The organism is Pseudomonas sp. F220 (genome assembly GCF_057813935.1).
In genome coordinates, this window is the sequence record NZ_JBVASJ010000018.1 from 56,864 (window position 1) to 111,317 (window position 54,454).

At 57.6% G+C, this 54,454-nt stretch carries 43 protein-coding genes (1 of these 43 only partly in view); 28 read left to right on the plus strand and 15 right to left on the minus strand.

From position 1 onward, the window contains the following. From pyk to gcl, 5 genes are all read right to left on the minus strand, one after another. Nucleotides 1-575, minus strand: partial view of a pyruvate kinase gene (gene pyk / locus ACZYSM_RS16940; RefSeq protein ID WP_489072683.1) — the beginning only. 841 nt of this gene lie to the left of the window's left edge; only the first 575 of its 1,416 coding nucleotides appear in the window; its start codon is at nt 573-575; the stop codon falls past the left edge of the window. Beyond that, nucleotides 565-1,845: a glycerate kinase type-2 family protein gene (locus tag ACZYSM_RS16945; RefSeq protein WP_489072685.1), complete on the minus strand. Its 1,281-nt coding sequence runs from the start codon at nt 1,843-1,845 to the stop codon at nt 565-567. The genes pyk and ACZYSM_RS16945 overlap by 11 nt, the downstream gene beginning before the upstream one ends. A 166-nt stretch (nt 1,846-2,011) precedes the next feature. Then, a complete protein-coding gene (locus ACZYSM_RS16950; RefSeq protein ID WP_489072687.1) occupies nt 2,012-2,902 on the minus strand; it encodes a 2-hydroxy-3-oxopropionate reductase in 891 nt (296 codons plus the stop codon). Nucleotides 2,903-3,058: 156 nt separating this feature from the next. Beyond that, entirely contained in the window at nt 3,059-3,841 is a 783-nt protein-coding gene (hyi, locus tag ACZYSM_RS16955) for a hydroxypyruvate isomerase (protein WP_489072689.1), read from the minus strand. A gap of 145 nt (nt 3,842-3,986) precedes the next feature. Next, the gene (gcl, locus tag ACZYSM_RS16960; RefSeq protein WP_489072691.1) at nt 3,987-5,762 is read right to left on the minus strand and encodes a glyoxylate carboligase; all 1,776 of its coding nucleotides are present in this window, start codon (nt 5,760-5,762) and stop codon (nt 3,987-3,989) included. Between the two features lie 265 nt (nt 5,763-6,027). Between gcl and ACZYSM_RS16965 the strand changes: the two genes are divergently transcribed. Together ACZYSM_RS16965 and ACZYSM_RS16970 are read left to right on the plus strand one after the other, a co-directional pair. Then, on the plus strand, nt 6,028-6,468 hold the full coding sequence (locus ACZYSM_RS16965) for a GlcG/HbpS family heme-binding protein (RefSeq protein ID WP_489072693.1): 441 nt from the start codon (nt 6,028-6,030) through the stop codon (nt 6,466-6,468). 195 nt (nt 6,469-6,663) lie between these two features. After that, nucleotides 6,664-7,122 carry an REP-associated tyrosine transposase gene (locus ACZYSM_RS16970; protein ID WP_489072695.1) on the plus strand — a complete coding sequence of 153 codons (459 nt, stop codon included), beginning with the start codon at nt 6,664-6,666 and terminating at the stop codon, nt 7,120-7,122. A 109-nt stretch (nt 7,123-7,231) separates the two neighbouring features. Here the strand turns inward: ACZYSM_RS16970 and ACZYSM_RS16975 are convergent, their stop codons facing one another. After that, nucleotides 7,232-7,840 carry a TetR/AcrR family transcriptional regulator gene (locus ACZYSM_RS16975; protein ID WP_489072697.1) on the minus strand — a complete coding sequence of 203 codons (609 nt, stop codon included), beginning with the start codon at nt 7,838-7,840 and terminating at the stop codon, nt 7,232-7,234. 260 nt (nt 7,841-8,100) lie between these two features. Between ACZYSM_RS16975 and ACZYSM_RS16980 the strand changes: the two genes are divergently transcribed. The 5 genes from ACZYSM_RS16980 to ACZYSM_RS17000 all read left to right on the plus strand — a co-directional run bounded on the left by ACZYSM_RS16980 (nt 8,101) and on the right by ACZYSM_RS17000 (nt 17,880). Continuing rightward, on the plus strand, nt 8,101-9,228 hold the full coding sequence (locus ACZYSM_RS16980; protein ID WP_489072699.1) for an efflux RND transporter periplasmic adaptor subunit: 1,128 nt from the start codon (nt 8,101-8,103) through the stop codon (nt 9,226-9,228). 13 nt (nt 9,229-9,241) lie between these two features. Next, a complete protein-coding gene (locus ACZYSM_RS16985; protein WP_489072701.1) occupies nt 9,242-12,307 on the plus strand; it encodes an efflux RND transporter permease subunit in 3,066 nt (1,021 codons plus the stop codon). Between the two features lie 5 nt (nt 12,308-12,312). Beyond that, entirely contained in the window at nt 12,313-15,429 is a 3,117-nt protein-coding gene (locus tag ACZYSM_RS16990; RefSeq protein WP_489072703.1) for an efflux RND transporter permease subunit, read from the plus strand. After that, nucleotides 15,430-16,896, plus strand: coding sequence for an efflux transporter outer membrane subunit (locus ACZYSM_RS16995; protein WP_489072705.1), 1,467 nt, complete (start codon nt 15,430-15,432; stop codon nt 16,894-16,896). It abuts the gene before it with no gap. A gap of 69 nt (nt 16,897-16,965) precedes the next feature. Beyond that, a complete protein-coding gene (locus ACZYSM_RS17000) occupies nt 16,966-17,880 on the plus strand; it encodes a DUF808 domain-containing protein (RefSeq protein WP_489072707.1) in 915 nt (304 codons plus the stop codon). Between the two features lie 109 nt (nt 17,881-17,989). Here ACZYSM_RS17000 and ACZYSM_RS17005 read toward each other — a convergent pair whose 3' ends face one another. Both ACZYSM_RS17005 and ACZYSM_RS17010 read right to left on the minus strand, forming a co-directional pair. Next, nucleotides 17,990-18,778 (minus strand): MlaA family lipoprotein, encoded by a 789-nt coding sequence (locus ACZYSM_RS17005; protein WP_489072709.1) that lies wholly within the window; start codon nt 18,776-18,778, stop codon nt 17,990-17,992. After that, nucleotides 18,771-20,069, minus strand: coding sequence for a serine/threonine protein kinase (locus tag ACZYSM_RS17010; RefSeq protein ID WP_489072711.1), 1,299 nt, complete (start codon nt 20,067-20,069; stop codon nt 18,771-18,773). The genes ACZYSM_RS17005 and ACZYSM_RS17010 overlap by 8 nt, the downstream gene beginning before the upstream one ends. A gap of 233 nt (nt 20,070-20,302) precedes the next feature. Between ACZYSM_RS17010 and ACZYSM_RS17015 the strand changes: the two genes are divergently transcribed. Beyond that, nucleotides 20,303-20,674: a hypothetical protein gene (locus ACZYSM_RS17015; protein ID WP_489072713.1), complete on the plus strand. Its 372-nt coding sequence runs from the start codon at nt 20,303-20,305 to the stop codon at nt 20,672-20,674. A gap of 59 nt (nt 20,675-20,733) precedes the next feature. On the opposite strand, the gene ACZYSM_RS17020 is transcribed toward ACZYSM_RS17015, so the two are convergent. Beyond that, a complete protein-coding gene (locus ACZYSM_RS17020) occupies nt 20,734-22,329 on the minus strand; it encodes a glycoside hydrolase family 17 protein (RefSeq protein WP_489072715.1) in 1,596 nt (531 codons plus the stop codon). A gap of 281 nt (nt 22,330-22,610) precedes the next feature. Between ACZYSM_RS17020 and ACZYSM_RS17025 the strand changes: the two genes are divergently transcribed. The 3 genes from ACZYSM_RS17025 (at nt 22,611) to ACZYSM_RS17035 (ending at nt 25,621) form a co-directional block, all read left to right on the plus strand. Beyond that, nucleotides 22,611-23,462 carry a glycine betaine ABC transporter substrate-binding protein gene (locus ACZYSM_RS17025; RefSeq protein ID WP_489072717.1) on the plus strand — a complete coding sequence of 284 codons (852 nt, stop codon included), beginning with the start codon at nt 22,611-22,613 and terminating at the stop codon, nt 23,460-23,462. Between the two features lie 192 nt (nt 23,463-23,654). Then, nucleotides 23,655-23,966: a DUF485 domain-containing protein gene (locus tag ACZYSM_RS17030; RefSeq protein ID WP_489072719.1), complete on the plus strand. Its 312-nt coding sequence runs from the start codon at nt 23,655-23,657 to the stop codon at nt 23,964-23,966. Beyond that, nucleotides 23,963-25,621 carry a cation acetate symporter gene (locus ACZYSM_RS17035; RefSeq protein ID WP_489072721.1) on the plus strand — a complete coding sequence of 553 codons (1,659 nt, stop codon included), beginning with the start codon at nt 23,963-23,965 and terminating at the stop codon, nt 25,619-25,621. The genes ACZYSM_RS17030 and ACZYSM_RS17035 overlap by 4 nt, the downstream gene beginning before the upstream one ends. Nucleotides 25,622-25,951: 330 nt before the next feature. Here ACZYSM_RS17035 and gltA read toward each other — a convergent pair whose 3' ends face one another. Further along, complete coding sequence (gene gltA, locus ACZYSM_RS17040; protein ID WP_489072723.1) at nt 25,952-27,241, minus strand: citrate synthase; 1,290 nt, start codon at nt 27,239-27,241, stop codon at nt 25,952-25,954. A gap of 363 nt (nt 27,242-27,604) precedes the next feature. Between gltA and sdhC the strand changes: the two genes are divergently transcribed. The 12 genes from sdhC to ACZYSM_RS17100 all read left to right on the plus strand — a co-directional run bounded on the left by sdhC (nt 27,605) and on the right by ACZYSM_RS17100 (nt 41,979). Further along, nucleotides 27,605-27,979, plus strand: coding sequence for a succinate dehydrogenase, cytochrome b556 subunit (gene sdhC, locus ACZYSM_RS17045; protein WP_489072725.1), 375 nt, complete (start codon nt 27,605-27,607; stop codon nt 27,977-27,979). Continuing rightward, a complete protein-coding gene (gene sdhD, locus ACZYSM_RS17050) occupies nt 27,973-28,341 on the plus strand; it encodes a succinate dehydrogenase, hydrophobic membrane anchor protein (RefSeq protein WP_489072727.1) in 369 nt (122 codons plus the stop codon). Before sdhC ends, sdhD begins: the two co-directional genes overlap by 7 nt. A 3-nt stretch (nt 28,342-28,344) precedes the next feature. Continuing rightward, a complete protein-coding gene (sdhA, locus tag ACZYSM_RS17055; protein ID WP_489072729.1) occupies nt 28,345-30,120 on the plus strand; it encodes a succinate dehydrogenase flavoprotein subunit in 1,776 nt (591 codons plus the stop codon). A gap of 11 nt (nt 30,121-30,131) precedes the next feature. Next, nucleotides 30,132-30,836: a succinate dehydrogenase iron-sulfur subunit gene (locus ACZYSM_RS17060; protein ID WP_489072731.1), complete on the plus strand. Its 705-nt coding sequence runs from the start codon at nt 30,132-30,134 to the stop codon at nt 30,834-30,836. A 244-nt stretch (nt 30,837-31,080) separates the two neighbouring features. Continuing rightward, nucleotides 31,081-33,912, plus strand: a complete 2,832-nt coding sequence (locus tag ACZYSM_RS17065) for a 2-oxoglutarate dehydrogenase E1 component (RefSeq protein ID WP_489072733.1) — start codon at nt 31,081-31,083, stop codon at nt 33,910-33,912. A gap of 42 nt (nt 33,913-33,954) precedes the next feature. After that, on the plus strand, nt 33,955-35,172 hold the full coding sequence (odhB, locus tag ACZYSM_RS17070) for a 2-oxoglutarate dehydrogenase complex dihydrolipoyllysine-residue succinyltransferase (RefSeq protein ID WP_489072735.1): 1,218 nt from the start codon (nt 33,955-33,957) through the stop codon (nt 35,170-35,172). 110 nt (nt 35,173-35,282) lie between these two features. Next, a complete protein-coding gene (gene lpdA, locus ACZYSM_RS17075; protein WP_489072737.1) occupies nt 35,283-36,725 on the plus strand; it encodes a dihydrolipoyl dehydrogenase in 1,443 nt (480 codons plus the stop codon). 194 nt (nt 36,726-36,919) lie between these two features. Then, nucleotides 36,920-38,086, plus strand: a complete 1,167-nt coding sequence (sucC, locus tag ACZYSM_RS17080; RefSeq protein WP_008148602.1) for an ADP-forming succinate--CoA ligase subunit beta — start codon at nt 36,920-36,922, stop codon at nt 38,084-38,086. Continuing rightward, the gene (sucD, locus tag ACZYSM_RS17085; protein ID WP_489072740.1) at nt 38,086-38,967 is read left to right on the plus strand and encodes a succinate--CoA ligase subunit alpha; all 882 of its coding nucleotides are present in this window, start codon (nt 38,086-38,088) and stop codon (nt 38,965-38,967) included. The genes sucC and sucD overlap by 1 nt, the downstream gene beginning before the upstream one ends. A 392-nt stretch (nt 38,968-39,359) precedes the next feature. Next, nucleotides 39,360-40,673 carry a branched-chain amino acid transport system II carrier protein gene (brnQ, locus tag ACZYSM_RS17090; protein WP_489072742.1) on the plus strand — a complete coding sequence of 438 codons (1,314 nt, stop codon included), beginning with the start codon at nt 39,360-39,362 and terminating at the stop codon, nt 40,671-40,673. A 167-nt stretch (nt 40,674-40,840) separates the two neighbouring features. Then, on the plus strand, nt 40,841-41,578 hold the full coding sequence (locus ACZYSM_RS17095; RefSeq protein WP_489072744.1) for a DUF599 domain-containing protein: 738 nt from the start codon (nt 40,841-40,843) through the stop codon (nt 41,576-41,578). Further along, nucleotides 41,578-41,979 (plus strand): MAPEG family protein, encoded by a 402-nt coding sequence (locus tag ACZYSM_RS17100; RefSeq protein WP_489072746.1) that lies wholly within the window; start codon nt 41,578-41,580, stop codon nt 41,977-41,979. The genes ACZYSM_RS17095 and ACZYSM_RS17100 overlap by 1 nt, the downstream gene beginning before the upstream one ends. Before the next feature lie 66 nt (nt 41,980-42,045). Here the strand turns inward: ACZYSM_RS17100 and ACZYSM_RS17105 are convergent, their stop codons facing one another. Next, a complete protein-coding gene (locus tag ACZYSM_RS17105) occupies nt 42,046-42,294 on the minus strand; it encodes a hypothetical protein (RefSeq protein ID WP_489072748.1) in 249 nt (82 codons plus the stop codon). Nucleotides 42,295-42,452: 158 nt separating this feature from the next. On the opposite strand from ACZYSM_RS17105, the gene ACZYSM_RS17110 reads away from it, so the two are divergent. The 4 genes from ACZYSM_RS17110 to ACZYSM_RS17125 all read left to right on the plus strand — a co-directional run bounded on the left by ACZYSM_RS17110 (nt 42,453) and on the right by ACZYSM_RS17125 (nt 46,168). Next, nucleotides 42,453-42,929, plus strand: coding sequence for a PaaI family thioesterase (locus ACZYSM_RS17110; protein ID WP_489072750.1), 477 nt, complete (start codon nt 42,453-42,455; stop codon nt 42,927-42,929). Next, complete coding sequence (locus ACZYSM_RS17115; RefSeq protein WP_489072752.1) at nt 42,926-43,378, plus strand: PaaI family thioesterase; 453 nt, start codon at nt 42,926-42,928, stop codon at nt 43,376-43,378. Before ACZYSM_RS17110 ends, ACZYSM_RS17115 begins: the two co-directional genes overlap by 4 nt. Nucleotides 43,379-43,467: 89 nt before the next feature. Further along, nucleotides 43,468-45,372, plus strand: a complete 1,905-nt coding sequence (gene htpG, locus ACZYSM_RS17120) for a molecular chaperone HtpG (protein WP_489072754.1) — start codon at nt 43,468-43,470, stop codon at nt 45,370-45,372. A 67-nt stretch (nt 45,373-45,439) separates the two neighbouring features. Further along, the gene (locus ACZYSM_RS17125) at nt 45,440-46,168 is read left to right on the plus strand and encodes a dienelactone hydrolase family protein (RefSeq protein WP_489072756.1); all 729 of its coding nucleotides are present in this window, start codon (nt 45,440-45,442) and stop codon (nt 46,166-46,168) included. 100 nt (nt 46,169-46,268) lie between these two features. On the opposite strand, the gene ACZYSM_RS17130 is transcribed toward ACZYSM_RS17125, so the two are convergent. The 4 genes from ACZYSM_RS17130 to ACZYSM_RS17145 form a co-directional block, all read right to left on the minus strand. Then, complete coding sequence (locus ACZYSM_RS17130; RefSeq protein WP_489072758.1) at nt 46,269-47,156, minus strand: pirin family protein; 888 nt, start codon at nt 47,154-47,156, stop codon at nt 46,269-46,271. A 96-nt stretch (nt 47,157-47,252) separates the two neighbouring features. Beyond that, nucleotides 47,253-50,231, minus strand: a complete 2,979-nt coding sequence (locus tag ACZYSM_RS17135) for an EAL domain-containing protein (RefSeq protein WP_489072760.1) — start codon at nt 50,229-50,231, stop codon at nt 47,253-47,255. Beyond that, a complete protein-coding gene (locus ACZYSM_RS17140) occupies nt 50,219-51,238 on the minus strand; it encodes a substrate-binding domain-containing protein (protein WP_489072774.1) in 1,020 nt (339 codons plus the stop codon). The genes ACZYSM_RS17135 and ACZYSM_RS17140 overlap by 13 nt, the downstream gene beginning before the upstream one ends. Before the next feature lie 467 nt (nt 51,239-51,705). Next, nucleotides 51,706-52,122 carry an OsmC family protein gene (locus ACZYSM_RS17145; protein ID WP_489072762.1) on the minus strand — a complete coding sequence of 139 codons (417 nt, stop codon included), beginning with the start codon at nt 52,120-52,122 and terminating at the stop codon, nt 51,706-51,708. A gap of 630 nt (nt 52,123-52,752) precedes the next feature. On the opposite strand from ACZYSM_RS17145, the gene ACZYSM_RS17150 reads away from it, so the two are divergent. Continuing rightward, nucleotides 52,753-54,117, plus strand: coding sequence for an FAD-binding oxidoreductase (locus ACZYSM_RS17150; protein ID WP_489072764.1), 1,365 nt, complete (start codon nt 52,753-52,755; stop codon nt 54,115-54,117). The last annotated feature ends 337 nt before the right edge of the window (nt 54,118-54,454 follow it).

Below are 54,454 nucleotides of genomic sequence, written 5' to 3' on the forward strand. Positions count from 1 at the left end.
AGCGCGACCCAATCCACACCCAGCTCCAGGCCGAAGCTCAGGTCGCGACGGTCCTTGGCGGTCAGTGGGCTCAATTCGAGCAAGGCTTGCGGGACGTTGACGCCTTTACGGTCAGACAACTCGCCGCCGTTGAGCACCGTAGTGTCGATGGCATCGGCATGTTTGGCGGTCACTCGCAGACGCAGCTTGCCGTCGTCCAGCAACAGGTCCATGCCCGGTTCCAGCGCGGCGATGATTTCCGGGTGGGGCAGGTTGACCCGCCGCTGATCGCCAGGCGTTGCGTCCAGGTCCAGACGCAGGGCCTGACCGCGCATCAGTTGAACCTTACCTTCGGCAAACTTCCCGACCCGCAGTTTCGGGCCTTGCAGGTCCATCAGAATCCCCAGCGGGTAATTCAGCTGCTTCTCGACTTCGCGAATCCACTGGTAGCGCTGAGCATGATCGGCGTGATCGCCATGGCTGAAGTTGAGGCGAAAGATGTTTACCCCGGCTTCGACCAGTTCACGGATAGCGTCGATCCCGTCTGTGGCAGGGCCAAGGGTGGCGAGGATTTTAACCTTCTTGTCAGGCGTCATTTTTAGGGCTCTCGAGAATCAGGATGGCGCGGAAGTCGTTGACATTGGTGCGGGTCGGTTCGGTGACGATCAATCCATCCAGCGCGGCGAAATAGCCATAACCGTTGTTGTTGTCCAACTCGTCGCTGGCGCTCAGACCCATCGCGGCGGCGCGGGCGTAGCTGTCCGGGGTCATGATGGCGCCGGCGTTGTCTTCGGAACCGTCGATGCCGTCGGTGTCGCCGGCCAGCGCATAGACACCGGGCAAGCCCTTGAGGCTATCGGTGAGGCTCAGCAGGAACTCGGCGTTGCGTCCGCCACGGCCATTGCCGCGCACGGTGACGGTGGTTTCACCGCCCGAGATAATCACGCAAGGCGCGGCCAGTGGCTGACCATGCAGGACAACCTGGCGGGCGATCCCTGCGTGGACTTTGGCGACCTCGCGAGACTCGCCTTCCAGATCACCGAGAATCAACGGGCTAAAACCGGCCTGGCGAGCTTTCACCGCTGCCGCTTCCAACGACTGTTGTGGCCGCGCGATCAGTTGAAAATGGCTGCGGGAGAGGCTCGGATCACCGGGTTTGACCGTCTCCGATTCCGCGCTTTGCAGCCAGCTGCGCACCGTCGCTGGGACCTCGATGGCGTAGCGTTTGAGAATCGCCAGGGCTTCGGCCGAAGTGCTCGGATCGGCCACGGTCGGCCCGGAAGCGATCACCGTTGCCAGGTCGCCCGGCACATCGGAAATCGCATAGGTGTAGACAGTAGCTGGCCAGCAGGCCTTGGCCAGACGGCCTCCCTTGATCGCCGAGAGGTGCTTGCGCACGCAGTTCATCTCGCCGATGGTAGCGCCGGATTTGAGCAGGGCTTTGTTGATCGACTGTTTGTCGGCAAGCGTGATGCCGGCCGCCGGCAGTGCCAGCAATGCCGAGCCACCGCCCGAGAGTAGAAAGATCACCCGGTCGTCTTCAGTCAGGTTGCTGACCAGTTCCAGCACCCGTTTTGCCACGGCCAGGCCGGCAGCGTCAGGCACTGGGTGGGCGGCCTCGACCACTTCGATTTTGTCGCAAGGGGCGCCGTGACCGTAGCGAGTCACTACCAGTCCCGATACTTCGCCCTGCCAGCAACGTTCGACCACTTGCGCCATGGCCGCAGCCGCTTTGCCGGCACCGATGACGATCACCCGACCGCTGCGATCGCTGGGTAAATGGGCTTCAAGGACGTGCTGCGGATGGGCGGCGTCGATGGCTGTGGCGAACAGCTCACGCAGGAATTGTTGCGGATCGACCGACATGGCGGGCTCCCGGATTTCTTGTTATTGGGGTAGGGCAACCGCGTGTGGGTACACTCGGTTCCCTGCGGGAGCGAGCCTGCTCGCGATTCAGGCACCGCGATGTGTCAGATACACCGCGGCGATTTTATCGCGAGCAGGCTCGCTCCCACAGGTTTGGTGCGGGGCCTTATTTATCTCGAATCGAGAAGTTCGCCATGTGCTCGAGGCCTTTGATCAGCGCCGAGTGGTCCCAGTTGCTGCCACCGATGGCCGCGCAGGTGCTGAACACTTGCTGGGTGTTGGCGGTGTTGGGCAGGTTGATGCCCAGCTCGCGAGCACCGGCCAGGGCCAGGTTGAGGTCTTTCTGGTGCAGGCTGATGCGGAAGCCTGGATCGAAAGTGCCTTTGATCATGCGCTCGCCGTGGACTTCGAGAATTTTCGACGAAGCGAAACCACCCATCAGCGCTTCACGGACCTTGGCTGGATCAGCACCGTTTTTCGAGGCGAACAGCAGGGCTTCAGCGACGGCCTGGATGTTCAGCGCAACGATGATCTGGTTCGCCACTTTGGCGGTTTGACCGTCGCCATTGCCGCCGACCAGAGTGATGTTTTTGCCCATGCTCTGGAACAGCGGCAGAGCGCGTTCGAAGGCCTGGCTGTCGCCGCCGATCATGATGCTCAAGGTCGCAGCTTTGGCGCCGACTTCACCACCGGACACCGGGGCGTCGAGGTATTGCGCGCCTTTTTCGTTGATTTTCGCAGCGAAGGCTTTGGTCGCGGTCGGCGAGATCGAACTCATGTCGATCACGATCTTGCCTGGGCCGACACCGGCAGCCACGCCGTCGGCGCGGAACAGCACGTCTTCGACCTGCGGGGTGTCCGGAACCATAACGATGATGAACTCAGCTTCCTGAGCGACTTCTTTCGGGTTCGCCAGAGCGACCGCGCCAGCGGCGATCAGATCAGCAGGGGCGGAGTCGTGGTGCGCCGACAGGAACAGGCTGTGACCGGCTTTTTGCAGGTTCAACGCCATTGGGTGGCCCATGATGCCGGTGCCGATAAATCCGATTTTAGCCATGAGAAAATCCTCTTGTTTTTATTGCTGCTTCAAGCAAATAGGGGATGCGCTTTTTGTAGGAGCGAGCCTGCTCGCGATGAGGCCGTCAGATTCAGCATCTGTGTTGACTGGTACATCGCTATCGCGAGCAGGCTCGCTCCCACAGGGGAAATCACTTCAGATTGCGTTATGGGTTTTCAACCAACCGAGACCCGCCTCGGTGGTGGTCAGCGGCTTGTATTCACAGCCGATCCAGCCCTGATAACCGATGCGGTCCAGGTGTTCGAACAGGAAGCGGTAGTTGATCTCGCCAGTACCCGGCTCGTTGCGCCCCGGGTTGTCGGCGAGCTGGATGTGGTTGATCTCTCCCAGGTGCTCGGCCATGGTCCGGGCCAGGTCGCCCTCCATGATTTGCATGTGGTAGATGTCGTATTGCAGGAACAGATTGTTGCTACCGACTTGCTCGCGAATCGACAGGGCTTGAGCCGTGTTGTTCAAGTAAAAGCCCGGGATGTCACGGGTGTTGATCGCTTCCATCACCAGTTTGATGCCCACCGCTTGCAGCTTGTCTGCGGCGTACTTGAGGTTGGCGACGAAGGTCTTTTCCACGGTGGCATCATCGACGCCTTGTGGGCGGATGCCGGCCAGGCAGTTGATCTGGGTGTTGCCCAGAACTTGTGCGTAGGCAATCGCCAGGTCGACTCCGGAGCGGAACTCTTCAACGCGATCCGGATGGCATGCAACGCCACGTTCACCCTTGGCCCAGTCACCGGCCGGCAGGTTGAACAGCACTTGGGTCAGACCGTGGGCGTCGAGCTGGGCCTTGATCTCGGCGGAGTTGAATTCGTAAGGGAACAGGTATTCGACACCACTGAAGCCGGCCTTGGCGGCAGCTTCGAAGCGGGCAAGAAAATCCTGCTCAGTAAACAGCATGGACAGGTTGGCTGCGAAACGCGGCATGGTGGTCTCCTGTTAAAAATATGTACCTGTAGCAGCTGCCGAGGCACGAGGCTGCGTTGGGCTGCGAAGCGGCCCCCGACGGCGGTCCTGCGGACACGCAACGCAGCCTCGTGCCTCGGCAGCTGCTACAGGTTTCAGGTCGTTCTTAATCCAGCAACGAAATCGCGGTTGGCGCATCGTTACCGACCAACGCCAGGTCTTCGAATTCGTTGACGGCGTTGATCTCGGTGCCCATGGAAATGTTGGTCACGCGCTCCAGAATAATCTCAACAATCACTGGAACCTTGAACTCAACCATCATTTCCTGAGCCTTGCGCAGCGCCGGCTGGATCTGATCCGGTTCGAAGACGCGCAGGGCTTTGCAACCCAGGCCTTCGGCAACCGCGACGTGGTCGACGCCGTAACCGTTGAGCTCCGGCGCGTTGAGGTTATCGAAGGACAGCTGCACGCAGTAGTCCATCTCGAAACCGCGCTGCGCCTGACGGATCAGACCCAGGTACGAGTTGTTCACCACGACGTGGATGTACGGCAGTTTGAACTGCGCGCCCACCGCCAACTCTTCGATCATGAACTGGAAGTCATAGTCGCCAGACAGCGCCACGACTTTGCGGCTCGGATCAGCCTTGACCACGCCCAACGCTGCCGGAATGGTCCAGCCCAACGGGCCTGCCTGACCGCAGTTGATCCAGTGACGCGGTTTGTAGACGTGCAGGAACTGCGCGCCGGCAATCTGCGACAGACCGATGGTGCTGACGTAGCACGTGTCTTTACCAAACACCTGGTTCATCTCTTCGTATACGCGTTGCGGCTTGACCGGCACGTTGTCGAAGTGGGTCTTGCGGTGCAGGCTGGCTTTACGCTGCTGGCAGTCTTTGAGCCAGGCGCTGCGGTCCTTCAGCTTGCCGGCGGCTTTCCATTCGCGAGCGACTTCAATGAACACTTTCAGTGCCAAACCGGCGTCGGAAACGATGCCCAGGTCCGGATTGAACACGCGACCGATCTGGGTCGGTTCGATATCGACGTGGATGAACTTGCGGCCTTCGGTGTAAACGTCGATCGAACCGGTGTGACGGTTGGCCCAACGGTTACCCACGCCGAGTACCACGTCGGATTTCAGCATCGTCGCGTTGCCGTAACGGTGCGAAGTCTGCAAACCAACCATGCCGACCATCAGCGGGTGATCGTCCGGGATAGTGCCCCAGCCCATCAGGGTCGGGATGACTGGAATACCCGTCAGCTCAGCGAACTCCACCAGTAAGTCACTGGCATCGGCATTGATGATGCCGCCACCGGCGACCAGCAGTGGGCGTTCAGCCTGATCGAGCATGGCCAGGGCTTTCTCGATCTGTACGCGATTAGCCGTTGGCTTGGCCAGCGGCAGAGGTTCGTAGGCGTCGATGTCGAATTCGATTTCTGCCATCTGCACGTCAAACGGCAGGTCGATCAGCACTGGGCCCGGGCGGCCGGAGCGCATCTCATAGAAGGCTTTCTGGAAGGCGTAAGGCACCTGGCCCGGTTCCATAACAGTGGTTGCCCACTTGGTCACTGGCTTGACGATGGTGGTGATGTCGACGGCCTGGAAGTCTTCCTTGTGCATACGGGCGCGGGGTGCCTGGCCAGTGATGCAGAGGATTGGAATCGAGTCGGCCGAGGCGCTGTAGAGCCCGGTGACCATGTCGGTACCGGCAGGCCCGGAAGTACCGATGCACACGCCGATGTTGCCGGCTTTAGTGCGGGTGTAACCCTCGGCCATGTGCGAGGCGCCTTCAACGTGGCGAGCGAGGACGTGATCAATGCCGCCGACCTTTTGCAGGGCGGAGTACAGAGGGTTGATGGCTGCACCCGGGATGCCAAAAGCGGTATCAACCCCTTCACGGCGCATCACCAGAACGGCGGCTTCGATTGCTCTCATTTTGCTCATGGTTTTGTGCCTCTTACGTTTTGTAATTGTATACAAGTGGCTTTGCGCAGAGTGTATTCACGGCGGACGGCGCAGGTCAATCCATTTTCTCAAGCGGCTGTTTCATTCGTCAGAAGCCGTAGGTGCTGTGGCTTTTCGTCGCATGAGCAGCTTTTCGATAAATATTGTATACAAAAATATAATTCATTGTGTTCTATTTGTTGCATCGGATTTCGCTTGGCCGAAGTCCAAAGGCTTTCCCCATAACAAAATAAGGACAGCACCCATGAGCGCTTTAACCTTGAAAGTCGCAGTCAGCCTGACCGGTCGAGCCATCGCCGCAGGGCGCAAGATCGCCGCAGCACCGCTGACCATCGCGGTACTCGATGCCGGCGGGCATTTGTTGAGCTTGCAGCGCGAAGACGGCGCCAGCCTGCTTCGTCCGCAAATCGCCATTGGCAAAGCCTGGGGCGCGATCGCAATGGGCAAGGGCTCGCGGCTCTTGGCACTGGACGCGCAACAGCGTCCGGCGTTTATCGCCGCGTTGAACAGCCTGGGGCAGGGCAGCGTGGTGCCCGCGCCGGGCGGGGTGTTGATTCGTGATCAGGAGGGGGTGGTGCTGGGGGCGATTGGCATCAGCGGCGACACCTCGGACATCGATGAACAATGCGCGATCAGCGCCATCGAGGAGCAGGGGTTGCGGGCGGATGCGGGTGTGACTGCTTGATTTGCATTGACTGATCTACCGCTATCGCGAGCAGGCTCGCTCCCACATTGGATTTCTGCCGCTCAGATAATCCCTGTGGGAGCGAGCCTGCTCGCGATGACTATCCACCAGACACATCCTGCTAAAAGTCTGCCCTACCTCCAGGCATTCATAGGTCTAGCCTTCTTCATGACTTGATCATGGAAGGGCAAGGGAATGCCGGATTTACCCGCTTCACATCGTCTGCGTGTAGGCCGCTATGCCGAACAGAACCGGATTTACCTGCTGACCGCCAACACACTCGGAAGAGAACCTGTTTTCAACGACTTTGTCTTGGGCAGATTAGTCGTTGCGCAATTTCGCGCTGCGCAGGACCAAGGCTGCGCTAACTCATTGGCCTGGGTTGTCATGCCGGATCACTTTCATTGGTTGATCGAGTTGCAGCAGGGGTCGCTGAGTGGGCTGATGCAAAAGACCAAATCGTTGAGTACCAAAGCGGTAAACCGGTCCACCGGTCGTAAGATCAACCTTTGGCAGCAAGGCTTTCATGATCGAGCGCTGCGCCGTGAGGACGACTTGATAAAGCTGGCTCGGTACATCGTGGTAAATCCATTACGCGCGGGATTAGCCGAACGTCTTGGCGACTATCCGCTGTGGGATGCTATTTGGGTTTGACTAGATACCAAGTTGTCGCCATCGCGAGCAGGCTCGCTCCCACATTGGATTTCTGGTGTGCGCAAATCCCCTGTGGGAGCGAGCCTGCTCGCGATGGGCGCGCTGCGGTCTACCTGTCGGGCTCACAGCCCTTGAGCACCAGGCGAATGATGGTCTGCGCCGCGGCTTCGTAGTCGCTTTCATCCAGTTTGGCTTTGCCAGTGATGGCTGAAATCTGCCAGTCGAAATCGGCGTAAGTCTGGGTCGCGGCCCAGATGCTGAACATCAGGTGATTGGGGTCGATTGGGGCGATCTGCCCGCGGTCGATCCAGGTCTGGATGCAGTCGATATTGTGTTTAGCCTGGGCGTTGAGCTGCTCGACCTGATCGGGGCTCAGGTGCGGCGCGCCGTGCATGATCTCGCTGGCGAACACCTTGGACGCAAACGGTAGATCGCGGGAGATGCGGATTTTCGAGCGGATATAGCCACTCAGCACTTCGCTGGGCACACCGTCGGCATTGAACGGCGTAGAGGCCTTAAGAATCGGCTCGATAATACTTTCCAGTACCTCGCGGTAGAGGTTTTCCTTGGACTTGAAATAGTAGTAGACGTTGGGCTTGGGCAACCCCGCCTTGGCCGCGATGTCACTGGTTTTAGTCGCAGCGAAGCCCTTGTCGGCAAACTCTTCGCTGGCTGCGCGCAGGATCAGTTCTTTGTTGCGCTCGCGGATGGTGCTCATAAACCAGGTGATTCCTTGCCTGTTCTGGCGGTTGCGCATGGTAGCACCGGCCTCGCGCGGCGCTCAAGAAAGCAGCCGGCTGCACCTCGTCGTGCGAGGCTGTCGCGGGGCTGAACAAACTCGTGGATTGGCGAGTGAACGGCAGGTGCACTGCTAAAGTTCAAGACAGCGATCAGGCCTTTGGCCATTTCTTGCGTAAACGGCCCGGCATTCACTTCGCATCGTTGCATTGGGTGTTCAGCCCGTTTGAGTGAGAAACCGTGGTGAAGATCAGACGAGGCAAATTCGCTCTGGTAATCGGGATCGTGCTGCTCCTGTTGCTAGCCATGGGCCTGTGGTTTTACCGGGAGAGTGGGCAGCACAAAGGCAAGCCGCCAGCACCCGCCGAGCCGGTGGCAGTCGCGGTAGTGGCCTTGCAGGATGTGCCGGTGTACATCGACGCGCTGGGCACGGTGACGCCGACCCGCAGTGTGACGGTGGTGACTCAGGTCAACGGCATTCTCAGCGCGGTCGAGTTCAAGGAAGGCCAGCGGGTGCGCAAGGGCCAGGTCATCGCGCGGATCGACGACCGAGCGCTCAAGGCGCAACTGGTGGTGGCCAGGGGCACGCTGGCGCATGATCAGGCGGTATTGAGCAACGCCCAGCGCGATCTGATGCGTTTTCGCGAACTGATCAAGGTCGGCTCCACCAGCCAGCAAACCCTCGACACCCAGGCGTCCTTGGTGCAGCAACTACAGGGCACCGTCGCCGCCGATCAAGGCAGCGTGCAGAATCTTGAAGTCCAGTTGAGCTACTGCACCATCACCTCGCCGGTGGACGGGGTGGTCGGCTTGCGGCAGGTTGATCCGGGTAACTACGTGGTCACTGCTAGCACCACCGGCATTGCGGTGATAACCCAGATGCAGCCGGCGACGGTAGTATTCGCGGTGCCCGAGGATGACCTGGGGGCGATCAATCAGGCGATGGCTAAAGGGCCGGTGACGGTGCTGGCCTACGACCGTAACAAGCACAGCCTGCTGGGTACCGGTAGCCTGCTGGCGCTGGATAACCAGGTCGATACCAGTACCGGCACGATCAAGGTCAAGGCGCAGTTCGATGATTCGGGCAACGCGCTGTTTCCCAATCAGTTCGTCAACGCCCGACTCAAGGCAGACACCCTCAGTCAGGTACCCGTCACGCCGACCACCGCGATTCAACACGGCAGCAAAGGTGACTTCGTGTTTGTGGTCAACGGTGACAAGGCCAGCCTGCGCAATATCAAGGCCGGCCCGGCGATGGGTGAAGTCACGGCGATTCTCGATAACGGCCTCAAGCCCGGCGAGCAGGTGATCACCGAAGGTGCGGACAAGCTCGACGATGGCTCCCCGGTGAAGGTCGTCGCCCAATGAACAGCCGCCAGCCATGAACGTCTCGCGGCCCTTTATCGAGCGGCCGGTCGCGACCACGCTGTTGATGGTCGCGGTACTGCTGTTGGGGATGCTCGGCTATCACTTGCTGTCGGTGTCGGCGCTGCCCGAGGTCGATTACCCGACCATTCAGGTGTTTACCCAATACACCGGCGCCAGCCCGCAGGTGGTCAGTTCGTCGATCACCGCGCCGCTGGAGCGCCAGCTCGGCGAGATGCCGGGACTCAAGTCGATGAACTCCACCAGCTCCGACGGCGCCTCGGTGATAACCCTGCAATTTGACCTGTCCCTGTCGCTGGATATCGCCGAACAAGAGGTGCAAGCGGCGATCAATGCGGCCGGGACGTTTCTGCCGACCAACCTGCCGTACCCGCCGGTGTACAGCAAGGTCAACCCGGCGGACGCCCCGGTGCTGACCCTGTCGCTGACCTCCGATGTGTTGCCCCTGACCAAAATCGAAGACCTCGCCGACACTCGGCTGGCGCAGAAAATCTCTCAGATCACCGGCGTTGGCCTGGTGACCATCAGCGGCGGTCAGCGCCCGGCGGTGCGGGTTCAGGCCAATACCTCGGCGCTGAACAGCCTGGGCCTGTCGCTGGAGGATCTGCGCACGGCGCTGGGCAATGCCAACGTCAACCAGGCCAAAGGCAACATCGATGGCAAGTTCCAGGCGTATTCGATTGGCGGCAACGATCAGTTGCAATCGGCCGAGGAATATCACGATCTGGTGATTGCCTATAAAAATGGCGCGCCGATTCGTCTGGCGCAGATCGCCAGCTCCATTCAGGGGCCGGAGAATCCGCGTCAGGCGGCGTGGACCAACAGCACACCATCGATTCTGCTGAACATCCAGCGCCAGCCCGGGGCCAACGTGATCGATGTGGTCAACCGGGTCCAGCAGTTGTTACCCAGGCTGCGTGCCAGTCTGCCCGGCACCCTCAAGGTCGCCGTGCTCACCGACCGAACCCAGACTATCCGTGCCTCTGTCACCGATGTGCAGTACGAACTGGCGGTGGCGGTGCTGCTGGTGGTGATGGTGATTTTCCTGTTCTTGCGTAACGTCCCGGCTACGGTGATCCCCGCCGTGACGGTGCCGCTGACCCTGGTGGGCACTCTGGCAGTAGCGTACGCGCTGGGGTTCTCCCTGAACAACCTGACGCTGATGGCGTTGACCATTGCCATCGGCTTTGTGGTCGATGATGCCATCGTGATGATCGAAAATATCACGCGCTACATCGAGGCCGGAGAGGCGCCATTACAGGCCGCGCTCAAGGGGTCGGCGCAAATCGGTTTCACCATCATTTCGCTATCGGTGGCGTTGATTGCGGTGATGATCCCACTGCTGTTCATGGGGGATGTGGTAGGTCGGCTGTTTCGCGAGTTCGCCATGACCGTGGCGGTGACCATCATTATTTCCACACTGATCTCGCTGACCCTGACACCGATGATGTGCGCGCGGATGCTCAAGCGCCCAGAGCAGGAGCGCCGGGTCGATTTCTTCGACCGGGTCAACGGCCACTATTTACGGGGGCTGGACTGGGTGTTGGCGCACCAGTTGCTGACCCTGATCTCGGTGGTATGCACGGCGTTGCTGACCCTGTTGATGATTGTGGTGATGCCCAAGGGCTTTTTTCCCGAACAGGACACCGGACTGATTCAGGGCATCTCCCAGGCCTCGCCGACCATTTCGTTCCAGCAGATGCAGCTGGAGCAGCAGCAACTGGCAGCGAGAATTTTGCGTGATCCGGCGGTCGAGAGCCTGTCGTCCTTTGTCGGCATCGACCAGACCAACCCGACGATCAACCAGGGCAACCTGCTGATCAACCTCAAACCTCATGGTGTGCGTGACAACAGCGCGGCGGTGATCCGCAGGCTGTCGGATGCGAACAGCGATGACGCCGGCATTCGTCTGTACCTGCATTCGGTGCAGGACCTGACGTTGGATGCCACGGTGTCGACCACCAGCTATCGCCTCGGCCTGCAAGCCACCGACCCGGATGTGCTGGCGCTGTGGACCGGCAAGCTGCTGACGGCGCTCAAGCACGACCCGATGTTCACCGACGTGCAAAGCCAGGCGTTGCAGTTCGGCAATCAGATCCAGCTGACTTTTGATCGTGCCACGGCCTCGCGCCTGGGCATTACCCCGCAAGCCATCGACGACGTGCTGTACGACGCGTTCGGCCAGCGTCAGGTGTCGACCCTCTACACCCAGCTCAACCAGTATCACGTGGTGCTGGCCACCGATCATCCGCCACACAATCTGGCCGACCTGCTCACCGGTCTTTACGTGGACATTCCGAGTGGCGGGGTGGCGCCGTTGTCGAGCATGGCCAGCATGCAACTGGTGCGTACACCGATCACCATCAATCGACTCGGGCAGTTTCCCTACGCCGACGTATCATTCAACCTGGCGCCCGGCCAGACCTTGGGCGCCGCGGTGAGCCAACTCAAGGACATCGAGGCGCAACTCGGCTTGCCGCTGACCGTGCAAGCGTCGCTGGAAGGCGCGGCGGCGACCTTTGAGGCGTCACTCTCCAATCAGGTGTTTCTGGTGCTTGCGGCGATTGTCGTGGTGTACCTGATGCTGGGGATTCTCTACGAAAGCTTCGTGCACCCGGTGACGATCCTCTCGACCCTGTTGTCGGCGGCGCTCGGTGCGTTGCTGGCGCTGCTGATCACTGGCACGCAGTTCGACATCATTGGCCTGATCGGCATCGTGCTGTTGATCGGCATCGTCATGAAAAACGGCATCATGATGGTCGACTTCGCCCTGGAACTGGAGCGCAAGGGCGGTTTGAGCCCGCAGGCGGCGATCCGCCAGGCGGCCGAACTGCGTTTCCGGCCGATTCTGATGACCAGCATGGCCTCGCTGTTTGGTGCGGTGCCGTTGGCGCTGGGCACAGGGATCGGCTCCGAGCTGCGGCATCCGCTGGGGATTACGATCATCGGCGGGCTGCTGCTCAGCCAAATGCTGACGCTGTTCTCCACGCCGGTGATTTTCCTCGCGATGGATAGGCTGGAACGCCGCTTCAGTGGGCGGCGTCCGGTCGTTGAAGGCTGACGGCGATGAACCTCAGCGCGCCGTTCATCCAGCGCCCGATTGCCACCACTTTGCTGGCTGCGGGGCTGGCGCTGGCCGGCGTCCTGGCGTTTTTGCTGCTGCCGGTGGCGCCCTTGCCCGAGGTCGATTTTCCGACCATCAGCGTCCGTGCATCGCTGCCCGGCGCTGACCCGAGCACCGTCGCCAGTTCGGTGGCAACGCCGCTGGAGCGCCAGTTCGGACAGATCGCCGGCGTCACCCAGATGACCTCGTCCAGCACCTTGGGCGCGACCCGGATTAACCTGCAATTTGATTTGAACCGCGACATCAACGGTGCAGCGCGAGACGTGCAGGCGGCGATCAACGCGGCGCGAACCAACCTGCCGAGTGACCTGTCGGGCAACCCGACCTACCGCAAGGTCAACCCCGCCGATTCGCCGATCCTGGTCATCAGCCTGACCTCGGACAGCGCCACGCCGGGACAAATGTACGACGTCGCCTCGACCCTGCTGCAGCAACGCCTGCTACAAACCAGAGGCGTTGGCGACGTCATCGTCGGTGGCGGCGCCTTGCCGGCGGTGCGCATCGAGTTGAACCCGGATCGGCTCAGCCACTACGGCGTCAGCCTGGAGCAGGTGCGGGCGGTGATCGCATCTTCGAATGCCAACTTGCCCAAGGGCTCTGTGGCCGTCGGGGCGCAATCCCAGGGTATTGCGGCCAACGACATGCTTTACAAAATGGACGATTACGCGCCGCTGGTGGTCAAGCAGCACAACGGCGATGCGGTGCGCATTTCCGACCTTGGTTACGTACGCGAAGACGTCGAGGATTTGCGCAACTTCGGCCTGTCCAACGGCAAATCGGCGGTGTTGCTGGTGGTGTTCAAGCAGCCAGGGGCGAACGTCATCAGCGCCGTGGATGCGGTGAAAGCCGAACTGCCGTTCCTGCAAAGTTCGATTCCGGCAAGCATCAGACTCAATATCCTGATGGACCGCACCACCACCATTCGTGCGTCGTTGCACGATGTCGAGTTGTCGCTGATCGCCTCGATTGTGCTGGTGACACTGGTGACGTTCGGGTTCTTTCGCGATTGGCGCAGCACCCTGGTGCCGGCCATTGCGGTGCCGTTGTCGCTGCTGGGCACCTTTGGGGCGATGTATTTCCTTGGGTACAGCCTGAACAACCTGTCGCTGATGGCGTTGACTATATCCACCGGGTTTGTGGTGGACGATGCGATCGTGGTGGTCGAGAACATCATGCGCCACCTGGAGAAAGGTGAGAGTCGTCTGCACGCAGCGCTGGTGGGCGCACAGGAGGTTGGTTTCACCGTACTGACCATCAGCGTGTCGCTGGTGGCGGTGTTCATTCCATTGCTGCTGATGGGCGGGATTGTCGGGCGGCTGTTTCGCGAATTTTCGATCACCTTGTCGGTAGCGATCATGATTTCCATGCTGATCTCGCTGACGGTCACACCGATGCTGTCCAGTGTATTGCTGCGCACTCAGGAGCAGGTGGAGAAGGGTAGCGATCAACCGGACTCGCGATTTCACCGGTTTTACGACCGTACTCTCGGCTGGGTCATCGATCACTCGATGTTGATGGGGCTGCTCACATTGTTGGTGATCGTGTTCGCCGGCGTGTTGTATGTGCTGGTGCCCAAGGGCTTTTTTCCACAGGAAGACACCGGGCGTTTGTCCGGCAGTATTGTGGCGCCGCAAAGTGTTTCCTACGCGGCAATGCAGCACAGTTTCAGGGAGATCAACCAGAAGGTACTGGGCAACCCGAACGTGCTGACGGTTGGCGGTTTTGTCGGCGGTGGCGGCGGGGCGATCAACTCGGCACAGTTGTTTATTTCCCTCAAGCCACTGGCCGAGCGCCGAGACAGCGCCGATCAACTGATCGCGCAAGTCCGTCATACCCTCGGCGAGATGCCGGGCACGCGCCTGTATTTGCAGTCGTCCCAGGACATCACCGTCGGTGGTCGCCAGAGTGGCGCGCAGTACCAGTACACGATGACCGCTGATGACCAGAGCGCGCTGGATGAATGGGTGCCCAAGGTGCTGGCGGTGTTGCATGCGTTGCCGCAACTGACCGACATCAACACAGATCAGCAGGACAACAGCCTGCTGGCCAATGTGAAAATCAATCGTGATGCGGCGGCGTGGCTCGGGGTCAGCATTTCGGCCATCGACCAGACGCTCTATGACGCGTTTGGCCAGCGTCAGGTCTCGACCATTTACCGCGCCGCCAACCAGTACCACGTGGTAATGGAAGTGGCGCCGCCGTACTGGACCGATCCGGCAACACTCGCCTCGATCTACATTCCTGTAGGGACTGTCGCGCTCAGCAAGGGCAGAAGTGTCGCGCCGAACCTGAGCGCCAGCGCCAACCCACGGCTGGTACCATTATCGGCGCTGGCCGATTACTCGGTGGATCGCACGGCCATTTCCATCAGTCACCAAGGCACGTTCCCTGCGGTGACGGCGTCGTTCAACCTCGCGCCCGGTGTGTCCATCGGCCAGGCCACGGCATTGGTGGACAATGCCGTGGCGCAGCTGCGAATGCCCGCCAGCGTGGTCGGGCAATTCGCCGGTACGGCTCAGGTGTTCCAGTCGTCGGTGGCCAGCGAGCCGTTGCTGATCTGCGCAGCGCTGTTGTCGGTGTACATCGTGCTGGGCATCCTCTACGAAAACCTGACACACCCGCTGACCATCCTCTCGACCTTGCCGTCAGCCGGCGTAGGAGCGCTGATCGCCTTGCTGTTTACCGGCACCGAGCTGTCGATTATTGCGCTGGTGGGGGTGATTTTGCTGATCGGCATCGTCAAGAAAAACGCGATCATAATGATCGACTTCGCGATCACCGAGCGCCGGGATCAGGGGCTGACAGCCAAAGAAGCAATTCGCCGGGCGTGCCTGATCCGCTTCCGGCCGATCATGATGACCACACTGGCGGCCATTCTCGGTGCGTTGCCGCTGGTGCTCGGTAGCGGTTATGGCTCGGAGTTGCGCCGGCCGCTGGGTATTTCGATTATTGGCGGGCTGGTGTTCAGCCAGATGCTGACGCTTTACACCACCCCGGTGATCTATCTCTGGCTCGACCGGGCGTCCCAACGCCTGGGGCGTCGGCGCAAGGAGACGTAAATGGGCAGTGAACGCATCCCCCTTGTAGCCGCTGTCATGCTCAGTCTCGCCCTTGGCGGCTGCATGGTCGGCCCTGACTACCACAAGCCCGCCATCGAATTGCCGATGAGCTTCAAGGAAGGCGCGCAGTGGCAGCGTGCGGCGGCCAACCCGCAAGGCGCGCTGGACAGCCAATGGTGGCTGGAATACCAGGACCCGATCCTCAACGATCTGATTGCACGCTCAGCCAGGGCCAACCAGTCGATCATCGCCGCTGAAGCGGCCTGGCGTCTGGCGCAAGCGCAGGTTGCATCGAGTCGGGCCGGCTTGTGGCCCACGGTGGGTGTCGGGCTTTCAGGGTCGCGGGGCGTCGGTGGGGGAGGCAGCAGCAGTACCAGTAGTAGCTCAAGTACCACCTCAGGCAGCAGCTCCGGCACGGTCGTGCAAACGGTCAGCGCCACCTTGAGTGCCAGTTGGGAGCCAGACCTGTGGGGCCAGGTGCGCCGTGGCATCGAGTCGAGCCAGGCGTCGCTCCAGGCCTCCGATGCATTATTGGCAGGCGTGCGCTTGTCCATCAGTGCGAGCGTCGCCAGCAACTACCTGGGCTTGCGTCAATTGGACATCGATGTCGGTTTGCTGCAGCAGCAACAGACGATCAATCAACAGCTGCTGGACATGATTCAGGTCGAGACCGTGCAGGGCACCGCGACCAACGATCAGTTGCTGGTGGCCCTGGATCAACTGACCAGCGTGGTCGCGGCGTTGCAGACCGCACAGCGCTCGCGCGAGCAATTCGAACATGCACTGGCGGTGCTGGTCGGCGTGGCGCCGGCGCAGTTCAATCTGCCGCCCACAGTGAACTACCGCTTCGTGCTGCCCATTCCACCGCTGAGCCTGCCATCGAGCCTGTTGCAGCGGCGTCCCGATGTGGTGTCGGCCGAGCGTGCAGCGGCAGCCGCGAATGCGAAAATCGGAGTGGCCGAAGCCGCGTTCTTTCCCACCCTGGACCTGACCGCTCAGGTCGGCTATCGCGGCAGTGCCCTGGGTGGCTTGTTTGCCGTGCCGAACCGGATCTGGACCCTCGGCCCGGCGCTGGCCGAAACCATTTTCGAGGGGGGTGCCCGAGAAGCGGCGGTGCAGCAGGCCCGGGCCAGTTACGACCAGGACGTGGCGAACTATCGCGGCGCGGTGCTCGGTGCGCTGCAAAACGTTGAGGACAACCTTTCGGCGATCAATCACCTGCACGCCCAGGCCCAGGCCTTTGAGCAGATTTATCAGCGCAACCAACAGCTGTTCGGCAGTCAGGAGGCGCAAAAACGCGCCGGCACCGTCAGCCAGCAAGCGGTGTTGACCCAGCAGTTGGTCTTGCTGCAAGCCGAGCAGAGTCTGCGTGATACCCAAGGGCTGCTCAGTCAGGGCAGCGTTGCACTGTTCCAGAGCCTGGGCGGTGGCTGGCACGTGCAGTCCGGTGCTCAAACCGATCACTGAGGTGTCTCGCTTCCCCGGTGCAGGGCGCGTTATGCTCCCGACACTTTTTTATGTATGGAAGCCTGATCCATGGCAGGAAGCAGTTTGCTGGTGTTGATCGACGACATCGCCGCGGTGCTCGACGATGTTGCCTTGATGACCAAGATGGCCGCCAAGAAAACCGCCGGCGTCTTGGGCGACGATTTGGCGCTCAACGCGCAGCAGGTTTCCGGTGTGCGCGCCGAGCGCGAGATTCCAGTGGTCTGGGCGGTGGCCAAGGGCTCGTTTCGCAACAAGTTGATTCTGGTGCCGTCGGCGTTGGCCATCAGCGCCTTCGTCCCTTGGCTGGTGACGCCGTTGCTGATGCTCGGTGGCGCCTATCTGTGCTTCGAAGGCTTCGAAAAGCTCGCCCACACGTTCCTCCATAGCAAAGCCGAGGATCAAACCGAGCACGATCAGTTGGTCGAAGCCGTGGCCGATCCAGAGATCGATCTGGTGGCCTTCGAGAAAGACAAGATCACAGGCGCGGTGCGCACCGACTTTATTCTTTCGGCGGAAATTATCGCCATCACCTTGGGCATTGTGGCCGACGCGCCGCTGATGCAGCAGGTCATCGTGCTATCGGGTATCGCCATCGTCATGACTGTCGGCGTCTATGGCCTGGTGGGCGGCATCGTCAAACTCGACGACCTCGGCTTGTGGCTGACCCAGAAGCCCGGACAGATAGCCAAAAGCGTCGGCGGTGCCATTCTGCGCGCCGCCCCGTACATGATGAAAAGTCTTTCGGTGATCGGCACTGCGGCAATGTTCATGGTCGGCGGCGGGATTTTGACCCATGGCGTGCCAGTGGCTCACCACTGGATCGAAAGCGTGAGCCAAAGCACGGGCGGCTTTTCGCTGGTCGTACCGACGCTGCTCAATGCTGTGGCCGGGATTATCGCCGGGGCGGTAGTTTTGCTGGGGGTGATGGCGGTCAGCAAGGTCTGGCGGATGGCTAAAGCCTGAAAAAATCGTCCGAGCGCGGCCCGAACGATCTTGGCGTTCTACAAAGCGCCAAATAAAAAAGGCCATTCGATCTGCATTGAATGGCCTTTTTTCTTACCCGCAGATCGCGTTACTCGGCAATCTGCAACTTGCGCGCCTCGGTGTAGACGTAACGCACCTTTTCGTACTCGAACGGTGAGTTCGTCTGCCCGTAGCGGAATCTGGTCTGGTAGCGTTTGTCGATGCCGCGCAGGACCCAGATTTCCGGATGGTTCTCGCTGACCTTTGATACGTTGAGGAAGTTGATCTGCGATTCTGCCGTAAAGTCGAACACCAGCCCGCCGGTATCACGCAGGTTAGACGGGCCGAGGATCGGCAGGACAATGTAGGCGCCGCCTGGAACGCCATAGAAGCCCAGGGTCTGGCCGAAGTCTTCGTTCTGGCGTGGCAGGCCCATCAGGGTTGCCGGGTCCCACAAACCGGCGATGCCGATCGTGGTGTTGAGCAACAATCGACCGGTGGTCTCCATGGAGCGATGACCCTTGAACTGCAACAGGCTGTTGAGCAGATTGGGTACATCACCGAGGTTGTTGAAAAAGTTGCTCACGCCAGTGCGCAGAAAGCCCGGGGTGATGTACCGATAGCCGTCGACTACTGGCAGGAACACCCACTGGTCAAAGCGGTAGTTGAAGTGATAGACCCGGCGGTTCCATGACTCCAACGGGTCATAGACATTCAGCGCGTTCAAAGTCGAGCGTTCGAACTCGCGCTGGTCCAGCCCAGGGTTGAATTTCAGTTTGGTCATCGGCTCGGTGAAGCCGTCCTGATCGACCACGGTGGTGGTATTGGCCTTGCTGTTGTCCGCATTGGCATAGCCTGCGCAGAGTAGCGCAGCGATAAGCAGAAAATGTTTAGCCACGGAAGAACTCCAGCATGGCGTCGCTGTTGACGCGGTAGTTGAGGTTGCCGCAATGGCCGCCATGAGGGTAGACAGTTAGGCGGTCGCCGAAGGTTTTACGCAGAAAACCGAGGTCGCCTGGGCCGAGAATCAGGTCGTCGGCGTTGTGCATCACGGCAATTTTCGGGCTGTCGTGCAGATAGTCCTTGAGCGCGTACAGACTGACCTGGTCGATCAGTTGCAGCACGCTGCCGCCGTCGGTACGGGCGCGCCACATCGGGATCAGCTGCTCGGTGATGTAACAATCGAAGTCGCATTGCAGGGCGCGCTTGAGGAACGGTGTAAGGCTGGTGCCTTCGGTGATCGGGTACTTGGGCGGCGTGATCAGGCCACGGCGGTTGATCAGGTCCGAGGTGAAGGCAATGTCGGCCGCTGAAAAGCGGAACGAGGTACCGATCAGCATGGCCATCTGTTCATTGGTCAAATGCTGTTTGGACTGTTGAAAGTCGTAGACCAACGCGTCGTTGAGATCGATATAGCCTTTTTGCTGGAAGTAGCGGGTCAGTTTGTTCAACACCAGTTCATAAAATGTGGTGCTATTGTTGATGCCCTTGACTTCCGTTTGTACAAGCTTGTCCAGGTTGGTAATCGAGGTATAAAGGTTGACCGGTGGGTTGAGCAGCAGGACTTTCTTGAAGTTGAAGCTGCGTCGGGTTTCATCCAGTTTGCTGACAAACGCCGCATCCAGACCGCCCAGGCTGTAGCCGGTGAGGAAGAAGTCAGTGATCGGCAGTTTCGGATGTTGCGCACGCACGGCCTGCATGACGCGGTACAGGTCCTCGGCGTCTTCCTTGGTCACACCTGGCGTGGCAAAGCGCGAAGCGGCGCTCATGAAGTCGAAACTGGTCGGCGACGACAGTTGCACCACGTGATAGCCGGCTTTGTAGTAGAGCTTTTTCAGGTACTCGTTGATGCTGCTGTTGTAGGGCGCGCCAGTGCCGGAGATCAGGAAAATCAGCGGTGCGGCATGATCCTGTTTGGCCATGCGGTAGGTGAGCTTTTTCACTGCCCAGAAATTGTCCGGCAGGCTGAACTCGCGCTCCGGGCGCAACCTCAGGCTGTAATCAGCCTGATCGATATCCTCATCGGACGGCAGCTCTGGCCGCAACTCCGGTGGAGTGCTGGCAATCGTCGCCTCGAACGGGTTGGTCAGCGGATACCCGTAGCTGACGGCGTCGATATCGACCGCCAGTGCGGACGCACTCAAAATAAGGCCGCCAAACAAGGCAGCGAAGCGCAAGGAGCGGAGCATGACTAAATCCCTTAGAGGAGGTGCCGAGAGAGGTTCGCAGGCTATGACCACCGCGCTGTAGCCGAAGTGCCATGCATCAGCACAAATAGTCGGTCCAAACAGCTGTAATCGGAATAATAGTAGCCGGACGATACACTTTGCAGTTATTTCGTGAACAGTTATCTGTGCAACACCCTTGCATACCCTCGTCGGGCGATTAAGCTAGGCGCCGTTTTCGTTTATCGGAGTGCTTCATGTCCCGCCGTCTGCCCGTGATTTTGCTGCTTATTGTCTTGCCGTTATGGCTGGCCGCCAGTTATGGCATGCGTTATGAGCTGATGGAGGATGCCCAGTGGGTTGGGGTCTGTGTCGATGAGGCGAGCCGTTGGGAGTGCCAGGCGCGTTCGACCCTGGGGCTGATGATTCATTTCAAGGTCATGGGCTGGGCAGCGCTGTCAGCGGCAATCATCGCGTTCCTGGTGCCGGGGCGTGCTGGATGGAGTCTGGCGGTGCTGGCACTGTTGTTCGGCTTTCCGGCGCTGGCGTTGTATAACGTCAGTCTTGCGGTGTTTGCGGTGGTGATTGCTGCACTGCGGCTGGTCAGAGCACCGCGCGTCGCCGCTTGAACTGAATCGCGAGCAATAAAAAGGGATGACCGAGGTCATCCCTTTTTTGTGTCTGTCGATCAACCCTTGCGAACCCGCAAGCTGCGCCACAGCGCCACCACCATCAACACACTCACCAGCGCCCAACCCCAGGCCTGCTGATTTTGCAGGCCTTCGCGATACAGCTGCGGGGCGATGCCAGCACCAATGATAAAGGTCAGCAAGGCGACTTCCCGGCGCGGGACGTTCACCGGCCGGCACAGATAGACCAGCGCCGGCAGTACGAACGCGACACTCGGGAAGCTGCGATAACGTGGATCGAACACCAGTTCCAGCATCATCACCGCAGCGGCGAACCCGGCAGCAGCCAGCAACCAGCCTGCCCGACGCTCCAGCGCATTGAACGCACGTTCACGCCAACCGGTGCGAGCGCTCAGGGTCAGCGCCGCATGGGCCAGTACCAACAGGTTCAAACCCGTCAGCAAGGCGACCCACAGCCATTCCCCGACAAAACGGGTGGTGATATGTGCCAGATCGCCCCAGGCGCCAATCGAGCAGGCCGCCAGTGCACCCAGCAACGGCAGGATCAGCGCCGCGCGAGTGCTGCGTACGCGACCACCGAGGATCAGCGTGCCGAGGAAGATCAAGCCGCCAACGCCCAGCCATTGTGGCCAGAAGGGCAGGTTTGACACCGGTCCGGCCAGCACGCCTTTGTCCTGGCGATCTGCATCGAACAGCCCCCAGTAACCGCCGACCGCACCTTCACTTGCGCGCTTCCAGGGTTGGTCGAAGGCTTCGATCAGGTTGTAGTGCCAGCCTTGTTGCTCGGCCATGGCGACAAAACCACGAATGAACTTGGCTTCGTTGACCCGGCTTGGCAGCGCGGTTTCGCGCTGGCGGCCTTCGCTTGGCCAGCCGGTTTCGCCAATCATCACGTCTTTGGGGGCGAAGCGGTTGCCAAACACCTGACGGACTTCAGCGACGTGATTGAGGGCGGCGTCAATGTTGGAAGGATCATCTTCCCAATACGGCAGCAAGTGGATAGTCAGGAAGTCCACCACCGGGGCAATTTCCGGATGCTTGAGCCAGAACTCCCAAACATCGGCGTAGGTCACCGGCTGCTTGACGTGGCTTTTCACCTTGAGAATCAGCTTGGCCAACTGGGCGCCAGTGACTTCCTTGCGCAGCAGCGTTTCGTTACCTACGATCACCGAGGTCACTACATCCGCGTTGGCGTTGGCCGAAGCGATCAGCAAGTCGACTTCCTTGGCGGTATCCACCGGGTTGCTGTTGACCCAGGCGCCGATCATCAATTTCAGGCCGTGTTTGCGCGCCAGATCGGGGAGGGCTTCGAGGCCGGTCATGGAGTAGGTGCGGATGCATTGGAAGCGGGTCGCCAACAGTGCGAGGTCGGCGTCCATGCGCTCTGGGCGCAACTTGAACGGCTCGTCGAACGGAGATTGGTCTTTATCAAACGGGGTGTAGGAGGCGCATTGTAGCTTGTGCGTGGCGCTGGCTACGTCCGGCAGCAGCACCGGTTGGCCGAGGCCATACCAGAAGCCAAAAAGAGCAAACAGGCCAAGTAGACAGGCGAACAGGTAAGGTAAAAAAGGAAAGCGGGCAATCGCGGGCATGGTCAGGCCGTCTGGGAGCAAAGCCGCGCATCTTACCTGCATTTGTCGTCTGCTTGGGGCCTGTATAGTTTTGACATGCAATGTTCGAGCGGGATCCGGTGACGTATTACCCGTTGCCGCAGTTACTGGCGTTCTGATGTCGTTTCTCGTTGTCTTGAGGTCGCTACCAGAGCAGGTCGTCGAGCACGTCAGGTTGATGATCGAAGCATCAGTACTCCGCTGATGTTCGAACGGGTTTGGCGGTGAGGCGTGAAGGGGGCGCTATAACAATAAGTTGACGCGGCTCGGCATCCGTCGGGCTCAGCACTTTCGGGGAAGTAACGATGAAGATGCGACGACTCTTAGGCGCAGGTGCCGCTCTGGTGCTTGCGATTGGTTCCACCCTGGCCAGCGCCGAAAGCAAAACCCTGAGCATCGGCTACGTCGACGGCTGGTCCGACAGTGTGGCGACGACCCACGTGGCGGCCGAAGTGATCAAGCAGAAGCTCGGTTATGACGTCAAGCTGCAGGCTGTGGCGACCGGGATCATGTGGCAGGGCGTTGCTACCGGTAAGCTCGATGCGATGCTCTCGGCCTGGCTGCCGGTGACTCACGGTGAGTACTGGGCCAAGAACAAAGACAAAGTGGTCGACTACGGTCCTAACTTCAAGGACGCGAAAATCGGTCTGATCGTGCCGGAGTACGTAAAGGCGAAGTCCATCGCCGACCTGAAAGATGACACCACCTTCAAGAACAAGATCGTCGGGATTGATGCCGGTTCAGGCGTAATGCTCAAGACCGATCAGGCGATCAAGGATTATGGCCTCGACTACAAACTGCAAGCCAGTTCCGGTGCAGCGATGATTGCCGAACTGACCCGTGCTGAAGAGAAGAACGAGTCCATTGCCGTCACTGGTTGGGTGCCGCACTGGATGTTCGCGAAGTGGAAACTGCGCTTCCTTGATGATCCTAAAGGCGTTTACGGCGCTGCTGAAACCGTCAACAGTATCGGTAGCAAAGGTCTGGAGAAGAAGGCTCCGGAAGTCGCTGCCTTCCTGAAAAAGTTCCATTGGGCCTCCAAGGATGAGATTGGCGAAGTCATGCTGGCGATTCAGGACGGTGCAAAACCTGAAGCCGCTGCCAAGGACTGGGTAGCCAAGCACCCGGAACGTGTTGCCGAGTGGACCGCCAAATAATATCGCAAAGCCTCTAAATCGCAGGTCCCAAGACCGTCTGGCGTTCTCGTCAGGCGGTCTTTTGTTTTTCCGGGGGAAATAATCGGCGACAACGCTAATGTCGTTCTAATACTAAGGTCGTCTGGAACCAGTTCCGCAGCCGCATAGAGTGGAATACGTTGCAATTCAATCTGTGCTGCGAGGACAAAAACAATGAACGACAGCATTTACCTCTCGATTCAAAACAGCCCGCGTTTCAAGGAGCTGGTCAGCAAAAGAGAGCGGTTTGCCTGGATTCTCTCTGCGATCATGCTTGGGCTTTACTCGGGCTTCATCCTTTTGATCGCTTATGGGCCCCATGTGCTGGGGGCGAAAATCAGCCCTGAGTCATCGATTACCTGGGGGATACCCATTGGTGTCGGGCTGATTCTTTCAGCCTTTATCCTGACTGCAATCTACGTACGACGCGCCAACGGCGAATTCGACGACCTGAACAATGCGATTCTCAAGGAGGCTCAGCAATGACCCGGCGTCTATTTGCGGCACTCGGTATCGCGGCCTTCGCCCCGGCAGTCTGGGCGTCTGAAGCCTTGACCGGCCCGGTGACGAAACAACCACTCAACGTTTCGGCGATTCTGATGTTCGTCGTTTTCGTGGGTGCAACACTGTGCATCACCTACTGGGCGTCCAAGCGCAACAAGTCGGCGGCAGATTACTACGCGGCGGGCGGCAAGATCACCGGTTTCCAGAACGGTCTGGCGATTGCCGGTGACTATATGTCGGCGGCGTCCTTCCTGGGGATCTCCGCACTGGTGTACACCTCGGGCTACGACGGGCTGATCTACTCGATCGGCTTCCTGGTGGGCTGGCCGATCATTCTGTTCCTGATCGCCGAGCGCCTGCGTAACCTGGGTAAATACACTTTTGCCGACGTGGCGTCGTACCGCCTCGGGCAAACCCAGATCCGCTCGCTCTCGGCCTGTGGCTCTCTGGTAGTAGTGGCTTTCTACCTGATCGCGCAAATGGTCGGTGCCGGTAAGCTGATTCAGCTGCTGTTCGGCCTGGATTACCACGTTGCGGTGATCATGGTCGGTATCCTGATGTGCATGTATGTGTTGTTCGGCGGCATGCTGGCGACCACCTGGGTGCAAATCATCAAAGCGGTGTTGCTGCTGTCTGGCGCGACCTTCATGGCCATCATGGTAATGAAGCACGTTAACTTCGACTTCAACGCACTGTTCGCCGAAGCGACCAAGGTTCACCCTAAAGGCGAAGCGATCATGAGCCCCGGCGGCCTGGTGAAGGATCCGGTCTCGGCATTCTCCCTCGGCCTGGCGCTGATGTTCGGTACTGCCGGTCTGCCGCACATTCTGATGCGCTTCTTCACCGTGAGTGACGCTAAAGAAGCCCGCAAAAGTGTGCTGTATGCCACTGGTTTCATCGGGTACTTCTACATCCTGACCTTCATCATCGGCTTCGGCGCGATCCTGCTGGTCAGCACCAACCCGGCCTTTAAAGACGCTGCTGGCGCTCTGTTGGGCGGTAATAACATGGCGGCAGTGCACCTGGCTGACGCGGTGGGTGGCAGCCTGTTCCTCGGTTTCATCTCGGCAGTGGCCTTTGCCACCATCCTGGCGGTCGTTGCAGGTCTGACTCTGGCCGGTGCTTCGGCGGTGTCTCACGACTTGTATGCCAGTGTGATCAAGAAGGGTAAAGCCAACGACAAGGATGAGATTCGGGTTTCGAAAATCACCACTATCGCTTTGGCTGTGCTGGCGATTGTTCTGGGTATCCTGTTCGAAAGTCAGAACATCGCGTTCATGGTTGGCCTGGCGTTCTCTATCGCTGCCAGCTGCAACTTCCCGGTGCTGCTGCTTTCCATGTACTGGAAGAAGCTGACCACTCGTGGCGCGATGATTGGTGGCTGGCTGGGTCTGATCAGTGCCGTTGGCCTGATGGTCCTTGGTCCAACCATTTGGGTGCAGATCATGGGGCATGAAAAAGCCATCTTCCCGTATGAGTACCCGGCACTGTTCTCGATGGCTATTGCCTTCGTCGGGATCTGGTTCTTCTCCATCACCGACAAGTCGGTCGCAGCAGACAATGAGCGGGCACTGTTTTTCCCGCAATTTGTACGCTCGCAGACGGGTCTGGGCGCGAGTGGGGCGGTGTCGCACTAAGGCTTCAAAGATCTATATATAAGCCGAGCTAACACGAAATGCCCCGGTCGAGAGATCGGGGCATTTTTGTTTGTGTGGGGGTCTAGATATGTGTTGTCAGGTCGACCTATATCGCGAGCAGGCTCGCTCCCACAGTTGATTTCGGTTGTTCGTTGGATGTGTGTACGCCGCTGTTCAATGTGGGAGCGAGCCTGCTCGCGATGACGGCAGGATGGTCACAGCAATATTTGGGGGTAGGGTAGGCGGCACAAACAAAAACGGCCTCATGCTCTTATATAAGAGGTAGAGGCCGTTTCCGGTGCAGCTTAAGACGTTATCGCAAGACAGGTCTTATTTGCGGTCTTCCAGCTTGGGGATGTCACGCGACTCGTAGCCGGTGTACAGCTGGCGCGGGCGGCCAATCTTGTACGGGCTGGAGAGCATTTCTTTCCAGTGGGAGATCCAGCCGACAGTCCGCGCCAGGGCGAAGATTACGGTAAACATACTGGTTGGAATGCCGATCGCCTTGAGGATGATCCCCGAGTAGAAGTCGACGTTCGGGTACAGCGAGCGCTCGATGAAGTACGGATCGGTCAGGGCAATCTCTTCCAGGCGCATGGCCAGTTCGAGTTGTGGATCGTTGGTGATACCCAGCTCTTTCAGTACTTCGTCGCAGGTCTTCTTCATCACGGTAGCGCGCGGGTCACGGTTTTTGTAAACGCGGTGACCGAAGCCCATCAACTTGAACGGATCGTTCTTGTCTTTGGCCTTGGCGATGAACTTGTCGATGTTCGACACATCGCCAATTTCGTCGAGCATGCTCAGCACAGCTTCGTTGGCGCCGCCGTGAGCCGGGCCCCAGAGTGCAGCGATACCGGCAGCGATACAGGCGAACGGGTTGGCACCCGAAGAGCCCGCCAGGCGCACGGTAGAAGTCGATGCGTTCTGCTCGTGGTCGGCATGGAGGATGAATATCCGGTCCATGGCCTTGGCGAGTACCGGGCTGATCGGTTTGATCTCGCACGGAGTGTTGAACATCATGTGCAGGAAGTTTTCCGCGTACGTCAGGTCGTTGCGCGGGTACATCATGGGTTGGCCCATGGAGTACTTGTAAACCATCGCTGCCAGGGTTGGCATCTTGGCAACCAGGCGGATCGCGGAGATTTCGCGATGCTGCGGGTTATTGATGTCCAGGGAGTCGTGGTAGAAAGCCGAGAGGGCACCGACTACACCGCACATGACGGCCATTGGGTGGGCGTCGCGACGGAAGCCGTTGAAGAAGGTCTTCAGCTGCTCGTGGACCATGGTGTGGTTCTTCACGGTGCTGACGAACTGGGCCTTCTGCTCTGCGGTCGGCAGTTCGCCGTTGAGCAACAGATAGCAGGTCTCCAGGTAGTCCGACTTCTCGGCCAGCTGTTCGATCGGGTAGCCGCGGTGTAGCAGAATGCCGTTGTCGCCGTCGATATAGGTGATCTTCGACTCGCACGAGGCGGTCGACATGAAGCCTGGGTCAAAGGTGAAACGGCCCGTGGCCGTCAGGCCCCGAACATCAATAACATCGGGACCAACGGTGCCGGTTAAAATGGGCAGCTCGACGGGGGCTGCGCCCTCGATGATCAACTGCGCTTTTTTGTCAGCCATGTGGCCTCCTATTTATGCTTGAAATCATCAGACAGACCCCCCACGCAGGGCCCGCACCACTATAGTGAGATAAATTTGAATGTCAATTTGCCTAAAGTCTTGCCCTAGAAGGCTTTAACCGGACTTTTTCCTCGAAATTCCCCGCCATTTACGCCTTTTATTCCACTTGCGCAATGAGCTATTAGGGGAAGGCGTTTGCGTTGTCATTAGTAGCCTAACTGTCTATACTCGGCCTCCGACCGCCAGGGGCTTTTGGGCCTGCTTTAATGGGGGTCGCACTCCCTGGGTGGTGGGTACCTGACCAGTGCACTCCCCAACAACTTTGCCCTGATTGTTAGGGGCTCTTCAGTGTGAAAAAAAGCCGTGAATAGCCAACGACCTGTAAACCTAGACCTAAGGACCATCAAACTCCCAGTCACTGCTTACACGTCCATTCTTCACCGTATATCCGGTGTCATCCTCTTTGTCAGCCTGGCCATCATGCTTTATGCATTGGACAAATCGCTGAGCTCAGAAGAAGGCTTCGGTCAGGTGAAGGCGTGTCTGACCAGTCCGCTAGCCAAGCTAGTGATTTGGGGCATCCTGTCCGCCTTGCTGTATCACTTGGTTGCCGGTGTGCGCCATTTGATCATGGACATGGGCATCGGTGAGACGCTGGAAGGCGGCAAGCTGGGCTCGAAAATCGTTATTGCCATTTCCGTGGTGATGATCGTTCTGGCAGGAGTTTGGATATGGTAACTAACGTCACGAACCTCTCGCGTTCGGGCCTCTATGACTGGATGGCACAACGTGTGTCTGCGGTCGTTCTCGCGGCTTACTTCATCTTCCTGATCGGATACCTCATCGCGAACCCGGGCCTTGGCTACGAGCAATGGCACGCGCTGTTCGCAAACAACTGGATGCGTATTTTCAGCCTGCTGGCCATGGTTGCTCTGGGCGCTCACGCCTGGGTCGGCATGTGGACCATCGCGACCGACTACCTGACGCCAATGGCGTTCGGCAAGTCCGCGACTGCAATACGTTTCCTCTTCCAGGCGGTATGCGGCGTTGCGATGTTCGCTTACTTCGTCTGGGGTGTGCAGATTCTTTGGGGTATCTGATTCATGGCTAACACAGTTAATACGCTTTCGTTCGACGCCATCATCATTGGCGGCGGCGGTGCTGGCATGCGCGCTGCTCTGCAGCTGGCACAAGGTGGTCACAAGACTGCCGTTATCACCAAGGTTTTCCCGACTCGCTCGCACACCGTATCCGCTCAGGGTGGCATCACCTGTGCCATCGCTTCGGCCGATCCGAACGATGACTGGCGCTGGCACATGTACGATACCGTCAAGGGTTCCGACTACATCGGTGACCAGGACGCTATCGAATACATGTGTTCCGTAGGCCCGGAAGCGGTCTTCGAGCTCGAGCATATGGGCTTGCCGTTTTCCCGTACCGAACAAGGTCGCATCTATCAGCGTCCGTTCGGCGGTCAGTCGAAAGACTTCGGTAAGGGCGGCCAGGCTGCTCGTACCTGCGCTGCAGCTGACCGTACCGGTCATGCGCTGTTGCACACTCTGTATCAAGCCAACCTCAAGGCCGGCACCGTATTCCTCAACGAATACTACGGTGTCGACCTGGTGAAGAACGAAGATGGTGCCTTTGTCGGCATGATCGTGATCTGCATCGAAACCGGCGAAACTTCCTACGTTCGCGCCAACGCCACCGTATTGGCGACCGGCGGTGCAGGCCGTATCTACTCGTCCACCACCAATGCCCTGATCAACACCGGTGACGGTATCGGCATGGCCCTGCGTGCAGGCGTGCCAGTACAAGACATCGAAATGTGGCAGTTCCACCCAACCGGCATCGCCGGCGCCGGTGTACTGGTGACTGAAGGCTGCCGCGGTGAAGGCGGTTACCTGATCAACAAGCACGGCGAGCGTTTCATGGAGCGTTATGCTCCGAACGCCAAAGACCTTGCCGGTCGTGACGTTGTAGCCCGCTCCATGGTTAAAGAGATCATCGCCGGTAACGGCTGTGGTCCCGATGGCGACCACGTACTGCTGAAACTCGATCACTTGGGTGAAGAAGTACTGCACAGCCGTCTGCCAGGCATCTGCGAACTGTCCAAGACCTTCGCTCACGTCGATCCAGTGACCGCGCCGGTTCCAGTGGTTCCTACCTGCCATTACATGATGGGTGGCGTTCCCACCAACATTCATGGCCAGGCGATGACTCAGGATGCCGACGGCGTTGATCAGATCATTCCTGGTCTGTTTGCCGTTGGTGAAGTGGCTTGTGTATCGGTTCACGGTGCCAACCGTCTGGGCGGCAACTCGCTGCTCGACCTGGTGGTGTTCGGCCGTGCTGCCGGCCTGTACCTGGAACAGACCCTGAAAGAAGGCGTTGACTACACTCGCGCTCGCCAGTCCGACATCGACGCTGCCCTGGCACGTCTCGATGGTCTGAACTCGCGTACCGAAGGCGAAGACGTAGCGACCCTGCGTAAAGAGCTGCAAAGCTGCATGCAGAACTACTTTGGTGTATTCCGTACCGGCGAATACATGCAGAAGGGTATTGCTCAGCTGGCGGATCTGCGTGGCCGTATCGCCAACGTCAAGATCAACGATAAGAGCCAGGCGTTCAACACCGCTCGTATCGAAGCCCTCGAGCTGCAAAACCTGCTGGAAGTGGCTGAAGCTACCGCCATCGCCGCAGAGATCCGTAAAGAGTCCCGCGGTGCTCACGCCCGTGAAGACTTCGAAGATCGTGACGACGTCAACTGGCTGTGCCACACCCTGTACTTCCCTGGTGATAAACGCGTTACCAAGCGTGCCGTGAACTTCTCGCCAAAAACAGTCCCGACCTTTGAACCAATGATTCGGACTTATTAAGGGTGGCCGCTATGTTGAAAGTCAGTGTTTATCGCTACAACCCTGATCAGGACGCTGCGCCGTTCATGCAGGAATTTTCGGTCGATACCGGTGGTAAAGACCTGATGGTGCTGGACGTACTGGCCCTGATCAAAGAGCAGGACGAGGGTTTCTCCTATCGTCGCTCCTGCCGTGAAGGTGTTTGCGGTTCCGACGGCATGAACATCAACGGCAAAAACGCTCTGGCCTGCGTTACGCCGCTGTCGGCTGTCGTAAAAGGTAACAAGTTGATCGTTCGTCCTCTGCCAGGTTTGCCGGTTATCCGTGACCTGGTCGTCGATATGAGCATCTTCTACAAGCAATACGAAAAAGTTAAGCCATTCCTGCAGAATGACACGCCGGCTCCGGCCATCGAGCGTCTGCAGTCTCCAGAAGAGCGTGAAAAGCTTGATGGTCTGTACGAGTGCATTCTGTGCGCTTGCTGCTCGACCTCTTGCCCGTCCTTCTGGTGGAATCCGGACAAGTTCCTGGGTCCAGCTGCGCTGCTGCAAGCTTATCGCTTCCTGGCAGACAGCCGTGACACCCAGACCAACGAGCGCCTGGCTTCGCTGGATGACCCGTTCAGCGTATTCCGCTGCCGCGGGATCATGAACTGCGTCAACGTTTGTCCGAAAGGCCTGAACCCGACTAAGGCCATCGGTCACATACGTAACATGCTGCTGCAGAGCGGCATTTGATTCAAACGTTGTACCCGTAGATGCTGCGGCGCAGGCTTCAACCGGCGCCGTAGTTTTAACCAGAACAGCAGTTCACAAAGCTGCGGTTCTTATTTTGAAGAAATGAGACAAGCAGGGGCATCCGGGCTGGTACCCGGACTATCAGCGTGATCCTAAGTGGCTTGTTTTGGTCGCTGCACTCGGACTTCTGCAAGTTTGCTCGGTGTCTTCGCCGGTGGTGTCCCCTAACCGAGGGTGACCAAGCATGCAAGAAAGCGTGATGCAGCGCATGTGGAACAGCGCCTACCTATCCGGTAGTAACGCTGCCTATGTGGAAGAGCTCTACGAGCTCTACCTGCACGACCCTAACGCTGTGCCAGAAGAGTGGCGCACCTACTTCCAGAAGTTGCCTGCTGACGGCAACACTGCCACCGATGTTTCGCACTCCACAATTCGCGATCATTTCGTCTTGCTGGCAAAGAACCAGCGCCGCGCACAACCGGTTTCCGCCGGCAGCGTGAGCAGTGAGCACGAGAAGAAGCAAGTTGAAGTGCTGCGATTGATCCAAGCCTACCGTATGCGTGGCCACCAGGCAGCCCAGCTTGATCCGCTGGGGCTGTGGCAGCGTCCTGCACCTGCAGACCTGTCGATCAATCATTACGGCTTGACCAATGCCGATCTTGATACGACCTACCGTGCCGGCGACCTGTTCATCGGCAAAGAGGAGGCGAGCCTACGCGAAATTCACGAAGCGTTGCAGCAGACATATTGCCGCACCATCGGCTCTGAATTTACGCACATCACCGATTCCGTGCAGCGCCAGTGGTTCCAGCAGCGTCTGGAAAGCGTGCGCGGCCGTCCGACGTACTCCGCCGACATCAAGAGCCACCTGCTCGAGCGCGTCACAGCTGGCGAAGGCCTGGAAAAATACCTGGGCACCAAATACCCGGGTACCAAGCGTTTCGGTCTGGAAGGCGGCGAGAGCCTGATTCCGATGCTCGACGAACTGATCCAGCGTTCCGGTTCCTACGGCACCAAGGAAATCGTTATCGGTATGGCCCACCGTGGTCGTCTGAACGTGCTGGTCAACACCTTCGGCAAGAACCCGCGCGAGCTGTTCGACGAGTTCGAAGGCAAGAAAAAGGTCGAGTTGGGTTCCGGTGACGTTAAATACCACCAGGGTTTCTCCTCCAACGTGATGACCGCAGGCGGCGAAGTCCACCTGGCCATGGCATTCAACCCGTCCCACCTGGAAATTGTTTCGCCAGTGGTCGAGGGTTCGGTGCGTGCCCGTCAGGATCGTCGTAACGATCCGACCGGTGAGAAGGTCCTGCCGATTTCCATCCACGGTGACGCGGCATTCGCCGGTCAAGGCGTGGTCATGGAAACCTTCCAGATGTCGCAGACCCGCGGCTTCCGGACCGGTGGTACCGTTCACATCGTGATCAACAACCAGGTTGGCTTCACCATCAGCAACCCGGAAGACTCCCGCTCCACCGAGTACGCCACTGACGTTGCGAAAATGATCCAGGCGCCGATACTCCATGTGAATGGTGATGATCCGGAAGCCGTATTGTTCGTAACCCAACTGGCCATCGACTACCGCATGCAGTTCAAGCGTGACGTAGTGATCGACCTGGTCTGCTACCGCCGTCGCGGCCACAACGAGGCCGACGAACCAAGTGGCACCCAGCCGCTGATGTATCAGCAGATCACCAAACAGCGCACGACCCGTGAGCTGTACGCCGATCGTCTGACTCAGACCGGCGTGTTGGACGTAGAGCGTGTTCAGGCGAAAGTCGACGAATACCGCAACGCGCTGGACAACGGTCTGCATGTTGTAAAAAGCCTGGTCAAAGAGCCGAATAAAGAGTTGTTCGTGGACTGGCGTCCGTATTTGGGCCATGCCTGGACTGCACGTCACGACACGCGTTTCGATCTGAAAACCTTGCAGGAACTGTCCGCCAAGCTGCTGGAAATTCCGGAAGGCTTCGTGGTTCAGCGCCAGGTCTCGAAAATCTACGAAGACCGTCAGAAAATGCAAGCCGGCGGCCTGCCGATCAACTGGGGTTACGCCGAAACCATGGCGTACGCGACCCTGGCGTTCGAAGGTCACCCGATTCGCATGACGGGTCAGGACATCGGTCGCGGTACGTTCTCGCACCGTCACGCTGTCTTGCACAACCAGAAAGACGCGGGCACCTACATCCCGCTGCAAAACCTGTACAACGGCCAGCCACGTTTCGATCTGTACGATTCGTTCCTGTCCGAAGAAGCCGTACTGGCGTTCGAATACGGTTACTCGACCACCACGCCTGAGGCGCTGGTGATCTGGGAAGCCCAGTTCGGCGACTTCGCCAACGGTGCCCAGGTGGTTATCGACCAGTTCATCACTAGTGGCGAGCACAAGTGGGGCCGTCTCTGCGGTCTGACCATGCTGCTGCCGCACGGTTATGAAGGTCAGGGTCCGGAGCACTCTTCGGCACGTCTGGAGCGTTACCTGCAACTGTGCGCCGAGCACAACATTCAGGTAGCTGTACCGACCACGCCGGCTCAGATCTACCACTTGCTGCGTCGTCAGGTGATTCGCCCGCTGCGCAAGCCATTGATCGTTCTGACTCCGAAGTCGTTGCTGCGTCACAAGCTCGCCATATCGACCCTGGAAGATCTGGCCGAAGGTTCGTTCCAGACCGTTATTCCGGAAATCGATGCCCAAGACCCGAAAAAGGTCGGCCGTATCGTGCTGTGTAGCGGCAAGGTCTACTACGACCTGCTGGAAAAACGCCGTGCCGAAGGTCGTGATGACATCGCTATCGTGCGTATTGAGCAGCTGTACCCATTCCCTGAGGACGACTTGATCGAAGTCCTGGCTCCCTACAAAAACCTCAAACACATTGTTTGGTGTCAGGAAGAGCCGATGAACCAGGGTGCCTGGTACTGCAGCCAGCATCACATGCGCCGCATCATCAGCGGTCACAACAAATCTCTCGTACTCGAGTACGCGGGCCGTGACGCTTCTGCTGCACCTGCTTGTGGTTATGCATCGATGCACGCTGAGCAGCAGGAAAAACTGCTGCAAGATGCCTTTACTGTTTAACGCCTTCGCGCACTTGAAACCGAATTTAAGGAACCACAGATAATGGCTATCGAGATCAAAGCCCCCACTTTCCCGGAATCGGTTGCCGATGGCACCGTTGCCACCTGGCACAAAAAACCGGGCGACGCCGTCAAACGTGACGAACTGATCGTCGACATTGAAACCGACAAAGTCGTACTGGAAGTGCTGGCCACTGCTGACGGCGTGCTGGGCGCTATCGTCAAGAACGAAGGCGACACCGTTCTGTCCGACGAAGTTCTGGGCTCCATCGAAGCCGGCGGTGCTGCTGCCGCTCCAGCGGCTGCTCCGGCTGCCGCTGCACAAGCTGCTGCTCCTGCCGCTGCTGGCGAAGACGATCCTGTTGCTGCACCGGCGGCTCGCAAGCTGGCTGAAGAAAACGGCATCAACATCGCTTCCGTTGCCGGTACCGGTAAAGGCGGTCGTGTGACCAAGGAAGACGTGGTAGCGGCTGTTGCTGCCAAGAAAGCCGCTCCGGCTGCCGCGCCTGCCAAGGCTGCTGCACCTGCTGCTGCCGCTCCAGTGTTCGCCGCTGGCGACCGCATCGAGAAGCGCGTTCCGATGACCCGAGTTCGCGCTACCGTGGCCAAGCGCCTGGTGGAAGCTCAGTCGAACATGGCGATGCTGACTACCTTCAACGAAGTCGACATGACCGAAGTCATGGCTCTGCGCTCGAAGTACAAGGACCTGTTCGAGAAGTCCCACAACGGCGTACGCCTGGGCTTCATGTCGTTCTTCGTCAAAGCAGCCACCGAAGCGCTGAAACGCTTCCCGGCTGTCAACGCCTCGATCGACGGTGCCGACATCGTTTACCACGGCTACGCTGACGTCGGTGTTGCCGTGTCCAGTGACCGTGGTCTGGTGGTGCCGGTTCTGCGTAACGCCGAACTGATGAGCCTGGCTGAAATCGAAGGCGGCATCGCCACCTTCGGCAAGAAAGCCCGCGACGGCAAGCTGTCCATGGACGAGATGATCGGTGGTACGTTCACGATCACCAACGGTGGTACTTTCGGCTCCATGATGTCGACCCCGATCGTCAACCCGCCGCAAGCGGCTATCCTGGGCATGCACAACATTCTGCAGCGCCCGATGGCGATCAACGGTCAGGTCGTTATCCGTCCGATGATGTACCTGGCACTGTCCTACGATCACCGTTTGATCGATGGTAAAGAAGCTGTGACTTTCCTGGTTACCATCAAAAACCTGCTGGAAGACCCGGCTCGTCTGCTGCTGGATATCTGATTTCGTTGCACGGGCCGTTCAGTGATGATCGGCCCTTCTGTAATGACTAGCTTCGTCCCACGACGGTCCCCCAAAGGGCCCGTCCGGTTTGATTCGAGAAGGAATGACACATGACTCAGAAATTCGACCTGGTAGTGATTGGCGCGGGCCCTGGTGGCTATGTAGCTGCCATTAAAGCTGCGCAACTTGGCCTCAAGACTGCCTGCATCGAGAAATATACCGACAAGGAGGGCAAACTGGCCCTTGGCGGTACTTGCCTGAACGTCGGCTGCATCCCTTCCAAGGCGCTGCTCGACAGCTCCTGGAAATTCCACGAAGCCCAGGATGGTTTTGCCATCCACGGCATCAATCACGCTGGCGTGACCATGGACGTGCCAGCAATGGTCGGCCGCAAGGCCAACATCGTCAAAGGCCTGACCTCCGGTGTTGCCACCCTGTTCAAGGCGAACGGTGTGACTTCCCTGCAAGGCCACGGCAAACTGCTGGCCGGCAAGAAAGTCGAACTGACCAAGCCTGACGGCACCGTCGAAGTTATCGAAGCCGACAACGTAATTCTGGCCTCGGGCTCGCGCCCGATCGACATTCCACCGGCTCCGGTTGATCAGAACGTGATCGTCGATTCGACTGGTGCTCTGGAATTCCAATCCGTACCAAAACGTCTGGGCGTGATCGGCGCTGGCGTCATCGGTCTGGAGCTGGGTTCGGTTTGGTCCCGTCTGGGCGCTGAAGTCACTGTTCTTGAAGCCCTGGAGAAGTTCCTGCCAGCGGCTGATGAAGCGATTTCCAAAGAAGCCTACAAAACCCTGACCAAGCAAGGTCTGAAAATTCGTCTGGGCGCTCGCGTGACCGGTTCGACCGTCAATGCGAAGAAGAAAGAAGTTGAAGTTAACTTCACTGATTCCGACGGTGAGCAGAAGATCGTTTTTGACAAGCTGATCGTTGCCGTTGGTCGCCGTCCAGTGACCACCGAGCTGTTGGCTGCCGATAGCGGCGTTACCATCGACGAGCGCGGCTTCGTATTCGTCAACGACCAGTGCGAAACCAGCGTTCCAGGCGTGTTCGCGATCGGTGACGTGGTTCGCGGCATGATGCTGGCACACAAGGCCTCGGAAGAGGGCATCATGGTTGTCGAGCGGATCAAAGGCCACAAAGCCCAGATCAACTACGACCTGATCCCTTCGGTTATTTACACTCACCCGGAAATCGCGTGGGTCGGTAAAACCGAGCAGACCTTGAAAGCTGAAGGCGTTGAAGTTAACGTCGGCACTTTCCCGTTCGCAGCCTCAGGCCGTGCCATGGCAGCCAACGATACCGGCGGTTTTGTTAAAGTTATCGCTGATGCCAAGACTGACCGCGTATTGGGCGTCCACGTGATTGGCCCGAGCGCAGCAGAACTGGTTCAGCAAGGCGCAATCGGCATGGAATTCGGCACCAGTGCCGAAGACCTGGGCATGATGGTCTTCTCCCATCCGACCCTGTCCGAAGCGTTGCACGAAGCTGCGTTGGCAGTGAATGGCGGCGCCATCCACATCGCCAACCGCAAAAAGCGTTAAGACAATAAGAAACCACGGCGGTTGGCCCGTCGTGAGCCTTGCGAGCAAGACTCACCGCGGAATATCCGCTGGACGCAGCCTTGCGTAGTTTCACCGGGTAACCGGAAGACTGCGCAAGCAGCAGTCACAGGTGGTGCGGCACTTGAACGAGTGCAGCACCGAATGCGCAGTACCTAACGAAGACGGTAATAAGCATGAATCTTCATGAGTATCAGGGTAAGCAGCTGTTCGCTGAATACGGCCTGCCAGTATCCCAGGGTTTCGCAGTAGACACTCCGGAAGCGGCAGCAGAAGCTTGCGACAAAATCGGCGGCACCGAGTGGGTTGTTAAAGCCCAGGTTCACGCTGGTGGTCGCGGTAAAGCGGGCGGCGTAAAGCTGGTTCGCAGCAAAGAAGACGCCAAAGCATTCGCTCAACAGTGGTTGGGCAAGCGTCTGGTGACTTACCAGACTGATGCCAATGGCCAGCCAGTCACCAAGATCCTGGTTGAATCGTGCACTGATATCGCTAAAGAGCTGTACCTGGGCGCTGTCGTTGACCGTTCGAGCCGTCGCATCGTGTTCATGGCTTCCACCGAAGGTGGCGTGGACATCGAGAAAATCGCTCACGACACCCCTGAGAAAATTCTCAAGGCCACTATCGACCCACTGGTTGGCGCTCAGCCATTCCAGGGTCGCGAGCTGGCTTTTCAGCTGGGTCTGGAAGGCAAGCAAGTTGCTCAGTTCGCCAAGATCTTCGTTGGTCTGGCCAAGCTGTTCAAGGATCACGACCTGGCTCTGCTGGAAGTGAACCCGCTGGTCATCAAAGCTGACGGCGACCTGCACTGCCTCGATGCCAAGATCAACATCGACGCCAACGCAATGTACCGCCAGCCTAAGCTGAAGACTTTCCACGATCCGTCGCAAGACGATCCGCGCGAAGCGCACGCTGCCAAGTTCGAACTGAACTACGTAGCACTGGAAGGCAACATCGGTTGCATGGTCAACGGTGCTGGCCTGGCTATGGGCACCATGGACATCGTCAATCTGCATGGCGGTAAACCAGCCAACTTCCTCGACGTGGGCGGCGGTGCTACTAAAGAACGCGTTACCGAAGCGTTCAAGATCATCCTGTCCGACACTAACGTCGCTGCAGTATTGGTCAACATCTTCGGCGGCATCGTCCGTTGCGACATGATTGCCGAAGGCATCATCGGCGCAGTGAAAGAAGTCGGCGTGAAAATCCCGGTTGTTGTTCGCCTTGAAGGCAACAACGCTGAGCTGGGCGCTAAAGTATTGGCAGAAAGCGGTTTGAACATCATCGCTGCTACCAGCCTGACCGACGCTGCTCAACAAGTTGTTAAAGCTGCGGAGGGCAAGTAATGAGCGTCCTGATCAATAAAGACACCAAAGTTATTTGCCAGGGTATTACCGGTTCGCAAGGTAGTTTCCACACCCAGCAAGCCCTCGAATACGGCACCAAGATGGTTGGCGGCGTAACTCCAGGCAAAGGCGGCACCACTCACCTGGACCTGCCTGTTTTCAACACTGTGAAAGAAGCTGTAGCAGCCACTGGCGCCACCGCCAGCGTAATCTACGTACCAGCTCCTTTCTGCAAGGATTCCATCCTTGAAGCAGCGTTCGGCGGCATCAAGCTGATCGTTTGCATCACCGAAGGCATCCCGACCCTCGACATGCTTGATGCCAAGGTCAAGTGCGACGAGCTGGGTGTGATCCTGATCGGCCCTAACTGCCCAGGCGTGATCACTCCAGGCGAATGCAAGATCGGCATCATGCCAGGTCACATTCACTTGCCAGGCAAAGTCGGTATCGTTTCCCGTTCCGGCACCCTGACTTACGAAGCTGTGAAGCAGACTACTGACGCCGGTTTCGGTCAGTCGACTTGCGTCGGCATCGGTGGTGACCCGATTCCAGGCTCCAACTTCATCGACATCCTGAAGCTGTTCCAGGAAGACCCGAAGACCGAAGCGATCGTCATGATCGGTGAGATCGGCGGTTCGGCTGAAGAAGAAGCGGCTGCCTACATCAAGGCTCACGTGACCAAGCCGGTTGTTTCCTACATCGCTGGTGTGACTGCTCCTGCGGGCAAGCGCATGGGCCATGCTGGCGCAATCATCTCTGGCGGCAAAGGCACTGCGGACGAGAAGTTCGCTGCCCTGGAAGACGCAGGTGTTAAAACCGTGCGTTCGCTGGCAGACATCGGCAAGGCTCTGTCCGAGCTGACTGGTTGGGCGATGAAGTAAGCCTCGCGCTTACCTGACGCTACACCAGGCAAAGGCCACCTTCGGGTGGCCTTTGTGCTTTTTGCGGTGTGGCGGCGCCTTATCGCGAGCAAGCTGCTCCTACAGGAGGGCGCACATTCATTGTAGGAGCGAGCTTGCTCGCGATGGCGCCATTGTGGCCAACGGCTATTTACCTACATAAACACGACACGGAAATGTCGTCTATCGGACAGTCCGCCCTGTAACAGTGCGTTTGTCGCGCAAATTCGTTAGGCTAGCAGCCATTTTTGCGTCTGCGTCCCATAAGGAGGCTGCGCGCTAAACGGGTCAGTCTTATACGGACCGACAGCATTTCCCTCACCCATAGGGAAATCCCTCTCTAAATTCCGATTCAGTAGTGTGGTATTTCCCGAATGAAAGTGTTGAAAGGCCAGGACATCCTGGCACTTGGTTTTATGACGTTTGCCCTGTTCGTTGGGGCCGGCAACATCATCTTCCCGCCTATCGTCGGTTTGCAGTCCGGGCCTCATGTCTGGATGGCGGCGCTGGGCTTTCTGATCACCGCCGTGGGTTTGCCGGTGGTCACCGTCATCGCCCTGGCCAAGGTCGGCGGAGCGATGGACGCTCTGAGCAGCCCGATTGGTAAAATCGCGGGTGGTCTGTTGGCCGCCGTGTGCTATCTGGCAGTCGGCCCGTTGTTCGCTACACCGCGCACAGCGACCGTGTCCTTTGAAGTGGGCCTGGCGCCGTTGACCGGTGAGAGCCCACTGGCGCTGTTCCTCTACAGCTCGGTGTATTTTCTGTTGGTGTTCTTCATTTCGCTGTACCCGGGCCGTCTTCTGGATACCGTCGGGCGTTTCCTGGCGCCGTTGAAGATCATCGCGCTGGCTGCATTGGGCATTGCTGCTTTTGCACTGCCGGCCGGTGACATCGGCACCGCAACCCCTGAATACGTCGCCGCACCGTTCTCCCAAGGCTTCATCAATGGTTACCTGACCATGGATACTCTGGGTGCGCTGGTGTTCGGTATCGTCATCGTTAACGCCATCCGTTCCCGTGGCGTCGAATCGCCGGCGCTGATCACCCGTTACGCGATCATTGCCGGTCTGATTGCCGGTGTGGGGCTGGCGCTGGTGTATATCAGCCTGTTCCGCCTGGGTTCGGGCAGCCACGAAGTTGCTGCTGGTGCAAGCAATGGCGCGGCGGTATTGCATGCTTATGTGCAACACACCTTTGGCTCTCTGGGAAGCGGCTTCCTCGCGGTGCTGATCTCCCTGGCGTGTCTGGTGACAGCGGTCGGTCTGACCTGCGCTTGCGCCGAGTACTTCAGCCGGGTGCTGCCACTGTCCTACAAGACTCTGGTGATTATCCTGGCAGCGTTCTCGTTGTTGGTGTCTAACCTGGGCCTGACCAAGTTGATCCAGTTCTCCATCCCTGTGCTGACGGCGATCTATCCGCCATGCATTGCCCTGGTGGCTCTGAGCTTCTGCAAGGACTTCTGGCAGGAGCAGGGGCGCATTGTTGGCCCGGTGATGCTGGTGTCGTTCGTCTTCGGCTTGATCGATGCGCTCAAGGGCGCAGGTCTGGCGGACTGGATGCCAACCCAGCTGTCGCACTTGCCGCTGAGTGAGCAAGGACTGGCGTGGCTGGTGCCTTCGGTCATGACGCTAGTCGTGGCTGTCGTGTGCGACCGCCTGCTGGGCAAGCGTAGCGAAGCGTTGGCTTAAGCTTCATAGCCCGCCACAAGCGGGCTTTGAGCAACAACAGAAATGCCCCGTATCAATCGATACGGGGCATTTTTTATGGGCGATGGCGCGTGCCTTTTTCTATGTACCAACGTCGAAGCAGTGCTCATTGTTGATTGCCCATCTGCCAACGCCATTCAGGGATACGCATGTCGTTCGTTCACACTAATTTGATTCATATCCTCGCCGCGCTCTGGTTCGTCATTTGCTGGGGCGGTTATACCCGTTACGCGACCTGGAAGGGCCGTGATACTGCGTGTCTGGCCAGCGTGCTGCACCTGTACCGCGAAGACTGGATGCGCCGCATGCTATTGCGCGACAACCGCATCGCCGACGCCAGTGTGGTCGGCAACCTGGAGCGCAACGCGTCGTTCTTTGCCTCGAGCACACTGATTATCCTGGCGGGTATTCTCACCGTGCTGGGCGCTTCCGAGCGTGCGGTGTCGCTGTTGGCGGACATACCGATGGTGCAGCAGGCCTCTCAGGGCATGTCGGAGATCAAACTGTTGTGTCTGGCAGTCGTCTTTGTCTATGCCTTCTTTACGTTCAGTTGGTGCATGCGCCAATACAACTTCGCGGCGATTCTGATTGGCTCGGCGCCGATGATTGGCGAGCGACATGTCTCCGAACAGGAGCGTAAAGCCTTTGCCTCGCGCGCGGCACGGGTGATTTCCATGGCGGCTAACCAGTTCAACTTCGGCCTGCGCTCTTATTATTTCGGAATGACCATGCTGGCCTGGTTCGTCAGTCCTTGGCTGTTCATGTTGATGAGTACCGGTGTGGTGTTGGTGCTGTATCGCCGGGAATTTCATTCCGACGTATTGGACGTCATGGTCTATACCCCTACAGAGGCGCCATTACCTGAGGCGAGTAAGGAGATGAGCTGATGAGTATCCCGTTCTGGTGTGTGTTTATCAGTGCCCTGCTGATTTTCGTGGCGCGTATGCCCGTGGCCAAGGCGATGAAGGAACAAGGCGTTTACGACAACCATCTGCCCCGTGCTCAGCAGGCGCAGCTCACGGGCTTTGGTGCCCGCGCAGTGGCGGCACATCAGAACAGTTTTGAAGCCTTTATATTGTTTGCGGTGGGAGTGTTGATGGCGCATACCACGCAGACGGCGGGATGGCTGATCGAGTGGTTGGCGATCATCTTTGTGATCGCGCGAGTCATTTACTTATTGTGCTATTGGGCGGATCTGGCCTGGCAGCGCAGTCTGGTCTGGTTTGTCGGGTTAGTGTGTTCATTGTTATTGATGCTTAGTCCGACGTTTCGCTCGGTACTGGTTTGAATATTTTTCAGACAAAAGAAAGCCCGCACTCGGCGGGCTTTCTTTTTGAAGCGCGCTAAAACCGGATTAGTTTTTAGGCGCTGCTGCTGGAGCAGTTGCTTCGGTGGCTGCTTTGTTGGAATCAGCCTGATCTTTGGCAGCATCGGCGTTTTCTTTCGCCGCCTCGTTCACTTTATCCTGAGCTTCGCTCATTTTCTGTTGGGCTTGCTCAGCCGGTTGGTTAGTAGCTTGAGCTTTGTCCTCGGCTTTTTTACCGCAAGCAGCGAGACCGAGGGTAGCGGTCAACATCAAGGCAATAGCTAAAGTCTTACGCATGGGGTGTTTCTCCTATTGAAGATATCTTCTGGCCTTTCGAGCACAGCCCAGTGGGTTAAGTTCCTTGAAATCCACAGATATATAAACTGCCTTCGTTACGGAACTTTTACGCGGGTTATTAAATGCACCGTGGCGAGACTAACAAGAGACTAAATCGAATGGCGCAAAACCTTATTTTTGAGCGCGCGACGCGTTTTCTGTCAGCTCTGCGCCATTGCCAGGTGTTGGGGATGCGCGTTCACAGCGCTTCGACGGATGGCATCACAGTGATTCTGCCTTACAGCGCGCAAATCGTCGGTAATCCACAAACAGGGGTGATTCACGGCGGAGCGTTGACGTCGTTGATGGACACCGCCTGCGGCATGGCGACCTTATGTGTGTTGCCGGAGTTCGAGGTCTGTCCGACCCTGGATCTGCGCATCGACTACATGCATCCCGCGGAGCCGCATAAGGACGTCTATGGTTTTGCTCAGTGCTATCGGGTGACCACCGACGTGATATTCGCTCGCGGATTTGCCTATCAGGATGATCCCGAACACCCGATCGCCCATGTGGTGGGGACCTTTATGCGCATGGGCAAGGGCATCAAAGGCACAAAAGGCTTTGGCGGTGCAATCAGTGGCGGTGCGGTATGACGGACAACTTCAAGGAGCAATTGCAACAGGCTCATGCGCAGGGTGATTACGCTGCGCTGCTGGAGCTGATCCCCTACGCCAAGCTGATCGGTGTCGAGTGCTCACGCCTGGGCGATGAGTTGCTGTTTCGCCTGCCGGCCAACAAAGACAATATTGGCAACCCATTATTGCCAGCCATTCATGGCGGGGTGATTGCCGGCTTCATGGAACTGGCCGCGGCGCTGCATTTGCTGGTCTTCACCGGGTCCCCCGGTGTACCGAAAATTATCGACTTCTCCCTCGACTACCTGCGTGCAGGACAGTTTCGCGATACCTATGCCAAATGCCAGGTCTGCCGTCAGGGGCGACGGGTGGCCAACGTGGCGATCACGGCGTGGCAAAGCACTCAGGCGGAGCCGATAGCTACAGCGCGGGCGCATTTCAAAATTGAAGAAGCTGTAAGCCCTTGAAATCTCCGTCTTAGCCCCCAACTTTGATGACATCCCGCCGCCAACCCTCTAGGGCGCGGCCAATGCCATCCATTTGGAGTTTGATGACCATGAGCGTGGAAACTCAAAAGGAAACCCTGGGCTTCCAGACCGAGGTAAAGCAACTGCTGCACCTCATGATCCATTCGCTGTATTCCAACAAGGAAATTTTCCTTCGCGAATTGATCTCGAACGCCTCTGACGCTGTCGACAAATTACGTTTCGAAGCGCTGTCCAAGCCTGATTTGCTGGAAGGCGGCGCCGAGCTGAAAATCCGTGTGAGCTTCGACAAAGACGCGAAAACCGTCACCCTCGAAGACAACGGCATCGGCATGAGCCGCGAAGATGTGATCACCCACCTGGGGACCATCGCCAAGTCTGGCACTGCTGACTTCATGAAACACCTTTCAGGCGATCAGAAGAAAGACTCGCACCTGATCGGTCAGTTCGGCGTCGGTTTCTACTCCGCGTTCATCGTTGCCGATAAAGTGGATGTGTTCAGCCGCCGTGCCGGCCTCGCTGCCAGCGAAGGCGTGCACTGGTCGTCCAAGGGCGAAGGCGAATTTGAAGTCGCTACCCTTGAGAAAGCCGAGCGCGGTACCCGCATCGTGTTGCACCTGAAATCCGGTGAAAACGAATTCGCCGATGGTTGGCGTCTGCGCAACATCGTCAAGAAGTACTCTGACCACATTGCTTTGCCAATCGAGCTGCCTAAAGAGCAGGCAGCAGCCGAAGGCGAAGAGGCGCCAGCGCTTGAATGGGAAACCGTCAACCGCGCCAGCGCTCTGTGGACTCGCCCTCGCACTGAAGTTGCGGAGGCGGAGTATCAGGAGTTTTATAAGCACGTCGCCCACGATTTCGAGAACCCGCTGAGCTGGAGCCACAACAAGGTCGAAGGCAAGCTGGAATACAGCTCGCTGCTTTACGTACCGGCTCGTGCTCCGTTCGATTTGTACCAGCGTGAAGCGCCGCGTGGCCTTAAGCTGTACGTGCAGCGCGTATTCGTCATGGATCAGGCTGAGTCGTTCCTGCCGCTGTACCTGCGCTTCATCAAAGGCGTGGTCGACTCCAACGACCTGTCGCTAAACGTGTCGCGGGAAATCCTGCAGAAAGACCCGATCATCGACTCCATGAAGTCGGCGCTGACCAAGCGCGTTCTCGACATGCTGGAAAAACTGGCGAAGAACGAACCTGAGCAATACAAAGGCTTCTGGAAAAACTTCGGTCAGGTCATGAAAGAAGGCCCGGCTGAAGACTTCGCCAACAAAGAGAAAATCGCTGGCCTGTTGCGTTTTGCTTCGACTCACGAAGAAGGCGGCGAGCAAGTGGTTGCCCTGGCCGAATACCTGGCTCGCGCCAAGGAAGGTCAGGACAAGATTTACTACCTGACGGGTGAGAAGTACGAAGCCGTCAAGAACAGCCCGCACCTGGAAGTCTTCCGCAAGAAAGGCATCGAAGTGCTGCTGCTGACCGACCGTATCGACGAGTGGCTGATGAGCTACCTCAGCGACTTCGACGGCAAGAGCTTTGTCGACGTGGCGCGCGGTGACCTGGACTTGGGCAACCTGGATTCGGAAGAGGACAAGAAGGCTGCCGAAGAAGTCGCCAAGACCAAAGAAGGTTTGGTCGAGCGCATCAAAACCGCGTTGGGCGAGGCTGTCAGCGAAGTACGGGTTTCCCACCGTCTGACCGATTCCCCGGCGATCCTGGCTATCGGTGAGCAGGACCTGGGCATGCAGATGCGTCAGATCCTCGAAGCCAGCGGCCAGAAAGTCCCGGACTCCAAGCCAATCTTCGAATTCAACCCGGCTCACCCGTTGATCGGGAAGCTCGACAACGAGCAGAGCGAAGAGCGTTTCGGCGACCTGTCGCACATCCTCTTTGATCAGGCTGCCCTGGCAGCCGGTGACAGCTTGAAAGACCCGGCCGCCTATGTGCGCCGGTTAAACAAGCTGCTGGTTGAGCTGTCGGTTTAACAAGGTTGTAAAAAAACCCGCTTCGGCGGGTTTTTTCATTCTGGGGTGTTCCTACTGGGAGTCTGAAATGAGCCGAGTCACTGTTCGTTCCGTGGTCTATCAGGTCGATGGACAAACCTATGAAAGCCGTCTGGCGTTCGATGCCAGCCATAAGGGGGCACGCCCGGGCCTGTTGATGGCGCCGAACTGGATGGGCGTCGGCGCGGGTGCCGAGAAGATTGCCGAGTCCGTGGCCGCCAAAGGCTATGTGGTGCTGATTGCTGACCTCTATGGTCAATCAGTTCGTCCAAAAAATGGCGACGAGGCGGGTGCGGCGATGATGCCGTTGAAAAATGACCGGGCCCTGCTGCGCAAGCGTATGCAGGCGGCGTTCGAGGCGCTGCAAAGCCAAGGCGAAGCAGCAGTTGATACCTCGAAACTGGCGACCTTCGGTTTCTGCTTCGGTGGTTGCTGCTCGCTGGAACTGGCCCGTACTGGTGCACCGTTGAAAGCTGCCGTGTCGTTCCACGGTACGCTGGATACGCCGAATCCGGCAGATGCCATGAACATCAAAGGTTCGGTGCTGGTGCTGCACGGCGCCTCTGACCCATTGGTTGCCAAAGAGCAACTGCCTGCTTTCGAAGATGAGATGAATGCGGTCGGTGTCGACTGGCAACTGCTTAGCTACGGCGGCGCAGTGCATTCCTTCACCGATCCACAGGCCAATGTGCCGGGCAAGATGATGTACGACGCCAAGACCGCGAGCCGGGCTTTCATGTCGATGCACAATTTGTTGGATGAAGTGTTCAAGGACTGAGTGAGCATCTGTTTCTAGCCCTGATTGGGTTGGTGTCTGTATGGGCCTTATCGCGATGTAGATGACACCAGGGAATAAGAGATCGGATCGATCTTCAACTCTAGAGCAGGGTCGGTTCGCTTCGCTTCATGGGCAACTCAATCCGCTCACTCTCACCCGGCACCGTCGGCCAATCCCCGGCCGCCCAGCGTGTGCGGGCCTGGTCGATCAGGATTGGGTCACTGGCAACGAAGTTCCAGTTGATCCGGCGAGGCCCGTCCATTGGGGCGCCGCCAAATAGCACCGCATGACAATCGCTTTCAGCGAACAGGGTCATGGTTTCCCCAACAGGCAAAACCACCAGCGAGCGTACTTCAACGGGCTCGCCGTCCAATTGCGCGTCACCGTCGAGCACATACAGCGCGCGCTCTTCATGTTCGTCGGGAATCAACAAGGTTGTTGCCGTTTGCAGATGCAGTTCGGCGTACAGCGTAGGGGAGAGCACCGGCACCGGTGACTCCAGGCAAAAGCCTGAACCGGCAATCATCCGGATCTGCACCCCGAGGTTATCGCTGATCGGTAGGCTTTCGGCCGGGTAGTGGCTGTAATGGCTTGGACCTTGTTCGTGTTCTTTCGGCGAGGCCAGCCATATTTGCAAGCCGTGCATGCTGAAGCCGCTGGCCTTGAGTGATTCAGGGGTACGTTCGACATGAGCGATAGCGCTGCCCGCAGTCATCCAGCTGACGTCTCCTTGCTTCACCAACTGATCCGAGCCAAGGCTGTCCTTATGCTGGATTTCCCCTTTGAACAGATAGGTCAGAGTAGACAGACCAATATGCGGATGCTGGCGGATGTTCATGCCTTTGCCTGCCGGATAGCGGGTTTCGAGCATGTGGTCGAAAAACACGAAAGGCCCAACGCTGCGGCACTTGGCCGACGGTAGCGGGCGAAGGATCGGTTGTCCTTCAACATCCTCGAGGCGCGGACGGATCACGGTCAGTGTATTCATGGTGCATTCCAGGCTCAGCGGGTTATACGACAGAGCATAACCCGCTGAGGCGACACCTGCCGAAACTGGCTGAAGGCGCCTTCAGGTGAGCCGCCGCTAGGTCTGGCGATAGGGCGCGGGTCCCGGTTGAGGCAACCGGGGTGAGAGCAGCAAAAGATCGATTTCCTCTGCGCTGACGGCTTCGCTGAAAAGGTAGCCTTGCATTTCATCACAGCCATTTTCACGCAGGAAGGTTTGCTGCTGTTCGGTTTCGACACCTTCGGCAATGACTTTGAGGTTCAGTTTGTGCCCCAATGAAATCACCGCGGTGGCGATGGCCCTGTCATTCTCGTTATCGGGGAGGTCGCGCACGAAAGACTGATCGATCTTCAGTCGAGCGATCGGGAAAGTTTTCAACGCGGCGAGGCTGGAATAGCCGGTGCCGAAGTCGTCGATCGAGAGCTGGATCCCCATCGATTGCAGCTCCTTCATCTTGATAATGGCTTGCTGAAGGTCTTGCATGATCAGGCTTTCGGTCAGCTCCAACTCAAGGTACCTCGGGTCCAGTCCGGTTTCCTGCAAGGCATGCCTCACCCGGCTGATCAGGTCCCTTTCAATGAATTGGCGTGCTGAAATATTCACCGACATGGTGATCGGCGGCTTGCCCGCGTCCTGCCAGGCCTTGTTTTGCCGGCATGCGGTGTGAATCACCCAGTCACCGATGGGAACGATCAAACCGGTTTCTTCGGCCTGCGGAATGAATTTGCTCGGAGACACAATGCCGAGCGTGGGGTGCTGCCAGCGGATCAGCGCTTCCACACCGATAATCTGACCCGACTGTAGATCCACCTGTGGCTGGTACAGCAGCAGGAATTCATTATGGTTGATTGCATTTCGAAGGCCGCTTTGCATGGCGAGTTTGCCCTGAACTTTGCTATTCATCTCACGGGTATAGAACTGGTAACTGTTACGACCCAGTTCCTTGGCTCGGTACATGGCCGCGTCAGCATTGCTCAGTAAGGTGTCGGTATCGCAGCCGTCGGCAGGGTAGGTGGCCAAGCCTATGCTGCAGGTGATGTGGAGTGTATGCCCGCTGAGCTGAATCGGCTCCAGGATGGCTTCCTGAATCTTGCGCAGGGCCGGAGTAATGTCGTCGAGGTTGGAAGGCTGGTCGAACAGGATGATCACAAACTCGTCGCCACCCAGCCGCACCACGGTGTCGGTGCGGCGTACGCACTCCAACATGCGCCGGGCGACGGTTTTCAGCAGTTCGTCTCCGGCGCTGTGCCCCAGGCTGTCGTTCACCAGCTTGAATTTATCCAGGTCGAGGAACACAACCGTCACCAGGCGGCTGTAGCGCTGAGCGTAAAGTATCGCCTGTTTGAGACGGTCTTCGAGAAGAGTGCGATTTGGCAGACCGGTCAGCGCATCATGGTCGCCCATGTAGCGGATGCGTTTTTCGGTGTGTTGGCGTTCTATGGCGATGCCGGCAAGGTGCGTCGCCATGTCAATCAATTGCGTTTCGGTCGAACTCGGGCTGCGCACGGTGCTGGAATACAAGGCTAATGTGCCCAATACTTTTTGCTCATGGGACAGAATCGGCGTCGACCAGCAGGCGCGAAATCCATAGGGCGCAGCGACAGAGCGGTACTCCTCCCACAGCGGGTCTTGCTCGATATCCGTGACGATGACCGGTTCTCGTCGATAGACAGCGGTGCCGCATGAGCCGACTTTCGGACCGATCGCAATCCCGTCAATGAGCTGGGTATAGGCCTTCGGCAGGCTGGGGGCTGCCCCATGCAGCAGGTGCTTGCCATCTTCGTCCAACAGCAGGACGGAGACCATCATCCCTTCCAGTTGTGACTCAACCAGGTGAGCGAGGCTGTCGAGGACTTCTTCGAGCTCGGTACTCCTCGCAATCAGTTCGAGGACATGACCTTGTCCAGCTCGGATGATGGCTTCTTGTTGTAATTGGGTGTTTTGTACCGCGAGTCGATCTGTGGCAGTACTCAATTGGGTCGTTTTTATTTCCAGCTGATGACGATTTTTGAGGAACTGATTCACCGCGCGGGCCATGTTGCCAATCTCGTCCTTCCCTTGTTCCACCATCATTAATTGCCTGTCGTCGACGTGCTCCTGGCGTAGTTGCCGGCTTATTTCATTCAGGCGCGCGAGTACATGGCGGCCCATGAACACGCGGCTTACAAACCAGGCGAGGACCAGACTGGCGCCCAACATGATCAGCACCCATTGCTGGCTGCGATTGGAGGCCTCGACCAGATGCTGCACGGCTTCGCGATAGTCTTCTGTGTAAGCGGTGGATTGCGCGCGAGCCGCCGCGACCAGGATGCTGGCCTGATTTCTCAGTTCCTCAAGAAAGCGCTGCATGACATTGTTCTGATTGATCAGCTTCAGGCGCAGGGAGAACAGATCGGGAATATCGAGGTGCGGGTCGGGAAACTTGTCTGCGGTACGTGATATGTGTTCATACCGGGTGCGCAGCTTTTTCACGGCATTACTGTCATTGGCTTGCGGCAGATCGTAGAGTAAAACCGCCAGTTCCAGGCTGGCCCGGGTCTGGGCTGCGGTTAACCGGGCGGTGCAATCCACCAGGTTTTGTTCGAAGGTGACTTCGGTTTGCAGCATGCTTTCGCGCAGTTGCGCCACGATGTTGGCGGTATTGCGGAACAGCTGACTCGACTGATGCAAATCGAGTATGGCCACACCGCTGTTCGCGGCTGCCAGCAGCAGCACCAGCTGATCAAGCGCTTCAAGCTGTTCGACTGTCGCCGCATAGCTTGAGCGCAGGGTGTCGGAAGAGCGAGCTGTCAGTAGCTGATCGGTCTGGCGTTCGATCAACAACGTATTCTGCAACATGTCCTGTCCATATTGCATACGGATCAGTCGTTCATCCGTCAGCTGGCGAGTGGCGCTGTTTGAGGTTCGCAAGGCGTAGACCGCAGTCGCGCCACCCGCCAGGATCAGCAGCGCCAGCGCCAGAAAAGCCAATGTGAACTGTGCGCGCAGCGATTGCGGTAATAGCTGGCGATACAGACTTGCGAGCCGGGTAGTAACGTCCAATGTCAGGGATTCCATAGGTGGCGATAGATGTCTCGGTAGCCATTGTCAGGGTCGTACTGAAATTTTTTCCCGCCGTCGAAGGCAATATTGTCGGCATTGACCAGGTGAATCGGTGCCACGAAGCCGCTCACAGGCTGTCCGGCAAACAGCCGGTTCAATTCATCCACCACTTGCCAGCCATGCAGGTTGAGCGGCTCGGCGACCGTAACGGTCTGGTAGGTTTTTGCCTGTATACGTAAAAAAGCCGACGCGCTGCCATCACCGGCAGACAACAGACTGATTCCGTCACTGGGTATCACGGCGTTGGTCAGTGTGGCAATCGAGTAGTCAAAATAGATATCGTTGATGGCCAGCGTATGGGTCCAGCGCTTGCCGTAGCGCTGAAGCAACTCCTTGGTGATCGCAGGCATCTTTTCGCCACTTTCCGAGATCGCAACATCGCGCACTTCCAGCAATGTGCATTCCCGACAGGCCCGGATGACGTTTTCCATGGCCTTGGCCTTCGCCATAGCGATGCTGTATTTGGAGTCGGTCAGAATGACAACGCCGGCGTGTCCGTTTGACTGTGCCACTGCCGCCATGGCCGTGAGGCGAGCCACCTCCAGCGGATCCGTCGTGACGTTCATAGCCACCGGGGTACCACGAATGGGGCCGGGCTGTGCCCCGACGTGCCAGCCAACCACCGGCACCCCCTGGCGGGCGAAGGGGGTCAGCGCCGCATTGTTCTCAAGCGCATCGGAGCCGCACAGAATGAGGCCATCGGGTTTTGCTGCCAAGGCATCGGCAAAGGCTTTTGCGCGTCCCGCGGATGATCCACCACCGTCGAATACCTTCAGCGTCCAGCCCATCGCCGCAGCCGCCTCGCGGGTACCCTGTGCGACACCGAGAATCCCCCCGTTACGTAAATCTTCTGCGACAAAGGCAATGCTCTTGCCCCGCTGAGCAGATGGGCCGGAAGCTGGGCCGCTCCACCGAACGGCTTCAAGGGTGGCCTTGGAGACGATCTGCTGTGCCTGAATCACCGTAACGTTTTCGACGTCCGCTGCGGTTGGCATATTCGGTAAATTCTGGCCGTATCCGGGAGTTGCCGTGAAAAGACAGAAGGCCGTAATCGAAGAGATCCTGAGTGTCCAGGAGTTGCGCAAACGCTTGGGACTATCACTGAATGTAATACCGGGCCCGGAGCCGACGGCGCTTTCATATTCTGGCATGGCGTCCCTTTTCGCTGAGAATGCAGCAACGTTGACTGTCCGCGAGGACCGTCGAGTCTGCTGTCTTCAGGTCTTGTATGGGTAAAGTGCGCAAACTTTAGTCCTGAACATTCAGGAAAAGGGACAGGGTCCGTGGCACAAGACAAAGGACGAAGGCCAAATAACATCGTTGACTACATCAGGCGTTTTTACAAGGTTTCAAACCAATGGACGTGAAAGGGATGTTTGTCTCAGCGGGTTATATGGCAGGGCATAACCCGCTGAGACTGCACCTGCCGCTACTGGCTGAAAGCGCCTTCAGACAGAAGGGTTTCGATGGTGACTTCAGTGGTAGTCATCAGCTTGTGTACCGGGCAGCGATCAGCCACGCGATGCAGTTCTTCACGCTGGGCGTCGGTGAGCACACCCTTCAGGGTGAGCTTGACCTGCAGGGCGTATTTGCCTTTCTGCTCCTGGCTGTTGTCGTGTTTGACTTCGACGGTGACGCCAGTCAGCGGGATGTCTTTCTTTTGCGCATAGAGCTTGAGGGTCAGGGCTTTGCAGGCACCCAGCGCGGCGTCGAAGTAATCGTGGGGCTCTGGTGCAGAACCCTCACCGCCTTGGGCTTTGGGCAGGTCGGTGAAGAGTTCATGGTCATCGATCTGGATACTGTGACGAAAGACTTCGCTGGATTCGGTATTGACGGTAACGGTCATGGGAAACCTCATAGGCAGTGAGAAAGGTCGCGCACCACGAGCGGATCGCGCGGCAGGAAACTGCATTCAGTTATAGAACATCTGCTCCTTGAGGCGTTCCACTTTTTTGCGCTGACCTCGTCCATTCCTATGGAGAGTCTGCCATGCTCTATAAAAAACCATTTTGAAACAAAGTAGTTATCTTGCACAAAGATGCTTTGTCAAAACGTGCCATTGATACCGTGGTTGGCTACATAACTGTGTTCAAGTTATTTCAGTATGACGACTTTGAAATATTGATGAGGTGGGAGTGTGAAGAAATAGTTTGAAAATAGTCTAATGCTCTATGTTATGCATAAAGGCAAAATTGGTTGCGCGCGAAAAGTGATGAAATAATAAATAGCTTGATGCGGGATATGGATGATTAGCCTAGGGCGGAAATCCTACAGCTGACAAGGAACTAATGGCGTCACTATTGGGTGGTGGCAATATGGCTGGAAATATTTAGAAGGACAGTACAGGGCTCGGTGAACTTTACACCGAGGTATTGGATTATTAGGATTCAAGGGGTAGGCATAATTTGGTTGTGTAGGAGTTACATGATGAGTAGTTCATACGGGTGTTGGCAATTTAGTGCGTGGTCTCGTATCGATGAATAACGGTGACTTTGGAAAAGCACTTTTGAGTAAGTACAAGGACGTCAGTATTCTATTTCCTGGCGACTGTGCCTATGAAGAGGCGAGGCAGGTCTATAACCGAATGCACGACCTCTATCCATTGATGATCGTTCGTACCATGAACCGTTCGGCATTGAGAGAGCTCATTGGTTTTATAGAAGTCAATGATATAGAACTCGCGATAAGGGGCGGCGGACATCATATTGCAGGGTTTGGTACTACACAAGGAGGAATACTCCTTGATTTTTCACCCTACAGAGGTGTCGTGGTTGATGAGGCAAAGGGTATTGCGAGTGTTTTTCCAGGTGCTCGTTTAAGTGATGTGGATCATGCACTTTGCAATAGAGGGTTTGTAATACCTACCGGCACGGTGAGTGATACAGGCATTGCTGGATTGACCTTGGGGGGAGGGATTGGATGGCTTTTGGGCACGTTCGGGTTTACGTGTGAAAACTTAGTGGGTGCGGATGTACTACTGGCTACGGGGGATATCGTCAAAGCTGAAGATCCGGGCCATGAAGATCTATTGTGGGCGCTCCGGGGTGGGGGAGGGAATTTTGGTGTAGTGCTTGAATTCAGATACACTTTATCGAAAATGCCCACTGTCTATTGCGGATCAATAGAGGTGTTCGACAGCGATATCAAAGATGTTTTCAATAACCTGATTGTTTATCTAGATAAGCATTGTCCGTCGAATCTGGTTGTTGCTCCTGTGCTTCAACAGTCTGGAGTCGAGGGAGGATGTAGACTTTCTATTGATTTTTGCCTATGTGATTCAACCGATCTTTTGGAAATAAAGACGTTTGAGGAGTATTTGGGGCCGACTATAAGGCATGCGTTTATAACGGATGATTATGTATTATGGCAATCGTGGTCTGACGAACGCTTTTCATTACCAATGAGAGGGTACTGGAAGTCAGTCTGTCCTGACGTTATGGGGGCAGATATCTCTCGCTTACTATTAGAGTGTGGGGCGAAAATGCCCGGTTCAAGTTGCAGTATAACTGTCGAGCATCTTAACGCGTCTCGAAGACAACAACGGCCCGTAGAATCAGCATTTCCATTACTGAATAAAGAGTATGGTATTTTGTTTTGTGCTCGCTGGATATCTTTAAGTGATGACTCAGTGTACATCGGCTGGGTTAAAGATGCGGCGGAGTCTATAGCGTATGGTCGGGAGTTTTCTTCATACTCCAACTATACATCTGGTGAGGAAAAAAATAATGAACTGGTTTTTGTAAGGGATGAAGATCGGCTGTTCAAAGCAAAGAAAAAATATGATCCGGCTAATATGTTTAGACGTAATCATAATGTTGTAAGGCAGAAGGATGTCTCATGAATTTTGGATACTCTCCAAATGTTTTTCGCACACGCTCAAAGAAAAGGTCGTATGCGTAATCTCGACCAGCACTCTATTTTTATCTGTCTGATTCAAGCTGATAATAGTTGAAAATAATTTTCCCAATTATTTGTTTTTATAAACTTTTGGTTTCTGTGTGTTTGTGTCCAATTCGGCGAGTCACGATGTGAGGGCAGAAACAATGCAGTGCTAAGGAGACGCTGCAAAAATAGCCAACCGTCCCCACCCTTGGCACACTGAGTACCTTCAACCAACCACCCTCTCCGTGAGCGTTACGCGCGTGCAGAAGACCTTCTCCGAACTCGAATACACCGGC

Excerpts from the sequence above, each read along its gene's own strand:
- ACZYSM_RS16945 (WP_489072685.1), bottom strand. The coding sequence starts at position 1,845 with ATGTCGGTCGATCCGCAACAATTCCTGCGTGAGCTGTTCGCCACAGCC.
- ACZYSM_RS16950 (WP_489072687.1), bottom strand. The coding sequence starts at position 2,902 with ATGGCTAAAATCGGATTTATCGGCACCGGCATCATGGGCCACCCAATG.
- hyi (WP_489072689.1), bottom strand. The coding sequence starts at position 3,841 with ATGCCGCGTTTCGCAGCCAACCTGTCCATGCTGTTTACTGAGCAGGAT.
- gcl (WP_489072691.1), bottom strand. The coding sequence starts at position 5,762 with ATGAGCAAAATGAGAGCAATCGAAGCCGCCGTTCTGGTGATGCGCCGT.
- ACZYSM_RS16965 (WP_489072693.1), top strand. The coding sequence starts at position 6,028 with ATGAGCGCTTTAACCTTGAAAGTCGCAGTCAGCCTGACCGGTCGAGCC.
- ACZYSM_RS16970 (WP_489072695.1), top strand. The coding sequence starts at position 6,664 with ATGCCGGATTTACCCGCTTCACATCGTCTGCGTGTAGGCCGCTATGCC.
- ACZYSM_RS16975 (WP_489072697.1), bottom strand. The coding sequence starts at position 7,840 with ATGAGCACCATCCGCGAGCGCAACAAAGAACTGATCCTGCGCGCAGCC.
- ACZYSM_RS16985 (WP_489072701.1), top strand. The coding sequence starts at position 9,242 with ATGAACGTCTCGCGGCCCTTTATCGAGCGGCCGGTCGCGACCACGCTG.
- ACZYSM_RS16990 (WP_489072703.1), top strand. The coding sequence starts at position 12,313 with ATGAACCTCAGCGCGCCGTTCATCCAGCGCCCGATTGCCACCACTTTG.
- ACZYSM_RS16995 (WP_489072705.1), top strand. The coding sequence starts at position 15,430 with ATGGGCAGTGAACGCATCCCCCTTGTAGCCGCTGTCATGCTCAGTCTC.
- ACZYSM_RS17000 (WP_489072707.1), top strand. The coding sequence starts at position 16,966 with ATGGCAGGAAGCAGTTTGCTGGTGTTGATCGACGACATCGCCGCGGTG.
- ACZYSM_RS17010 (WP_489072711.1), bottom strand. The coding sequence starts at position 20,069 with ATGCTCCGCTCCTTGCGCTTCGCTGCCTTGTTTGGCGGCCTTATTTTG.
- ACZYSM_RS17015 (WP_489072713.1), top strand. The coding sequence starts at position 20,303 with ATGTCCCGCCGTCTGCCCGTGATTTTGCTGCTTATTGTCTTGCCGTTA.
- ACZYSM_RS17020 (WP_489072715.1), bottom strand. The coding sequence starts at position 22,329 with ATGCAGGTAAGATGCGCGGCTTTGCTCCCAGACGGCCTGACCATGCCC.
- ACZYSM_RS17025 (WP_489072717.1), top strand. The coding sequence starts at position 22,611 with ATGAAGATGCGACGACTCTTAGGCGCAGGTGCCGCTCTGGTGCTTGCG.
- ACZYSM_RS17030 (WP_489072719.1), top strand. The coding sequence starts at position 23,655 with ATGAACGACAGCATTTACCTCTCGATTCAAAACAGCCCGCGTTTCAAG.
- ACZYSM_RS17035 (WP_489072721.1), top strand. The coding sequence starts at position 23,963 with ATGACCCGGCGTCTATTTGCGGCACTCGGTATCGCGGCCTTCGCCCCG.
- gltA (WP_489072723.1), bottom strand. The coding sequence starts at position 27,241 with ATGGCTGACAAAAAAGCGCAGTTGATCATCGAGGGCGCAGCCCCCGTC.
- sdhD (WP_489072727.1), top strand. The coding sequence starts at position 27,973 with ATGGTAACTAACGTCACGAACCTCTCGCGTTCGGGCCTCTATGACTGG.
- sdhA (WP_489072729.1), top strand. The coding sequence starts at position 28,345 with ATGGCTAACACAGTTAATACGCTTTCGTTCGACGCCATCATCATTGGC.
- ACZYSM_RS17060 (WP_489072731.1), top strand. The coding sequence starts at position 30,132 with ATGTTGAAAGTCAGTGTTTATCGCTACAACCCTGATCAGGACGCTGCG.
- ACZYSM_RS17065 (WP_489072733.1), top strand. The coding sequence starts at position 31,081 with ATGCAAGAAAGCGTGATGCAGCGCATGTGGAACAGCGCCTACCTATCC.
- odhB (WP_489072735.1), top strand. The coding sequence starts at position 33,955 with ATGGCTATCGAGATCAAAGCCCCCACTTTCCCGGAATCGGTTGCCGAT.
- lpdA (WP_489072737.1), top strand. The coding sequence starts at position 35,283 with ATGACTCAGAAATTCGACCTGGTAGTGATTGGCGCGGGCCCTGGTGGC.
- sucC (WP_008148602.1), top strand. The coding sequence starts at position 36,920 with ATGAATCTTCATGAGTATCAGGGTAAGCAGCTGTTCGCTGAATACGGC.
- sucD (WP_489072740.1), top strand. The coding sequence starts at position 38,086 with ATGAGCGTCCTGATCAATAAAGACACCAAAGTTATTTGCCAGGGTATT.
- brnQ (WP_489072742.1), top strand. The coding sequence starts at position 39,360 with ATGAAAGTGTTGAAAGGCCAGGACATCCTGGCACTTGGTTTTATGACG.
- ACZYSM_RS17095 (WP_489072744.1), top strand. The coding sequence starts at position 40,841 with ATGTCGTTCGTTCACACTAATTTGATTCATATCCTCGCCGCGCTCTGG.
- ACZYSM_RS17100 (WP_489072746.1), top strand. The coding sequence starts at position 41,578 with ATGAGTATCCCGTTCTGGTGTGTGTTTATCAGTGCCCTGCTGATTTTC.
- ACZYSM_RS17105 (WP_489072748.1), bottom strand. The coding sequence starts at position 42,294 with ATGCGTAAGACTTTAGCTATTGCCTTGATGTTGACCGCTACCCTCGGT.
- ACZYSM_RS17110 (WP_489072750.1), top strand. The coding sequence starts at position 42,453 with ATGGCGCAAAACCTTATTTTTGAGCGCGCGACGCGTTTTCTGTCAGCT.
- ACZYSM_RS17115 (WP_489072752.1), top strand. The coding sequence starts at position 42,926 with ATGACGGACAACTTCAAGGAGCAATTGCAACAGGCTCATGCGCAGGGT.
- htpG (WP_489072754.1), top strand. The coding sequence starts at position 43,468 with ATGAGCGTGGAAACTCAAAAGGAAACCCTGGGCTTCCAGACCGAGGTA.
- ACZYSM_RS17125 (WP_489072756.1), top strand. The coding sequence starts at position 45,440 with ATGAGCCGAGTCACTGTTCGTTCCGTGGTCTATCAGGTCGATGGACAA.
- ACZYSM_RS17130 (WP_489072758.1), bottom strand. The coding sequence starts at position 47,156 with ATGAATACACTGACCGTGATCCGTCCGCGCCTCGAGGATGTTGAAGGA.
- ACZYSM_RS17135 (WP_489072760.1), bottom strand. The coding sequence starts at position 50,231 with ATGGAATCCCTGACATTGGACGTTACTACCCGGCTCGCAAGTCTGTAT.
- ACZYSM_RS17145 (WP_489072762.1), bottom strand. The coding sequence starts at position 52,122 with ATGACCGTTACCGTCAATACCGAATCCAGCGAAGTCTTTCGTCACAGT.
- ACZYSM_RS17150 (WP_489072764.1), top strand. The coding sequence starts at position 52,753 with ATGAATAACGGTGACTTTGGAAAAGCACTTTTGAGTAAGTACAAGGAC.